This is a genomic window from Myxococcus dinghuensis (genome assembly GCF_024198235.1).
In the GTDB taxonomy this organism is placed as follows: domain Bacteria; phylum Myxococcota; class Myxococcia; order Myxococcales; family Myxococcaceae; genus Myxococcus; species Myxococcus dinghuensis.
Genome location: NZ_JAKCFB010000027.1, coordinates 57173 through 114843 on the forward strand (window position 1 = coordinate 57173; position 57671 = coordinate 114843).

At 71.3% G+C, this 57671-nt stretch carries 45 protein-coding genes (2 of these 45 running past the window's edge); 31 read left to right on the plus strand and 14 right to left on the minus strand.

Features of this window, described 5'->3' with window-relative positions; translation table 11 throughout:
* A protein-coding gene (locus tag LZ198_RS28985; protein ID WP_253975332.1) for an OsmC family protein crosses the window boundary here: on the minus strand, positions 1–92 show its start. It extends 355 nt beyond the left edge of the window; only the first 92 of its 447 coding nucleotides appear in the window; the start codon lies at positions 90–92; the stop codon falls past the left edge of the window.
* A 96-nt stretch (positions 93–188) separates the two neighbouring features.
* Positions 189–1052, minus strand: a complete 864-nt coding sequence (locus LZ198_RS28990; RefSeq protein ID WP_253975333.1) for an ABC transporter substrate-binding protein — start codon at positions 1050–1052, stop codon at positions 189–191.
* 317 nt (positions 1053–1369) lie between these two features.
* On the opposite strand from LZ198_RS28990, the gene LZ198_RS28995 reads away from it, so the two are divergent.
* The 4 genes from LZ198_RS28995 (at position 1370) to LZ198_RS29010 (ending at position 7345) form a co-directional block, all read left to right on the plus strand.
* The gene (locus tag LZ198_RS28995) at positions 1370–2962 is read left to right on the plus strand and encodes a serine/threonine protein kinase (RefSeq protein ID WP_253975334.1); all 1593 of its coding nucleotides are present in this window, start codon (positions 1370–1372) and stop codon (positions 2960–2962) included.
* Positions 2962–5475 carry a TonB-dependent receptor plug domain-containing protein gene (locus LZ198_RS29000; protein ID WP_253975335.1) on the plus strand — a complete coding sequence of 838 codons (2514 nt, stop codon included), beginning with the start codon at positions 2962–2964 and terminating at the stop codon, positions 5473–5475. The genes LZ198_RS28995 and LZ198_RS29000 overlap by 1 nt, the downstream gene beginning before the upstream one ends.
* On the plus strand, positions 5472–6722 hold the full coding sequence (locus LZ198_RS29005) for a hypothetical protein (protein ID WP_253975336.1): 1251 nt from the start codon (positions 5472–5474) through the stop codon (positions 6720–6722). Before LZ198_RS29000 ends, LZ198_RS29005 begins: the two co-directional genes overlap by 4 nt.
* 140 nt (positions 6723–6862) lie before the next feature.
* Positions 6863–7345, plus strand: a complete 483-nt coding sequence (locus tag LZ198_RS29010; protein WP_253975337.1) for a response regulator — start codon at positions 6863–6865, stop codon at positions 7343–7345.
* A 12-nt stretch (positions 7346–7357) separates the two neighbouring features.
* On the opposite strand, the gene LZ198_RS29015 is transcribed toward LZ198_RS29010, so the two are convergent.
* The 4 genes from LZ198_RS29015 to LZ198_RS29030 form a co-directional block, all read right to left on the minus strand.
* Positions 7358–7984, minus strand: a complete 627-nt coding sequence (locus LZ198_RS29015) for a protein-methionine-sulfoxide reductase heme-binding subunit MsrQ (RefSeq protein WP_253975338.1) — start codon at positions 7982–7984, stop codon at positions 7358–7360.
* A gap of 3 nt (positions 7985–7987) precedes the next feature.
* Positions 7988–8977, minus strand: a complete 990-nt coding sequence (msrP, locus tag LZ198_RS29020) for a protein-methionine-sulfoxide reductase catalytic subunit MsrP (RefSeq protein WP_253975339.1) — start codon at positions 8975–8977, stop codon at positions 7988–7990.
* 6 nt (positions 8978–8983) lie between these two features.
* Complete coding sequence (locus LZ198_RS29025) at positions 8984–9763, minus strand: fatty acid desaturase (RefSeq protein ID WP_253975340.1); 780 nt, start codon at positions 9761–9763, stop codon at positions 8984–8986.
* Between the two features lie 78 nt (positions 9764–9841).
* A complete protein-coding gene (locus LZ198_RS29030) occupies positions 9842–11560 on the minus strand; it encodes a dipeptidyl-peptidase 3 family protein (protein ID WP_253975341.1) in 1719 nt (572 codons plus the stop codon).
* A gap of 167 nt (positions 11561–11727) precedes the next feature.
* Between LZ198_RS29030 and LZ198_RS29035 the strand changes: the two genes are divergently transcribed.
* The 3 genes from LZ198_RS29035 (at position 11728) to LZ198_RS29045 (ending at position 15730) form a co-directional block, all read left to right on the plus strand.
* Complete coding sequence (locus LZ198_RS29035; RefSeq protein WP_253975342.1) at positions 11728–12528, plus strand: CBM21 domain-containing protein; 801 nt, start codon at positions 11728–11730, stop codon at positions 12526–12528.
* A gap of 148 nt (positions 12529–12676) precedes the next feature.
* Positions 12677–14641: a molecular chaperone HtpG gene (gene htpG, locus LZ198_RS29040; protein WP_253975343.1), complete on the plus strand. Its 1965-nt coding sequence runs from the start codon at positions 12677–12679 to the stop codon at positions 14639–14641.
* A gap of 96 nt (positions 14642–14737) precedes the next feature.
* Entirely contained in the window at positions 14738–15730 is a 993-nt protein-coding gene (locus LZ198_RS29045) for a hypothetical protein (protein ID WP_253975344.1), read from the plus strand.
* Positions 15731–15819: 89 nt separating this feature from the next.
* Here LZ198_RS29045 and LZ198_RS29050 read toward each other — a convergent pair whose 3' ends face one another.
* A complete protein-coding gene (locus tag LZ198_RS29050; protein WP_253975345.1) occupies positions 15820–17067 on the minus strand; it encodes an NAD(P)/FAD-dependent oxidoreductase in 1248 nt (415 codons plus the stop codon).
* 222 nt (positions 17068–17289) lie between these two features.
* Between LZ198_RS29050 and aroF the strand changes: the two genes are divergently transcribed.
* From aroF to trpA, 6 genes are read left to right on the plus strand one after another with little or no spacing between them, the layout of a single operon-like run.
* Positions 17290–18315 carry a 3-deoxy-7-phosphoheptulonate synthase gene (aroF, locus tag LZ198_RS29055; protein WP_253975346.1) on the plus strand — a complete coding sequence of 342 codons (1026 nt, stop codon included), beginning with the start codon at positions 17290–17292 and terminating at the stop codon, positions 18313–18315.
* Positions 18316–18318: 3 nt separating this feature from the next.
* Entirely contained in the window at positions 18319–19335 is a 1017-nt protein-coding gene (gene trpD / locus LZ198_RS29060) for an anthranilate phosphoribosyltransferase (RefSeq protein WP_253975347.1), read from the plus strand.
* A 59-nt stretch (positions 19336–19394) separates the two neighbouring features.
* A complete protein-coding gene (locus LZ198_RS29065; protein ID WP_253975386.1) occupies positions 19395–20153 on the plus strand; it encodes an indole-3-glycerol phosphate synthase TrpC in 759 nt (252 codons plus the stop codon).
* Positions 20150–20797, plus strand: coding sequence for a phosphoribosylanthranilate isomerase (locus LZ198_RS29070; RefSeq protein ID WP_253975348.1), 648 nt, complete (start codon positions 20150–20152; stop codon positions 20795–20797). The genes LZ198_RS29065 and LZ198_RS29070 overlap by 4 nt, the downstream gene beginning before the upstream one ends.
* Positions 20794–21999 (plus strand): tryptophan synthase subunit beta, encoded by a 1206-nt coding sequence (trpB, locus tag LZ198_RS29075; protein ID WP_253975349.1) that lies wholly within the window; start codon positions 20794–20796, stop codon positions 21997–21999. The genes LZ198_RS29070 and trpB overlap by 4 nt, the downstream gene beginning before the upstream one ends.
* A complete protein-coding gene (gene trpA, locus LZ198_RS29080) occupies positions 21996–22787 on the plus strand; it encodes a tryptophan synthase subunit alpha (RefSeq protein WP_253975350.1) in 792 nt (263 codons plus the stop codon). The genes trpB and trpA overlap by 4 nt, the downstream gene beginning before the upstream one ends.
* Positions 22788–23321: 534 nt before the next feature.
* On the opposite strand, the gene LZ198_RS29085 is transcribed toward trpA, so the two are convergent.
* Together LZ198_RS29085 and LZ198_RS29090 are read right to left on the minus strand one after the other, a co-directional pair.
* Positions 23322–25772 (minus strand): YfhO family protein, encoded by a 2451-nt coding sequence (locus LZ198_RS29085; RefSeq protein ID WP_253975351.1) that lies wholly within the window; start codon positions 25770–25772, stop codon positions 23322–23324.
* 109 nt (positions 25773–25881) lie between these two features.
* Positions 25882–26304 carry a hypothetical protein gene (locus LZ198_RS29090; RefSeq protein ID WP_253975352.1) on the minus strand — a complete coding sequence of 141 codons (423 nt, stop codon included), beginning with the start codon at positions 26302–26304 and terminating at the stop codon, positions 25882–25884.
* 183 nt (positions 26305–26487) lie between these two features.
* Between LZ198_RS29090 and LZ198_RS29095 the strand changes: the two genes are divergently transcribed.
* From LZ198_RS29095 to LZ198_RS29125, 7 genes are all read left to right on the plus strand, one after another.
* Positions 26488–27108: a histidine phosphatase family protein gene (locus LZ198_RS29095; protein WP_253975353.1), complete on the plus strand. Its 621-nt coding sequence runs from the start codon at positions 26488–26490 to the stop codon at positions 27106–27108.
* 137 nt (positions 27109–27245) lie between these two features.
* Positions 27246–28940, plus strand: coding sequence for an MBL fold metallo-hydrolase (locus tag LZ198_RS29100; protein WP_253975354.1), 1695 nt, complete (start codon positions 27246–27248; stop codon positions 28938–28940).
* The gene (locus tag LZ198_RS29105) at positions 28937–30355 is read left to right on the plus strand and encodes an aKG-HExxH-type peptide beta-hydroxylase (protein ID WP_253975355.1); all 1419 of its coding nucleotides are present in this window, start codon (positions 28937–28939) and stop codon (positions 30353–30355) included. Before LZ198_RS29100 ends, LZ198_RS29105 begins: the two co-directional genes overlap by 4 nt.
* Positions 30352–31821 (plus strand): radical SAM protein, encoded by a 1470-nt coding sequence (locus tag LZ198_RS29110; RefSeq protein ID WP_253975356.1) that lies wholly within the window; start codon positions 30352–30354, stop codon positions 31819–31821. The genes LZ198_RS29105 and LZ198_RS29110 overlap by 4 nt, the downstream gene beginning before the upstream one ends.
* A 17-nt stretch (positions 31822–31838) precedes the next feature.
* Positions 31839–33116 carry a radical SAM/SPASM domain-containing protein gene (locus LZ198_RS29115; RefSeq protein WP_253975357.1) on the plus strand — a complete coding sequence of 426 codons (1278 nt, stop codon included), beginning with the start codon at positions 31839–31841 and terminating at the stop codon, positions 33114–33116.
* Positions 33117–33147: 31 nt separating this feature from the next.
* Positions 33148–34062 carry a hypothetical protein gene (locus LZ198_RS29120; RefSeq protein WP_253975358.1) on the plus strand — a complete coding sequence of 305 codons (915 nt, stop codon included), beginning with the start codon at positions 33148–33150 and terminating at the stop codon, positions 34060–34062.
* 8 nt (positions 34063–34070) lie between these two features.
* On the plus strand, positions 34071–36146 hold the full coding sequence (locus LZ198_RS29125) for a hypothetical protein (RefSeq protein ID WP_253975359.1): 2076 nt from the start codon (positions 34071–34073) through the stop codon (positions 36144–36146).
* 56 nt (positions 36147–36202) lie between these two features.
* On the opposite strand, the gene LZ198_RS29130 is transcribed toward LZ198_RS29125, so the two are convergent.
* On the minus strand, positions 36203–36394 hold the full coding sequence (locus LZ198_RS29130; protein ID WP_253975360.1) for a hypothetical protein: 192 nt from the start codon (positions 36392–36394) through the stop codon (positions 36203–36205).
* Positions 36395–36689: 295 nt separating this feature from the next.
* On the opposite strand from LZ198_RS29130, the gene LZ198_RS29135 reads away from it, so the two are divergent.
* Complete coding sequence (locus LZ198_RS29135; protein ID WP_253975361.1) at positions 36690–39104, plus strand: ABC transporter permease; 2415 nt, start codon at positions 36690–36692, stop codon at positions 39102–39104.
* A gap of 28 nt (positions 39105–39132) precedes the next feature.
* On the opposite strand, the gene LZ198_RS29140 is transcribed toward LZ198_RS29135, so the two are convergent.
* Positions 39133–40893: an ABC transporter ATP-binding protein gene (locus tag LZ198_RS29140; protein ID WP_253975362.1), complete on the minus strand. Its 1761-nt coding sequence runs from the start codon at positions 40891–40893 to the stop codon at positions 39133–39135.
* A 157-nt stretch (positions 40894–41050) separates the two neighbouring features.
* On the opposite strand from LZ198_RS29140, the gene LZ198_RS29145 reads away from it, so the two are divergent.
* Together LZ198_RS29145 and LZ198_RS29150 are read left to right on the plus strand one after the other, a co-directional pair.
* On the plus strand, positions 41051–42043 hold the full coding sequence (locus LZ198_RS29145) for a glycosyltransferase family 9 protein (protein WP_253975363.1): 993 nt from the start codon (positions 41051–41053) through the stop codon (positions 42041–42043).
* 52 nt (positions 42044–42095) lie between these two features.
* Entirely contained in the window at positions 42096–43565 is a 1470-nt protein-coding gene (locus LZ198_RS29150) for an MBL fold metallo-hydrolase (protein WP_253975364.1), read from the plus strand.
* A gap of 46 nt (positions 43566–43611) precedes the next feature.
* Here the strand turns inward: LZ198_RS29150 and LZ198_RS29155 are convergent, their stop codons facing one another.
* From LZ198_RS29155 to LZ198_RS29165, 3 genes are read right to left on the minus strand one after another with little or no spacing between them, the layout of a single operon-like run.
* Positions 43612–44175, minus strand: a complete 564-nt coding sequence (locus LZ198_RS29155) for an anthranilate synthase component II (RefSeq protein WP_253975365.1) — start codon at positions 44173–44175, stop codon at positions 43612–43614.
* Complete coding sequence (locus LZ198_RS29160; RefSeq protein ID WP_253975387.1) at positions 44172–45665, minus strand: anthranilate synthase component I family protein; 1494 nt, start codon at positions 45663–45665, stop codon at positions 44172–44174. The genes LZ198_RS29155 and LZ198_RS29160 overlap by 4 nt, the downstream gene beginning before the upstream one ends.
* Before the next feature lie 19 nt (positions 45666–45684).
* Positions 45685–46620 (minus strand): SH3 domain-containing protein, encoded by a 936-nt coding sequence (locus tag LZ198_RS29165; RefSeq protein WP_253975366.1) that lies wholly within the window; start codon positions 46618–46620, stop codon positions 45685–45687.
* Between the two features lie 164 nt (positions 46621–46784).
* On the opposite strand from LZ198_RS29165, the gene LZ198_RS29170 reads away from it, so the two are divergent.
* The 8 genes from LZ198_RS29170 to nrfD form a co-directional block, all read left to right on the plus strand.
* The gene (locus LZ198_RS29170; RefSeq protein WP_256559987.1) at positions 46785–47849 is read left to right on the plus strand and encodes a ligase-associated DNA damage response exonuclease; all 1065 of its coding nucleotides are present in this window, start codon (positions 46785–46787) and stop codon (positions 47847–47849) included.
* A gap of 3 nt (positions 47850–47852) precedes the next feature.
* Positions 47853–49448 carry an ATP-dependent DNA ligase gene (locus LZ198_RS29175; protein WP_253975368.1) on the plus strand — a complete coding sequence of 532 codons (1596 nt, stop codon included), beginning with the start codon at positions 47853–47855 and terminating at the stop codon, positions 49446–49448.
* Positions 49435–51936 carry a ligase-associated DNA damage response DEXH box helicase gene (locus tag LZ198_RS29180; RefSeq protein ID WP_253975369.1) on the plus strand — a complete coding sequence of 834 codons (2502 nt, stop codon included), beginning with the start codon at positions 49435–49437 and terminating at the stop codon, positions 51934–51936. Before LZ198_RS29175 ends, LZ198_RS29180 begins: the two co-directional genes overlap by 14 nt.
* Positions 51906–52559: a ligase-associated DNA damage response endonuclease PdeM gene (gene pdeM / locus LZ198_RS29185; RefSeq protein WP_253975370.1), complete on the plus strand. Its 654-nt coding sequence runs from the start codon at positions 51906–51908 to the stop codon at positions 52557–52559. The genes LZ198_RS29180 and pdeM overlap by 31 nt, the downstream gene beginning before the upstream one ends.
* Position 52560: 1 nt before the next feature.
* Positions 52561–52926 (plus strand): HNH endonuclease, encoded by a 366-nt coding sequence (locus LZ198_RS29190; RefSeq protein ID WP_253975371.1) that lies wholly within the window; start codon positions 52561–52563, stop codon positions 52924–52926.
* 491 nt (positions 52927–53417) lie between these two features.
* Complete coding sequence (locus LZ198_RS29195; RefSeq protein ID WP_253975372.1) at positions 53418–54080, plus strand: cytochrome c3 family protein; 663 nt, start codon at positions 53418–53420, stop codon at positions 54078–54080.
* Positions 54077–57244 carry a TAT-variant-translocated molybdopterin oxidoreductase gene (locus LZ198_RS29200; protein WP_253975388.1) on the plus strand — a complete coding sequence of 1056 codons (3168 nt, stop codon included), beginning with the start codon at positions 54077–54079 and terminating at the stop codon, positions 57242–57244. The genes LZ198_RS29195 and LZ198_RS29200 overlap by 4 nt, the downstream gene beginning before the upstream one ends.
* 2 nt (positions 57245–57246) lie before the next feature.
* Positions 57247–57671 carry the beginning of an NrfD/PsrC family molybdoenzyme membrane anchor subunit gene (gene nrfD, locus LZ198_RS29205; RefSeq protein ID WP_253975373.1) on the plus strand. 979 nt of this gene lie beyond the right edge of the window, so 425 of the gene's 1404 nt are visible here — the first part of the coding sequence; it begins with the start codon at positions 57247–57249; the stop codon falls past the right edge of the window.

Sequence of the window (57671 nt, forward strand, 5' to 3'; positions counted from 1 at the left end):
TCCGGCTTGTTCCCCGTACTGGCCACGGCGTTCCGGTCGTACTCGCTCGCCGTCGAACCCTCCCAGCGCAGCCGCAGCGGAAACCCTTCCACGTCACACCTCCCTGGATGCGCACTCCTGTAGCGCGCCGGGGCGACCGCCGCCACTCCTCCTCCGGGGGAGGTCCCCTGTCGCTCCGCGTGCGGCCCTCACGCCCCGCGCAGGTCCGCGCCCCGGGGCACCGGCAGCTTCTCGCCCCGCGCGATGGCGCCCACGATGCGCGCCAGCCGGTCCACCCCGTCCGACAGCGCCGCCGGGCCCGGCTGGAGGATGTAGCTGCTCTTCACCTCGTAGAGCTGGTCGTCCACCACCGCGCGCACCGTCTCCCAACCCGGCCGCGCGGCGATCTTGTCCCGCTTCGCCTTGCGCCCGCACCAGCTCGCGATGACGCCGTCCGGATTCCTACGCGCCACCTCCTCCGGCGTGAAGATGCGGCCCTGCGCCCCGTGCGACGCGCGCGACTCGCGGCAGACGTCCTCGCCGCCCACCAGCTCCACCAGCTCCGAACACCAGCGGATGCCGGAGATGAGCGGCTCGTGCCACTCCTCGAAGAAGATGCGCGGCCTGCGCGGCAGCGCCTCCGCCGCCTCCGCGTGGCGCTCCAGGTTCGCCGTCAGCTCCGCCGCCAGCGCGTCCGCCGCCTCCGCGCGCCCCACCAGCGCGCCCGTCAGCCGCACCGCCTGCAATATCTCCGCGACCGAGCGCTGGTTGAACAGGTACACGGGCACCCCGCGCTTGCACAGCTCGCGGCCCAGGTCCGCCTGCAGGTCGGAGAAGCCCAGGACCAGATCCGGCTTCAGCTCCAGGATGCGCTCGAAGTTGGCGTCCAGGAACGACGACACCCGCGGCTTCTTGCGCGCCTCCGGCGGCCGCACCGTGAAGCCCGACACCCCCACCACCAGCTCCCCCGCCCCGATGCGGTAGAGCACCTCGGTCGTCTCCTCCGTCATGCACACCACCCGCCGCGGATACGGCGGCGCGGACGACAGGAGCTCGCTCAAACGGCCATTCATGTCCGCCACCCTAACCCGGGCTCCACGCCCCCGGACCGCGCTCCCGCCCCACCCGCGCGACGCCGCCCACCAGACCCGTCACGCCGCCCCTCGCACTCGCAGTCACTGCCGGCTCATGCTGTCCATCCCATTCGACCGGCGCTCCTCCTCGCGCGGATGTCCGTTGCTCGACTTTGCGCCGCGCGAGCCGGTTTCTCGGCCGTTGATGCACTGCGCCAACCTGGCAGGTTGCTTGGGGAGTGGACGATTGCGGTGTTAGCATTCCGTCTCATGTTCGACCGGAGCGTCGCGTGCCTTCCCGGTCGGTGGGGGCAGTCATGATCGAAAGCAACGCCCCGACGAATGGCGCCCCACCACCCGACATGGTGGACCCGCTGCTGGGCCGGGTCCTCAACGAGCGCTTCCGCATCCTGGAGACCCTGGGCGCCGGAGGCATGGGCCGCGTGTACAAGGCCGTCCAGGCGCCGCTGGACCGCCTGGTCGCCCTGAAGGTCCTCAATCCGCATTACAACGACGAGGGCAAGGACCCGGGCTTCCAGAAGCGCTTCTTCCTGGAGGCGAGCGTCACCGCGAAGCTGCGCCACCCCAACACCGTCACCGTCATCGACTACGGCAAGACGGAGGATGGCATCTACTACATCGCGATGGAGTACCTGGACGGGCTGACGCTCAGCCAGTTGCTCACGCAGGTGGGCCCGCTGCCGTGGGCGCGCGCGCTCAACATCACGCAGCAGGTGGCGCGCTCGCTGCGCGAGGCGCACAAGGTCGGCCTCATCCACCGCGACCTGAAGCCCGCCAACGTCATGGTCCTCAACCAGGAGACGGACCACGACATCGTCAAGGTGCTCGACTTCGGCCTGGTGAAGTCGTTCATCGGCGACGCGGACGTCCCGCAGGACACGTCGCTCACGCAGGCGGGCATCATCCTCGGCTCGCCGCAGTACATGGCGCCGGAGCAGGCGCGCAACGTCGCCGACCCGCGCAGCGACGTGTACAGCATGGGCGTGGTGCTCTATCAGATGCTGATGGGCCGGCCGCCCTTCCTGGCGCAGCAGAGCATCGACGTCATCGTCAAGCACATCAACGAGCCGCCCCCCGCCTTCGGCGCCATCTGGCCCGGCCACGGCGTCCCCGCGGAGGTCGAGGCGCTGGTGATGAAGTGCCTCGCCAAGGTCCCCGTGGACCGCTACCAGTCCATGGACGAGGTGCTGGACGCCATGCGCCGCGTGGCCCACGCGGTGGGCGTCAGCGGCGTCTTCAGCGGCGCGCGCCTGACCGGCGCCGGCAGCGGCCCGCGCAGCGGCCCCATCAGCACGAGCGCGGTCGGCTCCGGCCCCAGCACCATGGCGCTGGACATCTCCGTGGAGGAGGCGCCGCCCAAGTCGAAGCGCACCCTGATGCTCGGCCTGTTCGGCGGCGCGCTGCTGCTGGGCGGCGTCGCGGCGGCGGTGCTCGCCACGCGCCCGTCCTCGCCCCGTCCCCTGCCCGCGTCGGCCGTGGCGCCGGGCACGCCCGCGCCCCAGGCCCCCACGCCTCCGGCGGTGGCGACGAAGACCGCGCCCGCCCCGACCTCCAGCGCGGAGGACGACGAGCTGGCGCTGGCGCCGCTGGTGCGGCCCACGGGCCCCTCCGTGCGCTTCACCATCGAGAGCGAGCCGGCCGGCGCCCGCGTGAAGTACCGGGGGCGGGACGTGGGCGCCACGCCCGTCGACCTCGACGTGGCCACCGAAGAGGATGGCCGCGCGCGCGCCGAGCTGACCCTCAGCCTGGACGGCTACGTCACGCAGACCACCACCGCCGTGGGGACGGGCTCCTCGAAGAACGTCCTCCTCCGGCTCAAGAAGAAGCCGAGCCCGCGACCGACCAAGGCGCCCGACTCGAGCGATAAATTCAAGGACAACCCCTACTAGTGAAAGCCTTCAAGACCCTCGAACGAGCGGGCGTGCTCGCGCTGTGCCTTTGCGCGTCGCAGGCCCTCGCGGATGCGCGCCTGGAAGCGCGGCGCCACTTCCGCTCCGGCATGAGCCTCATCGCCCAGAAGCAGTACGACGAGGGCATCGCGGAGCTGGAACAGGCCTACGCCATCAAGCCGCACCCCAACGTCCTCTTCAACATCGCGCGCGCCTACCAGGACGCGGGCCGGGTGCCGGAGGCGCTGGACACCTACCGCCGCTACGTGGCCTCGAGCCCCGCGGACGCCCCCACGGTGGAGGCGACCATCGCCGCCCTCGAGGAGAAGGTGAAGGCGGCGGAGGCCGTGGCGGAGACGGACAAGTCCGCGCTGCCCATGCCGCCGCCCCCCGCCAGCGTCCAGTCCCAGCAGCAGCTCGGCGCGCTGCTGGAGCGGCTGGAGAAGGCCATCGAGCGGGCGGAGTCCATGCCCACCGGCGGCGCGAGCGCGGCCACGTCCTCCACGTACATCCCCTCCGTGCTGCCGGGCGTCTCCGAGACGGCGGGCGCGGACGACGGCGCGGTGCCCTACGAGGAGCGCGTGGTGACGGCCAGCCGCCGCGCCCAGTCCTCGCTGGAGGCGCCCAACGCCACCACGGTCATCACCGCCGAGGACATCCGCCTGTCGGGCGCCACCAGCCTGCCGGAGCTGCTGCGGCGCGTGCCCGGCGCGGACGTCATGTCGCTGGGCGTGGGCAGCGCCAACGTGTCGCTGCGCGGCTTCAACCAGCGCATCGCCAACAAGGTGCTGGTGCTGGTGGACGGCCGCACGGAGTACCAGGACTTCCTCGGCCTGACGCTGTGGTCGTCCATCCCCATCGGGCTGGATGAAATCGAGCGCATCGAGGTCATCCGTGGCCCGGGCAGCGCGCTGTACGGCGCCAACGCCATGCTCGGCGTCATCAACATCATCACCCAGGCCCCGGGCAGCGGCCCGCGCGCGCGCTTCAACGTCAGCGGCGGCACCGGCAACAGCGTGGCGGGCTCCTTCCAGAGCCACGGCAACTCCGGCGCCCTGCGCTACCGCGCGGCGGTGGCCTACACGCAGGCGGACAAGTGGAGCCGCGACTACGCCAGCGGCCGTCCGGACATCGTCCTGCGCGACCCGGACCCGGACATCGGCATGCGCGGCGCGCGCGGCACCCTCGCGACGACGTACACCTTCGCCGAGGGCCGCACGGTGGGCCTGTCCGGCGGCGTGCACCGGTACGCGACGGAAATCTATCCGCTGGGCCTCTTGCGCAACTACTTCATGGACGGCCTCAACGCGTACGTGAAGGGCGACGTGGAGCTGGGCCCGCTCAAGCTCAAGACGTTCTGGAACCACATCTCCGGCCACGCCGGGCCGCAGTACGAGGCCATCGGCCAGCGCTCGCTGGGCACGGACATCAGCTCCAACCTGTTCAACGCCGAGCTGCTCTTCGCCCGCGCCTTCCAACTGGCGGGCGAGCACCAGCTCAACGTGGGCGTGGAGGGCCGCCTCAAGCGCGTGGCCTGGGACTACCTGGGACCGCTGCGCGAGGAGCTGCACGCCGCGGCCTTCGTGCAGGACGAGTGGCGGCTGGCGGAGCCGCTGCGCCTGGTCGCCAGCTACCGCGTGGACCGGCACCCGCTGCTCGACAACGGCACGCCGGGCCTGGCGCACTCGCCGCGCATCTCCGCGCTCTACATCCCCATCGAGGGCCACGCCTTCCGCATCAGCGCGGCGTCCGCCTTCCGCGAGCCCACGTTCCTGGAGAGCTACACCCGGCTGCTGGTCCCCGTGCAGGGCGTCAACGGCGCCAGCGCGATGACCACCGGCAACACGTCCCTGCGCCCCGAGCGCCTCACCGCCTTCGAGCTGGGCTACCGCGGCGAGTTCGCGGAGCTGGGCATGGACTGGGACGTGGCGCTGTACCAGAACCGCGTCAAGGACCTCATCGTCCTGTCCGCCTTCGAGCGGCTGCCGGCGAACGAGTCCTACGACCCGGCCACCGGCAACTACCTGGTGGGCCGCTCGCGCTTCCAGAACGAGGACTCCATCTACACCGCGCGCGGCGTGGAGGCCGGCATCACCCTGGCGCCGGTGGATGGCCTGGGCCTGAAGGCCAGCGCGGCCGTCCAGAACGTGTCCTCCGACCTGGAGGACAAGGAGGACTGCGGCCCGTGCAGCCAGGCGCCGCAGCTCAAGCTCTACGGCGGCATCACCTACCGCACCAAGGTGGACCTGGAGTTCGGCGTGGACGCGGCCTTCACCTCGTCCACGACGTGGATCGAACGCGAACCGAACGCGACGGACCCCACCATCCTGGAGCCCCACGCCAACGCGCTGGGCGCCTACACCATCGTCAACGCGCGCGTCGGCTACACCGCCGTGAAGAACACGGTGGACGTCGCGCTCATCGGCAGCCAGCTCGGCGCCGCGCACTCCCAACACCCCTTCGGCAACCGCATCGAGCGGCGCGTCTATGCCACGCTGACGGTGACTCCATGAGCCGCCCCACGACACCTTCCTGGAAGCGGACGCTGGGAGGCGTCCTGCTCGCAGCCCTGCTGACCACCGGCTGCGAGTCCCCCTCCGTGGTCCCCACCGCGGACGGACGGCAGAACCTCCACACCGCGCGCATCGAGGGCACCCTCGTCGTCCAGTCGAAGGCGCGCGGCAACGCGGTGGTCTTCCTCTACGACGTGGCCCGGCCGCCGCCCCCCGCGGGCACCGGCCGGCCCATCGCCTTCACCGTCATCCCCGCCGAGCAGCTGTTCGGCCCGGCGCTCACCACGGACACGCTGGGACCCTTCACCGCGCCCTTCACGCTCAGCCTGGTGCCGGCGGGCACGTACCTCCTGCGCGGCTTCATCGACGCGGACACCTGCCGCTCCGGCGCGCAGCCCTGCCGCCCGTCCGACTTCAACCCCTGGTACGGCGTCACCAGCGAGCCCAACGCGGGCGACGTGGGCGGCGGCGCGGTGGACCCCACCACGGGCGCCACGCTGGCGCTGACCGTCACCGAGGACGCGGACGGCAACCCGCTGCCGCTCACCAACGTCAGCGTGAGCTTCTCCGACACCGCGCGCGTCCCCCTGGACCGGCCCGCCTTCCAGGTGAGCGTGCTCGTCGGCGGTGACCATGTCGTGACGACGGGCGGCGGCACCAAGGTGCTGCGCCTGACGCCCCAGACGATTCGTGGCGGCGCGGTCGACCAGGCCCCACCGGGCTTCCTCGTCAGCTACGTGGACGCCAACAAGGACGGCGTGCCGGACGACGCCAACAAGGACGGCATCCCCGACGTCTGGCCGCGGGTCGTCGTGCGCAAGCTGGCGAACGTGCCGGGTCTGCTCGAGGACAACGACCTGGACCGCAACGGCATCCTGGACCCGGACGGCATCGACTATCCGCGCGCGGGGAGCGGGCGCGACGGCCAGCCGGACCTGGTGGTGCTGGCCGCGGGGCTGGTGATGGACCCCATCCTCTCCGCGCTCACCGACGAGAGCGGCAACCCGAGGATGACCCCGGTGGTCATGCCGGAGCTCCAGGTCGCCGTCCGGCCGCTGGCGCTCGACGCGCGCGACGCCGCGGCGCCGGCCCCGCTGGAGGGCCTGCCGCAGGGCCGTTACACGGTCGTGCTGATCCAATCCACCGGCCAGACCTGGCGGGTGCCGAACGAGCTGGCACCCGCCTTCGCGCCCGCCGCCGGACTCACCCCCGTGGAGAGTCAGGCGTTCACCCTCGAGGTGCCCTGAGGACGGGTGCCGCGCGCCACGGGTGTGCGGCGCCCCACATTGGAAAAAGAAGAGGAAGGACGGTGCTTTGACTTCGCCATGTCCTTCCGTCAACATGCTCAGGTCAGCAGGGGACAGTCCCACCCGAGGTCGAGATTCCGATGAAGGCCGGTACGCTTCCCTCCCCCGAGCCCGTTCCCAATCGCTCCACGACTGAGACGGCTCGTCCCCTCGGCCCCAAGCCCGCCACCGGCACCGCGACTCAGCGCGTGCTGCTGGTGGACGACAGCCGCTCCATCCGGACGCTGCTGAAGATCTACCTGATGGCCCGCAACTTCGAGTTCCTCGAGGCCGAGTCCGCCGAGGAAGGCCTGAAGGTCGCGGAGGCCGAGAGCATCGACCTCATCCTCACCGACTTCCACATGGACGGGATGAACGGCGCGGACTTCGCGGCGCAGATTCGCGCCAACCCCAGCACGAAGCTGGCCAAGGTCCCCATCCTGATGATGACGGGGGACCCGAACGTGGCGGAGGTCCGCGCCCTGGGTCAGAAGGCCGGCATCAGCGCCTTCGTCCGCAAGCCGGTGAGCTGCGCCCAGCTCATGACGCTGGTGGACACCATCCTCCCCGCGCCGCGCAAGTAACCGCGCCGCCCCTCACGCCGGGTTCCGGGCCGCCGAAGCGGCGCGGGCCCGGCGTTTTCGCGTCGCCTCGCCCACGCGCACCGCGAAAAGCAGGCCCAGCACCGCGCCGAACACGAGCGGCTCGGTCAGGTCCTTCTTCACCCGCCACGTGAAGTGCGCCACGCCCAGCACCGCGGCCACGTACGCCAGCCGGTGCAGGCGCTGCCAGCGCGGGAAGCCCAGCCTGCGCACCCACCGGTTCGTGGACGTGACGGCCAGCGGCACCAACAGCACCAGCGCGGTGAAGCCCACGGTGATGAAGGGGCGCTTCACCACGTCCTCGAGCACGGCGCCCAGCGCGAGCCCCTGGTCCAACACCGCGTACACGAGGAAGTGCGCGAGCGCGTAGGTGAAGGCCAGCAACCCCAGCGTCCGTCGCACGCGCACAGGCCACGTCCAGCCGGTGACGAGCCGCAGGGGCGTGCACCCGAGCGACGCCACCAGCAGCACCAGCGCGAGGAAGCCCGTCTGGTTCAGCGCCGCCTCGATGGCGTTGGCCCCGAGCCCGCCCCGCGGCCCCTGCACCGCGAGCAGCGCCAGCGGGAAGAGCCCGCCCGTGACGAGGGCCGGGTTGAGCCAGGGGTGCGGAGGCGAGGCCATGGCTCAGTAGTTCCCGCGCAGGTCGAGGCCCGCGTAGAGGTGGGCCACCTGCTCCGCGTAGCCGTTGAAGGGCAGCGTGGGCCGCCGCTCGAGGTCGCCGATGCGCCGCTCCGTGGCCTGGCTCCAGCGCGGGTGCGCCACCGCCGGGTTCACGTTGGCGTAGAAGCCATACTCCTCCGGCGCGGCCAGGTTCCACGTCGTGGGCGGCTGCTCGCGCGTGAGGGTGATGCGGACGATGGACTTGATGCCCTTGAAGCCGTACTTCCAAGGAACGACCAGCCGCAGCGGCGCGCCGTTCTGCGCGGGCAGTTGTCGGCCGTAGAGCCCCATCGCCAGGAAGGTCAGCGGGTGGAGGGCCTCGTCCAGCCGCAGCCCCTCCGTGTACGGCCAGTCCAGCACGCGGCGCTCCTGCCCGGGCAGCCGCTCCGGGTCCATCAGCGTGGTGAAGGCCACGTAGCGCGCCTGGCGGGTGGGCTCCACGCGCGACAGGAGCGCGGCCAACGGGAAGCCCAGCCACGGAATCACCATGGACCAGGCCTCCACGCAGCGCATGCGATAGACGCGCTCCTCCGGCGGGAACCAGGACAGGAGCTGGTCGATGTCCACCGTCGCCGGCTTGTGCACCTCGCCGTCGAGCGTCACCGTCCACGGGCGCGTCACCAGCCGGTCCGCCAGCCGCGCCGGGTCGCCCTTGTCCAGCCCCAGCTCGTAGAAGTTGTTGTACGTGGTGACGTCCTCGTACGACGTGCGCGGCTCGTCCGTGTCGAACGGCCCCGGCGCCTTCGCCACCGGCCCCGCCACGGGGGGCGCGTCCGCCACGGGGGCGTCCCCTCCGCGTCGCCGGCCGCCGCTCAGGAGGTACAGCGCGCCGCCCACCCCGGTCGCCGTGGCCGCGAACAGGCCCGCGTTCTGGAGGAACTCCCGGCGGCGCAGGTAGAGCCGCTCGGGGGTGATGTCGGAGCTGGGAGGCTCGGGAGGCGGCGCGTCGCGCATGCCCTCTTATAACGGGCCAGCCCGTCCTGCCGTTACATCGCCCCGGCCCGCCAGCTCCGCGCGGACGCGGGCGTCCTTCAGCCGCCACAGCCGCCACCAGGGCGTGCCGGGGGACTCGTGGTGCTCCCAGTGGTAGCCGAAGAAGAAGCACGACAGCATCGCCCACGCGTGGTTGCGCGGCAGGGTGCGCGCGTGGTGCGGCGCCATGTCCGGCGTGTCCGGCCGGCGGTGCGGCAGCCAGGTGCCGAAGTAGAAGAGCTGGAGCGTGCCCAGCACGGCCGGCACCACCCAGACGGCGAGGATGCGCGGCTGCGACACCCCCAGGAACACGAGGATGTTGAACTTGGCCGCCATGACGCCCAGCTGCGGCAGCGTGGTGTAGCGGACCATGAACGTTCCCAGCCAGGGCCAGAAGGCCTGGGTGCGCAGGGAGAAGTCCGGGTCGCCCTCGCCCGTCGGGTCGGCGTGGTGGGCGCGGTGGTTGACGACCAGCCGGCGGTACGACAGCCCCGCGAACAGGAAGCAGGCGAGGGTCCCCACCACCTCGTTCACCCAGGGCGTCCGGGACACCGTGCCGTGCATGGCGTCATGGCCGGTGATGAAGAGGCCCGTGCACAGCCAGGCCTGGAGGGCCACGTTCGACCAGGTGAGCGGCGAGTCCCAGGCCCACCCGGGCGTGGTCAGCATCCAGGCCAGATGGGCCCCCCACGCGCCCATGATGACGAGCGCGATGAGGACACCCCAGGGTCCGGGCGGAGCCGGACGGTGACGGGCCGGATTCTCCATCGCTCCGGAGTGTAGTGGGGATGACGCCGCTCCCGCGCACGGGAAACGCCTGGCGCGCGGGAGGGCGTCCTGCCGTGGTTACTTCCGCACGCCGGGCTCGGTCGCGGGTGCGGGGGACTCGCGCACCAGCTCCTCCGCCGTGACGTAGTGGGGGGCGATGTCCACCGGCACGTCCTTGAGGCGCTCGAGCACCTTGGCGACCGGGGGCCGCACCACGCCCATCTTCGCCAGCAGCGCCTCGGCGGCCTTGCGGTCACCCTTGCCCTGGATCTCCATGAGCTGCTTCGTCAGCGACGCGACGGACTGCTTCATCTTCGCCGGCACCACGGAGAAGGTGCCGTCCGCGTTGACCCTCACCGCGCCCGTGTCCAGGAAGTGGTTGAGCTGCAACGCCACGCCCTTGCCGTGCGCCTCGTCCGTGCCGAAGCGGATGGAGCGGAACGCGGACGCCAGGAACGTGGTGTACATGGTGCGGCCCATCGCCTTGTCGATGACGCCCGTGTCCATCAGCCGCTGCAGCGCCCACAGGCCGGAGATGTCCGCCTTGGCCTCCTCCAGCGCGCTGGACGCCACCTGGAGCGCCTGACGCACCGTCGTCGCCTTGCCGCCCACGGTGATGTTGTGGGGCCCCAGGCCGTGCATCAGCTCGTGCATGAGGATGTGCGTGAAGAAGGCATCGAAGGCCACGTCCTTCTGGTCCTGCGCGGACAGGGCCACCTTGGCGATGGGCAGCAGCACGCGCTCGAACTTGGCCTCCTGCACGTTCTTCAGCATGACGCGCTTGGAGCCCATGGCCTCCGTGACGCGCTCGTCGTTGGGCAGGTTGTACGCGGCCGTCTGCACGCCCCGGTTCGCGTCGCCGGAGGAGAACAGGCTGTTGACGACGCGGATGGGGGCCAGCGCGCCCAGCTTGGGGTTGCGCAGCTTGGCGTCGATGGGGAGGTGGTTCTCCAGGTCCTGGAGGTGGTCGCTGAACTTCGCCAGCTTCGTCGTCTCCGCGTCGTCGCGCAGGCCGACGAAGGCCTCGAAGGCGGCCTTGTAGTTGAACCAGCCGTCCTCGTAGACCTCGTAGGGGCCCACGGTGGGCTCGATGCTCGCGTCCAGCTTCATCCACGCCACCTCGCTGGCGTAGTAGTCGTTGGACAGGAACGCGTCCGCGCGCGCGGTGAGGAACGCCTTGAGCGTGGGCTGCGCCGTCAGCGCGGCGGCCTCGCGGAACAGCGCGGCGGCCTCGGCCAGCTCGCCCTGGTACTCCACGCTGTACGGCACGGCGATGAACTTGCCGTCCGTGCCCCGGCGGATGGTGGTGTAGAAGCCCGTGGCCTCCTTCTGCTGCGCCTCCGGCAGCGACTTCACCCACGCCTCCACCTGCTCCTTGGTCGCGCCGGCCGGGTAGAAGTTGCCCGCCTCCGGGTGCTCCGGCACGCCGGGCATGAACGGGCGGCCCTCGTCGAGGCTCAGCCACGGCCCCTTGTCCGTGACGAACGCGTGCAGGCGCGCGCGCCCCAGCGGCGTCTCGTCCTGGACCAGCTCCAACAGCAGCGAGGGGCTGCCCGCCCAGCGCTGGCGCAGGAACAGCGCGTCCATGATTTGCGACGCCTCGACGATGCGCGCCAGCGCCTGACGCTCGTTGGCGGGCAGCGCCTTCACGTCCACGCGCAGCTCCACCGGCGCGAAGCGGGCGGTGAGCTTCTGCAGTTCGGCGGCGTCGGGGAACGAGGCGGGGGCCTTCTCCGCGGCGACCGCGGAGCCGGACAGCAGGGCCGCCCCGAACAAGGACAGGAGGGTTCGGTTCATGACCCCTCCCTACTCCAACCCCGCGCGCCCTCCCAGCACCACGTCACGCGCGTACACGTCAGAACATTTCAACGCGGACGGTCGCCGTGCGCCGGCCGCGACGCGCGTCGGTGCGGCCTGACAACATGCGCCAACCTGGATTCCCCAGGATTCATGGAGCGCAGAGAATGATGAATCCAATCCCCCTCCTGTCCCGTTGGCGCGCGGTGGTGTCCTTCCTGGCGGGGTTCGCCGTCTGCCTTTCCTCCGCCTCCGCGCTCGCGGCGGACGAGGTCCGGCTGCTCAAGGCGGTGAGCATGCAGAGCAGCTACCATGGCCAGACGTGGCAGGACGTCACGTACCTGGTGGTGGTGAAGAACCTCGCCTACGACAAGCAGGTCGCCATCCATCACAAGCAGCCGGACGGCACCTGGGCGGACCTGGCGCTGAGCTACTCCGGACCGGCGGGCGCGGGCGAGGAGCTGTGGAAGGTGACGCGGCAATACCAGAGCTGGGGCACGGACCCGCAGCCCACGCGCGACCTGGAGTTCGTGGCGAAGTACACGGTGAATGGGCAGACGTACTGGGACAACAACCAGGGGGCCAACTACACCCTGGGCCGGTTCGACGGGCCGCTCCTGACGCGGGAGAACGTGCTGGTGGCGAACAGCTACTGGCAGGCCAACGGCGACGTGGACATCAACATCGACGTGAAGAACCTCGCCTACTCGAAGGCCGTCAAGGTGGTGTACAGCACGGACGGGTGGGTCACGACGAACGAGGTCGCCGCGTCCTTCGTCCCCGGCTACACGGTGGGCTACGGCTACATCTCCAGCCCCAATGTCCAGGGCGTGGAGCGCTGGTTCGCCCGGATTCCGGCCGTCACCAACGGCGCGCTGCTCTACTACGTCCGTTATGAGGTGAACGGACAGACGTACTGGGACAGCAACTTCGGGTACAACTACCCGCCCATCTACCCTCCCCTCTGACCTCCCCGAAGAGGTTGCCCGGGGGCCCGGCCGTCGCGGGTCCGCCCTTCCGGCATGCTCCCGGGCACCAAATCCCTCGACAAGTCCCGGGGCATGGTTATGGGAGACGACGCTCGGCGCCCACGGTGCGCCCGGAGGCCATTGCCACATGTCGGTCGACAACGTCCCCCAGCGGGAAACCCATGCCTTCCAGGCGGAGATCAACCAGCTCCTGAGCCTGGTCATCAACTCCCTCTACAGCCACAAGGAGATCTTCCTGCGTGAGCTGGTGTCGAACGCGTCCGACGCGCTCGACAAGCTGCGCTTCCGGGCCATCACGGAGCCGGAGCTGCTCTCCGACGCGCCGGAGCTGGAGCTGCGCATCGTCCCGGACGAACAGCAGGGGACGCTGACCATCGAGGACACCGGCATCGGCATGAGCCATGACGAGCTGGTGAAGAACCTGGGCACCATCGCCCACTCCGGCTCGCGGGAGTTCCTGCAGCTTGCCGCCCAGCGGGGACAGAAGGACGTGCAGCTCATCGGCCAGTTCGGCGTGGGCTTCTACAGCGCCTACCTCGTCGCGGACCAGGTGGAGGTGGTGAGCCGTCCCGCCGGCAAGGACACCCAGGCGTTCCGCTGGTCGTCGGAGGCGCACGGGACCTTCACCGTGGAGCCCGCCGAGCGCGCCGCCCGCGGCACCTCCGTCATCCTCCACCTGAAGGAGGACCAGAAGGAGTTCCTGGAGGAGTACCGGCTGCGCTCGCTCATCACCCAGTACTCCGACTACGTCGGCCACCCCATCAAGCTCCAGGTGACGAAGCACACGGGCTCGGGCGCCGACGAGAAGACGGAGACGGCGCTGGAGGTGGTGAACAAGGCCAGCGCGCTGTGGCAGCGCGCGAAGTCCGACATCACCGACGAGCAGTACCAGGAGTTCTACAAGCACCTGACGCACGACTGGGAGCCGCCCCTGGCGTGGACGCACTTCAAGGCGGACGGCAACCAGCAGTTCACCGGGCTGCTGTTCGTCCCCAAGCACCCGCCGTTCGACCTGGACTCGCAGCAGCAGCGCGGGGTGCGGCTGTTCGTCAAGCGCGTGTTCATCATGGACCGCTGCGAGGAGCTGGTGCCGCTGTGGCTGCGCTTCGTGCGCGGCGTCATCGACTCGGATGACCTGCCGCTCAACGTGTCGCGCGAGCTGTTGCAGGACTCGCAGGTGGTGCGCGCCATCCGCAAGCACGTGGTGAAGAAGTCGCTCGACCTGCTGGAGAAGCTGTCCAAGGACAAGCCGGAGGACTACACGGTCTTCTGGAAGGCCTTCGGCACGGTGCTGAAGGAGGGCCTGGCCAGCGAGGCGGAGCAGAAGGACAAGCTGGGTGGGCTCCTGCGCTACGAGAGCACGCACGGCGAGGGGCTCACGTCGCTGGCGGACTACGTGTCGCGCATGAAGGAGGGCCAGGAGGCGCTCTATTACGTGTACGGCGAGTCCCGGAAGGCGGTGGAGGACGGCCCGCATCTGGAGGCGCTGAAGCAGCGCGGCTACGAGGTCCTCTTCATGACGGACCCGGTGGACGAGTGGGCGGCGCAGGGGCTGCGGGAGTTCCAGGGCAAGCCGCTGGTCTCCGCGCTCCAGGCGGACCTGAAGCTGCAGGCCACGGACGAGCAGAAGAAGGAGCAGGAGCAGCGCGCCGAGGGGCTCAAGGGGCTGACGTCGAAGATGAAGGACGTGCTCCAGGAGTCGGTGCGCGAGGTGCGCGTGTCGGACCGGCTCACGGACTCGCCGGTGTGCCTGGTGGTGCCCGAGGGCGGCTCGCCCGCGTACCTGGAGCGGCTGCTCCAGCAGCGCGGCAAGGCGATGCCTCGCATGAAGCGCATCCTGGAGGTCAATCCCAAGCATCCGGTCATCGAGCACCTCAAGGCGGTGTACGAGGCGAACCCCGCCGAGGCCCAGGTGTCCGAGTGGATCGAGCTGCTGCACGACCAGGCGCTGCTCACCGAGGGCAGCACCATCTCCGACCCGAACCGCTTCGCGCGGCGGCTGACGTCGCTGCTGACGCAGGTGGCGGGGCAGGCGGTGAAGGTGTCCGCCCCCGAGGCGAAAGACACCCAGCCGGTCTCCGCGGCGAGCTGACATGAAGTGAGGGGCCCGGGAGTCCCGGGCCCCTCCGGGTCATGCTGCCCGGTGGCCCCATCGACATCTTTGTGAGTGATAGGGAATGATGGCCGGATGGGCCATCAGACCTCCTTCGCGGCATTCACTTGCGACATCCTCCCGACGGCGACTCCCTCCGAGCGCGCCGCCATCCAGGGCGCGCTCCGAGCCGAGCTGGGCAAGCCCTATCGCCGGGCGCGGCAGTCGCTCGGAAACCAGTGGTTGGTGCGGTTCGATGACGGGGGCTTCAACTCCTTCGTCCTCGTGGTGAGCGCGATGCGCGCGAAGTACCCGGACGCGTTCCGCTACCTGCTGGTGGGTTGGCACGACATGGGGTCCGTGGCGCTCTATCCGTTGGGTGGCGCGGCGCCGACGACGCTGAGCCTGGTGACGGCGATGGCGGCGGTGGCCTCCGGCGCCGACGAGCTGGCCGCGCCGCTGCTGCTGGCCGCCGGTCCGCTGACGAGCGACGACTTCCCGCTCCAGTGGGAGGACGTGGGCGCGGAGGACGACCTGGGCCTCGCGCGCGCGCCTCGGGGTCGTCCTCGCGGGGCGGGCACTGCGACCCGCGCGCCCCGGCCCCGTGCGAGGACGGCGCCCGTCGTGGCGAGCCCACCCGTGAAGGAGGAGACGGCCAGCGAGACGCCGGCCCCGGCCCCGGCCGACGCCAGCGTGGCGGCGCCCGAGGCCGTCGTCGCCGAGCCCGTGAGCGAGGGGTCGACCACGGAGGCAGCGGAGACCGCTTCGACGACGAGCAACCGGCGCAAGCGTGGAGGCGCGCGTGGGAAGCGGGCCCAGGCCCGTGGGGCGCGCCAGCGGGGTCCGGCGCGCAAGCAGTCTCGCGCCAAGAAGGCGGGTGCGAAGCGTGACGAGGAGGCCACGCAGCGCCGCAAGCCCACCGCGAGCCGCAAGCGCGCAGGGGGCGCCCTCAGCCGCAAGCGCGTGAGCGCCGCGGCCAGCCAGAAGCGCTCGAGCGCCGCGCGCGGGAAAGCACGGACCGCCGCGAAGGCCGCGAAGAAGAAGACGGGCCGCGCGGCCACGAAGAAGAAGACGGGCCGCGCTCGCTGAGACTCCTCGGAAGAGATTTCATACGAGCGACGAGGCTCCTCGGAGACAGTCACCGCGACATGCGGCCGCAATGAAGCCGCATGTATCGCTCACATCTCGAAGTCCCGCAGCACGGCCTCCGCCGCGCGCCGGCCCGATACCAACGCCCCCTGGATGGAAGCGCTGTCCCGGTGGTCTCCACAGACGAACAGCCCGGGCGACAAGCGCACGGGCCGGTGCGGAGGCTCCAGCGCGTCCACCGTCTGCGCCGGCAACGCGAAGGGCAGCGAATACGTGCGCAGGTGCCGCCACCCCGCCACCTGCGAACCGAACCACTCCGTCAGCTCCGCGACCACCCGCGCCCGCAACGCCGGCTCATCCGACGACACCCCCAGCACCGACACGGAGACCAGCGCCTGCCCCTTCGGCGCGTACGCGGGTGACACCTCGCTCATCACCGCGAGCTGGTTCACCACGCCCCTCCCCTCCCCGTTGAGCACGAGCCACGGCCCCGTCACGGGCGGCTCCGGCGCCGCGAAATACAGACACGTCACCGCGTTCATCGTCGGCACCGGCATGCCGGGCAACAGCGCCGCCGCGCGCGTCGGCTCCGTGGCGACCACCACCGCCTTCGCCGTCACCTGCTCCCCATCCTCCAGCCGCACCCGGTGCCCCCACACGTCCGAGACCGGCACCTGCATCCGCAACACCCCCGTGGGCAGCTTCGCCGCGAGCTGCGCGGGAATCGCCCCCATCCCCTCCTCCGGCACCCCCACCGCCCCCGAGGCGAACATCCGGAAGACGAACTCCAGGAAGCGGCTGGACGTGGTCAACGCCCGGTCCAGGAACACGCCCCCGAAGAACGGCCGGAGGAACCCCTCCACCATCTCCCCCGTGAAGCCCACCTCCTCCAGGTAGCGCCGAGAAGGACGTTGGGGCCGCAACCAGACGTCCTCGTCCTCCCCCGAGCGCGAGAGCTGCCGCATCTCCAGGACACGCAGCTTGTCCCCGAACGTGCCCACCGGCCCGAACACCTGCCCCAGCCCCGCCAGCGGCCGGCGGAGGGGGTCGACCACCGTGTGCAGCCGCCCACCCCGGCGGACCTTGGCCCCCGGGACGAAGGGCCGCAGCCGCAGCGCCTCCAGGTCCAGCACCTGCCGCCCCTCCGGATAGGCGGAGAGGTACACCTGGAATCCCCGGTCCAGGAGGAAGCCCTCCAGGACGTCCGTGCGGACCCGGCCGCCCGGCGCATCCGAGGCCTCCAGCAGCATCACCTTCACCCGGGACTGGACGAGCGCCCGCGCGCACGCCAGCCCCGACAACCCTGCCCCCACCACGATGACGTCCGGGTTCGACACGCGACCTCTCCCACATCCACGCTGGCGTGCCTCCATGCTGTGCGGCCCCCCGCCCCACGGCAAGACGGGGCTTCGGCCGCGGGGCTGGTTGCTCGCGAGCGGACAGTTGATGCAGAACGGAGTCAGCAGTCCCGGTTAGCCTCGGGACTTCCTCGCCGGATTCCCCGGCGAGCCTCGACAACCCAACAGAAGAACCGACGGACAGAGAGAGCGGGTATCCCCATGTTGATCGTGATGCGACCAGACGCGACGGCCCAGGACATCGAGCGTGTGAACGACGAGATCCGCCGTCGTGGCTGGCAACCGCACGCGATTCCAGGGGGCACTCGCACGGCCATCGGCATCACCGGCAACCCGGGCGCCGTCGAACCGGAGCCCTTCCGGGTCCTCCCTGGCGTCGCGGACGCCGTCGCCGTGTCCCAGCCGTTCAAGCTCGTCAGCCGCGAGGTGAAGCCGGACGACACCCAGCTGCGCGTGGGTGACCTGACCCTCGGCGGCGCCGCGTTCCACGTCATCGCCGGGCCGTGCTCGGTGGAGTCGCGCGAGCAGATCCTCTCCACCGCGCACGCGGTGAAGAAGGCCGGCGCCACCATGCTGCGTGGCGGCGCGTTCAAGCCCCGCACCAGCCCCTACGAGTTCCAGGGCCTCAAGGGCGACGGGCTGGCGCTGCTGGCGGAGGCGCGCGCGGAGACGGGCCTGCTCGTCACCACGGAGGTGAAGGACACCGCCACGCTGGACGCGGTGGCCGACGCCACGGACATCCTCCAGATTGGCGCGCGCAACATGCAGAACTTCAGCCTGCTGGAGGCCGTGGGCGAGCGCCGCAAGCCCGTGCTCCTCAAGCGCGGCATGAGCGCCACCATCAAGGAGCTGCTGATGGCGGCCGAGTACATCGTCGCCCGCGGCAACACCCAGGTCATCCTCTGCGAGCGCGGCATCCGCACCTTCGAGACGATGACGCGCAACACCCTGGACCTGAACGCGGTGCCCATGCTCAAGGCGCTGTCGCACCTGCCCGTGTTCGTGGACCCGTCGCACGGCATCGGCGTGCGCAAGGCCGTCCCGGCGATGATGCGCGCCGCGGTGGCCGTGGGCGCGGACGGAATCATCGTCGAGGTGCATCCGGATCCGCCGCGCGCCAAGTCGGACGGCGCGCAGTCCTTGGACTTCCCGGAGTTCGACAAGGCCATGAACGAGGTGCGTGCGATTGCGCAGGCCATGGGCCGCGAAGTCGTGCGACTGGGATAGGCCATGACGCTCAAGGAAGCGCTCGGCAAGGTGGTGGGCCGGCGCGACCTCACCCGCGAGGAGATGGCCCGGGTCATGGGCCTGATGCTCGCGGGAGAGGCGTCGCCTGCCCAGGTGGGCGCGCTCGCGACCGCGCTCAAGATGAAGGGTGAGACGGAGGACGAGATCCTCGGGGCGGCGGAGGCCATGCGGGCCTGCGCCACGAAGCTGACGCCCCGGGCCCAGGTGGTGCTCGACACGTGCGGCACGGGCGGTGACGGCGCGCACACCTTCAACATCTCCACCGCGGTGGCCTTCGTGGCCGCCGGGGCCGGAGTCACGGTGGCCAAGCACGGCAACCGCGCCGTCTCCAGCCGGTGTGGCAGCGCGGACGTGCTGGCCGCGCTGGGTGTGTCCATGGAGCGTCCGCACGAGCGCGTCGCGCAGGACATCGACGAGCACGGCGTGGGCTTCCTCTTCGCACCCTCGCACCACGGGGCCCTGCGCCACGTGGCGCAGGCGCGGCGGGACATGGGCTTCCACAGCGTGTTCAACCTGCTGGGGCCGCTGACCAACCCCGCGGGCGCCCGCTTCCAGTTGCTGGGCACCTTCGACGGCAAGCGCGTGGAGCAGACCGCGCGCGTGCTGGGGCGGCTGGGCAGCCGGCGCGCCTGGGTGGTGCACGGCCACGACGGGCTGGATGAAATCTCGCCCTGCGCGCCCACGGAGGTGGCGGAGCTGAGAGAGGACGGCACGGTGCGCACGTTCACCGTGCGGCCCGAGGACGCCGGCCTGGAGGTCGTCGCGCGCGAGTCCATCGCCGGTGGTGACGCGGACGAGAACGCGAAGCGGCTGCGCTCGCTGCTCGAGGGCGAGCGCTCGGGCCTGCGCACGGCGGTGCTGCTCAACGCGGCGGCGGCGCTCGTCGTCGTGGGCCAGGTGGACGACCTGCGCGCGGGCGTGCGCCTGGCGGAGACCGCCATCGATACGGGGGCGGCGTCGCGCAAGCTCGCCGCGCTCATCCACGGGGCCGTGTCGTGAGCGGCCCCCAGGATGGAAGCACCGGGTCCTCGGCCACGCCGGGGACGCTGGACCTCATCATGGCGCGCAAGCGCCGGGAACTGGCGGAGCGGCCGCCCATGGCGCCCCGCCCGCGTCCGGCCGCGCGCGACTTCGCGGGCGCCTTGCGGAGCCGTCCGCGGGGACGGCCGGTGAGCGTCATCGCGGAGGTGAAGCGCAAGAGTCCGTCGGGTGGCGCGTTCCCGCATCCGGACGTGGTGGCGGTGGCCCGGGCCTACGAGGCCGCCGGCGCCAGCGCCATCAGCGTGCTGACGGACGGGCCTGACTTCGGGGGCCACCTGGAGGACCTCGTGGCGGTGCGCGCGGCGGTGTCGCTGCCGGTGCTGCGCAAGGACTTCCTCGTCGCCGCGTGCGAGGTGGAGGAGAGCGCGCTGTGGGGCGCGGACGCGGTGCTGCTCATCGCGGACGCGCTGGAGGACGGCGAGCTGCGGGAGATGCTCGCCACGGCGCGCGCGGTGGGTGTCGCCGCGCTGGTGGAGGCCCATACGGAGGCGCACGCCGAGCGGGCCCTGGCGGCGGGCGCGGAGCTGGTGGGCATCAACAACCGCGACCTCGCCACGTTGAAGACGGACGTGGGCACGGCGCTGCGGGTGATGCCGCGGCTGCGCAGCCGGGCCCGGGCGCTCGTCGCGGAGAGCGGGCTCAAGACGGTGACGGAGCTGGTGGCGGCACGGGACGCGGGCGCGGACGCGGTGCTCGTGGGCGAGTCGCTCCTGCGCGCCGTGGAGCCCGGGCGCGCGCTGCGACGGCTGCTCGGCGAGGAGGACGGTTCGCCGTGAGCCTCAAGGTGAAGGTGTGTGGTGTCACGCGGCTGGAGGACGCTCGGGCCGCGTGGGAGGCCGGGGTGGATGCGCTCGGGCTCAACTTCTATCCGCGCTCCCCCCGCTGCGTGGACGTGGCCACGGCGGCGGCGCTCGCGCGCACGCGGCCTCCGCTGGGCGCGGTGGTGGGCGTGTTCGTGAACGCCGCGCCGGACGACATCCGCGCGAAGGTGCGGGAGTGCGGCCTCACCGTGGTGCAGTTGCATGGGGACGAGCCGCCGGAGGCCTGCTCGGGCTACGGCGTGCCCGTCATCAAGGCGCTGCGCATCCAGGGGCCGGAGGACGTGGAGCGGGCTCGCGCCTACGTGGGCGTGGGTGACGTCTCGGGGTTGCTCCTGGATGGGGCGGCGCCGGGGTATGGCGGGGGCGGCGTGGGCTTCGACTGGTCGCTGGTGGCGCGCCTGTCGGGCAGCGGCGTGCCCGTGCTGGTGGCCGGCGGGCTGAAGCCCGCAAACGTCGCGGAGGCGGTGCGCGCGACGCGGCCCTACGGTGTGGACGTGGCCAGCGGGGTGGAGTCCGCCCCCGGCATCAAGGACCTGGACGCGGTGCGCGCCTTCGTGCGGGCCGCGAGGTCCCTCGACTTCAGGGAGCAACAGTCATGAGTACGCAGACCGCCACCGGCCGCTTCGGGCGCTTCGGTGGTCGCTATGTGCCGGAGACGCTCGTGCCGGCCCTGTTGGAGCTGGAAGAGGCCTACGCGGCCGCGCGGGCGGACCCGACCTTCGACGCGGAGGTGGCGCGGGTGCTGCGCGAGTTCGTGGGGCGGCCCACGACGCTGACGCCCGCGCGACGGCTCACCGAGGCCTGGGGCGGCGCGGAGGTGTGGCTCAAGCGCGAGGACCTGGCCCACACCGGCGCCCACAAGATCAACAACACCGTGGGGCAGGTGCTGCTCGCGCGGCGCATGGGCAAGAAGCGCATCATCGCGGAGACGGGCGCGGGGCAGCACGGCGTGGCCACGGCCACCGCGTGCGCGCTGTTCGGCCTGCCCTGCGAGGTGTTCATGGGCGCGCTGGACGTGGAGCGGCAGGCGCTCAACGTCTTCCGCATGCGCGCGCTGGGCGCGGTGGTGCGGCCGGTGGAGTCGGGCTCGCGGACGCTGAAGGACGCGATGAACGAGGCCATGCGCACCTGGGTGTCGCAGGTGTCGGACACGCACTACGTCATCGGCAGCGCGGCGGGGCCGCATCCGTATCCCACCGTGGTCCGCGACTTCCAATCCATCATCGGCACGGAGCTGCGCACCCAGGCCCAGGCGGCCTTCGGCAAGCTGCCGGATGCGATCGTCGCGTGCGTGGGGGGCGGCTCCAACGCGATGGGCGTGCTGCATCCGTTCATCGCGGACGCGGGCGTGCGGCTCATCGGCGTGGAGGCCGGGGGCCATGGCCTGGACTCCGGCCAGCACGGCGCGTCGTTGACGCTGGGGACGGAGGGCGTGTTGCACGGCTCGCGCTCGCTGGTGCTCCAGGACGCGGACGGACAGATCCAAGAGGCGCACAGCATCTCCGCCGGCCTCGATTATCCCGGGGTGGGACCGGAGCTGGCGCACCTGGCGAAGACGGGACGGATGGAGGTGCGCACGGCGACGGACGACGAGGCGCTCGCGGCCTTCTACGAGGTAGCGCGCATGGAGGGCATCCTCCCGGCGCTGGAGACGTCCCACGCCTTCGCGCGCGGACGGGAGCTGGCGCGCGAGCTGGGCAAGGGCAAGTACCTGGTCATCAACTGCTCGGGCCGTGGGGACAAGGACGTGGCCACGATTTCGGCGCGAGGCGTTCCGCCGGCGGTGGGGGTGAAGGCGTGAGCGGTGAAATCGCGAAGGCGTTCGCGCGGGCGGAGGCGCGTGGCGAGGGCGCGCTGGTGGCGTACGCCATGGCCGGAGACCCGGACCTGCCGCGCTCGGTGGACGTGTTCACCGCGTTGGTCGAAGGTGGCGCGGACATCGTCGAGGTGGGCGTGGCGTTCAGCGACCCCATCGCCGACGGGCCCGTCATCCAGGGCGCGGCGGAGCGGGCGCTCAAGGCGGGCTCCACGCTGAGGCGCGTGCTGGACGAGGTGGTGCCCGAGGTCCGTCGCCGGTGCCCAGAGACGCCGCTCGTCATCATGACGTACGTCAACGTCATCATGGCGTTCGGCGAGGAGCGCTTCGCGAAGCTGGCGAAGGAGCGCGGCGTGGCGGGGGCCATCCTCCCGGACCTGCCTCCCGAGGAGAGCGCCAGCTTGAGGGCCACATTCGACGCGGCCGGCGTGGACCTCGTTCCGCTCTGCGCGCCGACGACGCCGCCCGCGCGAGCCGAGGCCATCGCGAAGGACGCGCGGGGCTTCGTCTACTGCGTGTCGGTGGCGGGCGTGACGGGCATGCGCGCGCAGCTCCCGCCGGACCTGTCCCAGCGACTGGACCTGGTGCGGCGCGCGGCGTCCGTCCCCATCGTCGCGGGCTTCGGCATCTCCACCGAGGAGCAGGCACGCACGTTGTCGGCACACGCGGACGGCGTGGTGGTGGGCAGCGCGCTCGTTCGCGCCGCCCATGCCGAGGGGCCCGACGCGGCCCGAGCCCTCTGCGCGAACATCAAGCGCGGCCTGAAGCGCTGAGGCCCGACGCGTCACCGAGGCAGAACGTTTCGACCTGACGCACCGGGAGCCGCCGCCAACGACGGCACCGAGCGTCGGGTCCGAAGGTCGCCCGCGGCGGCGCCTCGCGAGTTCACGCCCCACCCGAGGCACCGCGTGGCGAGTCCAAAGGCCCGCCCGGGTGCCCTCGTGGCGAGTCCCAAGGCCCACCTCGGCACCCTCCCGCATGCGCACTCCTGCCCTGTGGCACCGGGCTTCAACGCCGCCGACCACAGGGGGATGACATGCATCGGCGCCCTCCCGCGTGCTCACTCCTGCCCTGTGGCACCGGGCTTCAACGCCGCCGACCACAGGGGGATGACATGCATCGGCACCCTCCCGTGTGCTCACTCCTGACCTGAGGCACCAGGCTTCGTCGGCTCCGAGCACAGGGCGACGGCATGCATCGGTGTCCTCTCGCGAACCCGCTCTCGACCCGAGGCACCGGACTCCACCGACGCGAGCTTCGCGCGTCGGCTGAGAGGGCCTGCCTCGCCGTCCTCCCGCGTGCTCGCGTCAGGCGGTCGATTCGAGCCCCGGCCCACGACGGCGGCGAGCCATCACCGACGCCGTGAGGAGCGTCAAGAGCGTCGCCCCCGCCACCGCCATGCCCGCGCGGGCCGCCGCGTCCCGGTAGGTCAACACGACACGGTGCCGCCCCGCCTGCACCGGGACCGCACGGACCGCGACGTTGGCGGGCAGGATGGGCGCCGGCTCGCCATCCACCGTGGCGGACCACCCAGGGAACCACGCGTCGTTGACGACGAGGACCGCGTCGCGCTCGGTCTCCACGTCGAACGACAGGTCCTCCGCCGCGTACCGCTCGATTCGCACCTGCCCTGGGACACGAGCGGTGTCCTGCGTGGCCAGGGAGGACGCCAGCGCGCCGCACTCGACCAGCGCGACCTGCCCGCTGCGGACGGTGGGCTCCGCGAGCATGGGCCGCGAATCCGCGGCCGGGTCGACGCAGCGGGGCCGGGCCAGGAAGACGCGCGGGAGCGCTTCGGGATGCGAGACCAGCACCGCCCCCATGGAGCGGTCCGCTCCCACCAACTTCTTGCCCGCGGCCTCCAGCGGCGCCCACTCGATGTTCGGGTGTGAGGAATACGCCAGCGAGAAGATGGGGGCGCGGACGACGTACCACTCGGTCAGCTCGGTGGTGAGGGAGCGGACCCGCTTGCTCGCCGCGGGCAGCAACGTCTCGATGCTCTCCATCCCCCAGAGAGCGGGCGTGTCCGGCATGAAGGTCTGCACCGCCCCGAGCGACTTGCGCTGCCGCAGGTCGAGCCCCGGGATGTCCGCCTGGAGCAGCGCGATGTTGAAGTGGGAGGACACGCGCACCGGCACCTTCGCATCGGGAGGTGTCCGGGCCAGGACCTGCTCGACGAACGGTGGCGGCGTCGTGAGGACCTCCGGCGTCATCAGCTCGTAGAGTCCCTCGCTGGCGAAGAGGCTCACGAGGAACTGGCTCGTCAACAGGAGCGCGCCGCCCCACTTCGCCGAGGACATCCCCCACGTCGCCGCTAGACACAGCGCGCTGGCGACCGCGGCCATCAGACTCGCGGTGACGAACCGCGACGAGAGCAGCGCGACGACCTCCGGGGGCATGTCCGGCCAACGTGGCACCAGCAGGCCCTGGGTGAACACCTGGCCCGTCCCCTCCGCCACGGCCAGCAACAGGCACCCCACCGTCAAGGCACCCGCCGCGCGACGCAGCCTCGGGCGCGCCACGTCGCCGTCCTGGACCAGGGCCCGCCACCCCAGCGCCGCTACGAACACCACCCCCAGCGCGAGGAACGGGACGAGCTTCGAGGGATACCGGAACACACGCCACGGCGGGAGCAGCGCATACGCCGCGCCGTAGAGCGGCGTCGACGCGCCGAGCGACAACCCCAGGACCAGGAGCCACGCGCCCACCCACACCCAGGCCTGCTTCACGCTGCGGTAGGTCCACAGCCCCACGAACGCCAGCAGGAGCACCGGAGGCCCCAGGTGGATGGAGTCCACCCAGAGCCCCGCGAAGCCGGAGGGGATGAGCCGGCCCACCAACGCGACGGACAGGTCGCCCGGCTGCTCGGGGAAGACGAGATAGGCGCCCAGCAACGGCTCCAGCAGGCGCAACGGATGGAGGGCGTATTCCTGCGCGGCCTCGAGGGACTCGGCGCCAGCGGCGGAGACCCCGAGCAGGGACGCCGAGGCCAGCAACTGCGGCGCGGCCAGCAACACGCCCACGGAGAGCGCCACCGCCGCGCCCCCCAACCGCCGCCTCCACGTCGCCCCGCCGCCCGTCAGCGAAAGCAACAGGACCAGGCCATAGGTCATCGCGAAGGCCTGGACGTCTCCCGCGTACAGGACGAGCGCGAGCAGGGCCCCCGCGACCAGCAACCGCCCCACCCGCCTGTCGCGCAGCCACCGCTCCGTGGCCCACAACGCCCAGGGCACGGTCGCGGCGGCCATCAGGTAGCAGAGGTTGTTCGTGATGCAGACGAGGTAGCCACTGAAGGCATACGCCAGCCCCGCGAGGAACGCGCCCTGCCTCGGCACGTCCCATCGCCGCGCGAGCACGTAGCCCCCCAACAACGCGACGGGGAAGCACACCAGGATGTTGAGCGAGAACGCCACCTCGAGCGGGAACAGGAGATAGAGCAGCTTGCTCGGGTGGAATGGCGCGACCACCAGCATCCCCGCGAGCGGCTGCCCCATGCCGTCCAACGTCAGCCACTCCGGGAGCTGCCCGGCGAGTACGCGCTCGCTCCAGGCGCGGAAGACGGGCAGGTAGACGAACAGCGAGTCCCGCGCGCTGAACATCTCTCCCGTCAGCCACACCCGGTGGAAGAACAGGGCCGTCAGTCCCAGCGCCGCCACCACGAGGAGCCCCGCGCGACGCGCCGGGGAGAGGGTGACGGGCTCCCGGTCGCTGGAGGATGAGACGGCTTCCGATGAGGGCGGAGACGAGGGCGCGGTCATGAAGGTCGGGGCCACCGCCACGCCCGTGGGGCGGCGCGGAGCGGCGACTGGCGAGCATAGGCGAGGAACCCCGTACGTCGGAGACTCAACCCCGAGCGCGCCCCCCGTGTCACGGCGTCCCGGCGCGCGTCTTCTCCCAGACGGGGCGGTAGTCATACGTCGGGTAGAACTCCGTGCGGAACGCGCCCCACGCGCCCTTCTCGAACGCGAGGTTCACGTCGCGCAGCTTCTCGGGGGGCAGCCGCACGGTGACCACCTGCCCCACCCCCATCATCACGTACCAGGACACCACCTCCACGCCGGGCGGCGGGAAGTTCTTCCGGAAGCCCGTGCGGTCCAGGTGGGCATTGATTTCGTCCAGCGTCTTGCCCTGGTCGTGCTTCATGAAGATGGTCAGCAGCAGCGTGCCCTCGGTGCTCGCGGGCTTCTCCGCCGCCGCTGGCGGTCGCGCGTCGCCGGGCACCGTGAGGGTGAGCGCGAACAACACCGCGAGCGCGATGGACACAGGGAACGACGAGCGGACCTGACGCATGGGGAGGCTCCTGGGAGACACGAGGCGGCCCTACGGTGCGGCCCTCGCCGCACGCGTTCAAGTGTCGCGCATCGGTGAGCCCGGCCATCGCCTGTCACGCAGGCGGAATCCAGACTGTCCACTCGGCTGCGGGAGCCCCCGTGCCCGAGCATCGCTCGCCAGCGGGTGGCACACTCCCGGGCGATGAAGACGCGTGGACCTCGGGTAGTGCTCGTCCGGCATGGTGAGACAGCGTGGAGCCGCAGCGGCCAGCACACCGGCCGCACGGACGTGCCGTTGCTGGAGGAGGGACGGAAGATGGCGACCCTCCTCGGAGACCCTCTCCATGCCTGGAACTTCGCCCAGGTGTGGACGAGCCCGCTCAGCCGCGCCGCGGAGACGTGCGCGCTTGCCGGCTACGGGGACGTCGCCGTCCGGCGCGACGACCTGATGGAGTGGGACTACGGGGACCACGAGGGCCGCACCAGCGCGGAGATACGCACCGAGCAGCCAGGCTGGACCCTCTGGAAGTACGGCGCCCCCCACGGAGAGACGCTGGAGCAAATCGGCGAGCGGGCCGACCGCGTCGTCACCGACGCGCGCGCCGTGGCGGGGGATGTCCTCATCTTCTCGCACGGCCACTTCCTGCGTGTGCTCGCGGCCCGGTGGGTGGACCTCGCGCCCGACGCGGGCCGGCTGTTCCTGCTCGACACCGGCTCCATCAGCTCGCTCGGCTTCGAGGGGGCCGCGGCCCAGCCCGTCCTCTCCTGCTGGAACGACACCACCCACCTGCGAGGTCGGCCCACCCCAGGGGGCCCTCCATGACGCACGCGCCCTGATACCAAAAACTCCATGAATTCAAGCCTTCCGTAACCAACTGCCTATTCCTGTGCCCCCCGTTGACTGTGTCCAAGCCTGAACGACTAGGATGACACGTAATGCGGTGGAGCCAGGATTAGTCAGTGAGCACTTGGATTGAGCACCTCGGCCATACGAGCTTCGCCGTCTCCCGGGGGAACCAGCGAGTGTTGCTGGACCCGGTGCTCGTCCGCGAGGACCTGAGTTTCCGCGACGCGACGTGTCCGCGCTGGCTGCGCGAGGACCTGGCCGCGGTGACCGCGGTGTTCCTCTCCCACGGCCACGACGACCACCTGCACCCGCCCAGCCTGCTCGGACTGCCGCCGAGCACGCCCATCTACTTCCTCGACGAGGACCCTCGCACCTGCTCGTGCGACGTGAGCCCGCGTCAGCTGCTGCTGTCCCTGGGGTTCCGGGAGCTGCACGCGTTCGTGCCGGGGGACGTCGTCACGCTGGAGGACGGGCTCCGGGTCCACATCCTCCCCGCCAGGGGCTCCGCCGAGGGCGAGGAGCAGTGCGCGTTCCTCGTCGAGAGTCCCGACGTGCTCATGCTGGACGCCGTCGACATCGCCGACGACGCGCTCACCCGCGAGGCGCTCGCCGAGTACGTGGGCCGCGTGGACGTGGCCTTCGTCCCCACCGGAGCCTCGCTCCAGTGGCAGGGCTTCTGGAACCAGATGGACCAGGTGGAGGCGCTGGACTTCCTCCGGTGGCTCCAGCCCGCGCTCGCCGCGTCGTGTGGCGGCACCGCCTCCATGGCCGCGCGTCCCCAGGCGCACACCCTGGAGCGCTACCCCCAGGACTGGGCGGACTGGACCGCCGCGTCAGCGCGCCTGGAGCCCGGCCGGGCGCTCACCACCCGTCCGCCCTTCCGGCTCCACTACGAGGCCCACCGGCTCCTGGTCCACCAGCCCTGGGTCCCCGGCGCGCGCTTCCAGTCCGGCCCGGTCGCCTTCCGCCCCCACGCGCTCATCGCCACGTACTTCGGCGGCTACCATCCCCGCGCGCCCACCCGGAAGTCGTGCTGGCCTCGCACCCCGCTCGCGGACTGGCTGTCGGCACTCGCGCCCCTGCGCGACGCGGTCCAGGCGGGGCAGGCGGACCTGGCGGCGCTGCTCGCGCGGTGCCGCCCCCAGGCCAACAAGACGCCCGCGGGGGTGCTCGCGCCCTGCACCGTCCGCAGGCTCGTCCAGGGCCGCGCGTTCGACCTCGCCGCCCGCCTGTGCGCCCTCATCCCTCCCGCTACGGAGCCGGAGAGCCTGGAGACGGCGTTCTTCGCCGTCGCCGAGTGCCTCCTGGAGAACGCCACCGGGGCCGCCGAGCCCTTCGTCGGGGAGCTGCGCGCCTGCCTGTGGCTGGACCGGAAGCTGTTCCGCCTGGGCCTGCTCGCGCAGCAGCTCCGCGCGCTCGCCACCTATCCGCCCCAGGAGGCCGAGCAGCTGCGCGCCGCGCACCAGGAGCGGCTGCGCGAGACGGCGGGCCAGCGTCGCGTCGTGCTCGGCCCCCATCACCTCTGGCTCACGACGGAGCAGGTGCCGCTGCTCACCGGCGCGCCCACGCCCGAGGGCGTCTTCGCGCTGCTGTGCTTCCCGGGACATGACGGCCTGCGGCAGGAACCGCTCACCGAGCTCGAGGCCCTGATGCTGGAGCGCTGCGACGGCAGGCGCTTCGCCGACCTCGTCTCCGAGCTGAGCCAGGCCCTGGAGGCCCCCGCGGCGGAGGTGGACGCCGCGCTGTTCGGACTGCTGTCGCGCCTGACCCGCCTTTCCATTGTCCTGTTCGACTGGAGCCAAGCATGAACGACATCGACGCCTACCTCTACCCCGTCGCGCTCGACGCGAGCATGCAGTCACAGGTCGGCGAGCGCATCCGGACGTTCCGCGCGACCACCATGGACTCGCTGCTGGGCCAGCTCCAGACCCCGGAGACCAGCGCGCGGCTGGGCGCGGAGCGCGCCTCCTGCGTGCAGGGCTTCATCAACGAGCTGCTCGAGCTGGCGCAGCACGCCCCCGAGCAGCTCACGGAGCTGATGTCCCACTGGGGTTCGTTCGCGCTGCTCAACGCCATCTCCGCCCCCGCCACGCGGGTCGAGACGCAGCTCGACAACCTGCTGGGCAACCTCCAGGCGCTGCTCATCGGCCGCTACCTGCGGGGCCAGGGCATCTCCCCCCAGGTCCGCTTCACCACGCCGCCCCGCGCGTACGACCTGCGGCGCAACGTGCTGCTGGAGGTGCCGGGCGCCGCCGCGGGCCAGAAGGTGGAGTGGAGCTTCTCCCAGGGCTCGCTCGCCCTGCGCCACGGCGACACGACGCTGCCGGCCACGGCGCTGCCGCTCGGCGCGGGGGGCCCCGTGTCCGAGCGCCCCCTGACCTGGTCGAAGTCGTGGAACATCCCGCTCATCGACGAGAACGCGCTGCTCGGCATCACCGGCACCACGCCCCAGGAGCTGCAGAAGGAGGTGGCCGACCCGGACTTCCGGCCGCTGTCGCTGCATGACAGCGCGGAGGCCGCGTACACCATCGTCCGCGACCTGTGGCCGGAGATGCTCGACTGGAGCCCGCAGCTGTTCACCGCCCTGGTGGACATGAACGGCCCTCCCACGCGCCACGTGCACCGCTCGGCGTCGTACGGCCCCGGCAGCCCCATCTTCGTCACGCGCGTGGACGACGCCTTCAAGCACGCGGAGGACATCGTCCACGAGCTGCAGCACCAGCGCATGAGCCTCATCATGGACACCAGCGCCTTCGGCACCTGGGACGACCCGAGGCAGATCGCCGCCTCGCCCTACCGCAGCGACCCGCGGCCCCTGCGCGGCCTGCACCTGGGCATCCACGCCTTCCTCGCCGTCAACCGGCTGCGCCTGCGTCAGCACGCCCGCGCGGGGTTCCCCGCGGACCGCTTCCGCTACATGCTCAACGCGCACCGCACCAACCTCTTCTCCTTCCGCACGCTGCTGCACCACGAGGACATCCGGGAGCACGGCCGCCCCATGTTCGCGGAGTACGCCCGCGAGCTGGTGGCCCAGCACGAGCTCATCGAGCCCATGGTCACCCGGGAGCAGAACGAGTCCTTCGACCACCACATGCGCGAGCACATCGCCGCCGTCGCCGGCCGCGCCTCCGAGAAGCTCATCAACATGAGCCCCGAATACATGGACTGGAACGAGACGGCGCGGCTCGCCGCCCGCTACGCGGAGAAGGAGGGCGTCTCATGAGGACCGAGGGACGACGCTACAAGGACGAGTGGCTGCCCAACTTCTACCCGTCCCGCAAGGTGGGGCCGGACCACCACGTCCGCCTGTCGCGCACGGGCTCGCTGCAGATCCTCTCCTCGAGCGAGGACGCGCAGCTGAGCGAGATCTTCATGGACGCGCCGCTCTTCGAGCGGCTGGAGTCCAGCGGCCACATCGTCACGGAGGCCAACGCCTCGCAGGTGATGAAGGACCTGAAGACCTGGCACCTGAAGACCTTCCTGGGCGCGGGCCTGCACCTGGTGGTGCTCACCAAGCGGTGCAACCTCAACTGCACCTACTGCCACATGAACCCGGAGCCGATGGACGCACGGCAGCTGGACATGAGCAAGGAGACCATCGACGAGGTCATCCGCTTCGCGATGTCCACGCCCAGCCCCCGCATCACCTTCGAGTTCCAGGGCGGCGAGCCGTTCCTCAACTTCGACGGCATGGTCCACTTCGTCGAGGAGGCGAAGCGGCAGAACGCCACCGTGGGCAAGCTCATCGACTTCTCCGTGACGACCAACCTCATGGTCGTCACCGAGCAGCACATGGAGTTCTGCCGCCAGAACAACATCAACGTCTCGTACTCGCTCAACGGGCCGCCGGACATCCACGACGGCTTCCGCGTCACGCGCAGCGGGGCGGGCTCGTTCCGCACCGTGATGCAGAAGCTGCAGGAGTTCCAGCAGAAGTACCCGGACATCCTCAGCACGTCGCCGCTGTGCGTGGTGGGCGACGCCAACGCCCAGGACTTCCGGCGCACCATCGACTTCTACCATGACATGGGCTTCAAGGGCGTGGGCGTCATCAAGCTCAAGCACCTGGGCAACACGGTGAAGAACGGGCTGCGCTTCGACGTGAAGCACTTCCTCAAGCACTACCTGGCCGCGCTCGACTACATCTACGAGAAGAACCAGCGGCTCGGCGAGAACTACTCCGAGCGGACGCTGCGCGTGCTGATGGCGAAGATCATCAGCAAGACGGACGTGGGCTACGTCGACTGGTCCAACCCCTGCGGCGACTTCAGCGGCTCCATCGTCTACGACTACGACGGGGAGATCGTCCCCTCGGACGAGGCGCGGTCGCTGCGGCACGTCTTCGGGCTGGGCAACGTGCGCAACGTCACCTACGCGGGGCTCGTCGAGGACCGGAACACCTTCCGGACCATGAACCTGTCGCTGCGCGACCGCGACGCGGCGTGCCGCGAGTGCGCCTACAACCCCTACTGCGGCGTGGTGCCCGTGCTCGACTACGCGCGCACCGGCGACGCCACCCCGCGCCCCCACGAGTCCGACGAGTGCCTCCAGGTGCTCGGCATCCTCGACTGGGTCTTCCAGAAGCTCGTGGAGGACCCGCTGCCCCTCATCCGCATGCTGCCGGGCATGGAGCAGGCGCTGATGACGCTCGCCGCCCCACCCGCCGAGTCCACGGACGCCGCCGCGTGACGAGGAGCCCCGCCGCCATGCTCGACACTCCGGGAGTCACCGCGCCGACAGGGCTGCTGGGCTTCCCCAGCAAGCTGCAGATCCAGACCATCAACCGCTGCAACTACACCTGCCCCATGTGCCCCTACCCCGACGTGGCCGGCGGCCGGGAGGGCATCAGCCTGGACACCGCGCTGTTCCGCCGCCTCATCGACGAGGTGCGCGCGGCGGGGCGCAAGGTGAAGCTGTGCATCATGCTCCAGAACGAGCCGCTGCTCGACAAGCGGTTCCTGGAGCTGGTCGACTACGCGCACGCGGCCGAGGACGCCATCAGCTCCATCTCCACCGTCAGCAACGGCAGCGTGCTGACGCCGGAGGTGCTCGACCGGCTGATGACGTACGAGCGCTTCTTCCTCACCCTGTCCGTCAACGCGACGGACGCGCGGCGCTACCAGGAGATCCACGGCCGCGACTTCTGGAAGCGCGTCCACGGCCTGCTCACCGGCTGGCAGGGACAGCGCCAGCGGGTGCGCCTGTCGTTCGTGCTGGACTCCGCCTCCATCGACGCGGCCCGGACGTTCCAGGACTACTGGGGGGCCATGGGATATTCGGTCCGCTTCGTCCCCATCAACACGCGGGTGGACAGCGTGACGGAGAACGCCCGCGTCCACGAGCTGGACACCAGCTACGGGCACTGCCACTACCCGGTGGACACGCTCAACATGCTCGCGGACGGCAGCGTCATCCTCTGCTGCAACGACTGGAAGCACCTGGACCGCTACGGCAACCTGCGCGAGCACAGCATCTCCGAGGTGTGGAACGGGCCGCGCATGACGCGCCTGCGCCGCGCCGCCATCGACGGGACGCTGCGCGACCACCCCATGTGCAAGGAGTGCGACTACCCCATCCGCTCCTCGCAGCGGCTGCACCTCGAGGCGCTGGTGGCGGACGTCGCCGTCCCCACGGCCGCCGGCAAGGGCGAGGTCGTCTTCCACGAGGCCACCGTCCGCTGCGCGCCGGACGAGCCCCCCATGTCCGTGCTGGTGTGGGGCGCGGCCCCGGAGCAGGGCAGCGTCTCCGCGCTGTTCCCACGGACGCGCGAGGTCCCGTCCTCGCTGTCGTTCCAGTTCCAGATCGGCCACTCGGGCGCCTTCAACTTCGGCGCGCTGGAGCCCGTCTGGTGCCGCGCGCGGGTGGTCCCGCTCAACGCGGACGTGGACGTGGGCGACGCGGTGCCCGTGCGCCTCGAGTTCGACCCGTCCGACGAGGCCTTCCAGTTCTTCCGCTGGTACTGCGCGGACTGGAGCGCCACCTGAAGTCCCACGCCCGCCTGGCCCGCCCCACTCCATGACGCTCCCACTCTCGTCGCCGCCGGACCCCACGCTCCCGCGCGCCATCCGCGAGGAGCTCCGCGCCAACCTGCCCCCGCCCCAGGGCGAGCTCGTGCAGTTGCTGGGCGTGTCGGACTTCCTGACCTGCATCACCGTGGCCCTGGGCGAGCGCGCCGTGGGCCGCTCCATCCTCCCCCTGGAGAAGCTGGAGCCCACCACGGCCGCGCTCGAGGCGCTGGGCCTGCACGTGCGGCGCGGCTGGCTCGACTTCATGCCGCGCGTGACGGGCGTGGAGGGCACGGACCACGACCGCGCCGCGGGCCCCCGGGGCATGCCCGGCGCCACGCACGGTATGCTGTACTACGCGCGGAGCGACGACCTCACCGAGGGCGCGGAGTTCGTCGAGCAGCAGGGACAGCACGGCCTCATCGCGGAGCTGTTCGGCTACCCCACCTGCTGCTCGAGCGTCTTCACCGCCCCCTCCGCCGAGCACCACGACAAGACGCCGGACACCTATCCGGACACCGGCCCCTACCCCCGGGAGATGAACCCGAGCCTGCCGTACCTCTTCGGGTTGCACCTGCTCTTCCACTTCCCCTGCTCGCCGCGCTGCGAGGCGTCCCTGGAGCTGCTGCGAGGACGCCTGAACTTCCTGCACAGGTACGCCCCCTCCTGCGACGAGTACGCCCGGCTGGGCGCCGGCATCGCCTTCTACGGCACCGCGGTGGGCATCGGCCTGGCGACGCGCTACCGCGACCTCGGGGGCGACACCTTCGAGCTGGCGCACGTCATCACCCGCAGCGACGCGCTCCACCGCCTGGTGGAGGCCGCGGCGCCCACGCCCGTGCTGCGCCTCCACTCGGTCCACGACTTCGAACTCGGGGGCTCGCGCGTCGTCGACGCCCGCGGCCTCGTCGCCCGCTTCGAGTGAGCGCCACCATGCAGACGCCCCTGCTCGCCTCCGTGCGGACCGCCCTGGACCGGGCCATCACCGCGCTGGAGCAGGCCGGGACGCCGGAGCTCGTGCTCGCCACCCCGGACGAGCTGCGGCAGGTGGACTCCCCGTTCACCGCGGCCTTCGTGCTCTGCGCCCTCGCCTGCGAGCCGGCGCGGCTGGAGCCCGCCGCGCGCCCCTTCCTGCGCTACCTCCAGGACACGCGCGACGCCGCGGGCCGGTGGCCCCTGTGGGAGTCCCCGTCCGATGACGCCCCCGCGAGCGTGAGCACCTGCGCGCGCGCCCATCTCGCGCTCGGACGGTGGGGCGTCGCGCCCGCGCCACCGCCGGAGGCCCTGGCGCGGCTCCTGGAGGCCGTGCGTCCCACGCGCAGTGGTGACGCGCTCGAGACGCTCGCCCGCGTCGACGTGCTCGCCCTCGCCACGCGCCACGGCGAGCGCCCCGGGGACCTCGCCGCCCTCGTGGGGCAGGGGCTGGAGACCGGAGGACTGGAGGCCCTCCCCGACGGCGCCTGGCGCGTGTCCCCCTTCGCCCACGCCCACGCCCTGAGCCTGTGGCTGGACGCCGACGAGGACCTGCTGGGGCTGCGGCGCATCGTGTGGCGGGACGGCCACCGGCTGCGACTGGACGCGCTCGAGAACGCCCTCGACTGCGCGCTCCTGCTCACCACCCTGCTCACGCTGGGCCCCGCGCGCGGCGAGCCCACCTGGGAGGAGCGCGTGGACGAGCTCGCGCAGTACCTGCTGGAGCAGCAGAGCGAGCTGGGGCTGTGGCCCGCGCTGCCCCTGTTCACCGACGCGAGCGGGCGCGTCCATGGCTCGCTCCAGGTGAGCACCGCGGCCTGCATCGAGGCGCTCACCCGCTTCTCCCGGTGGAAGACAGCCGCCCTGTCCCCAGAGGCCACGCGGGAGGCGCCACCTCCGCCCCCGCGCGGCTGGCGCGCCGCCGCGGGCCGCAAGCCCCGCTCCGCCGACATCCCGCCGCGCCCCGGCACCTGGGGCACCACGCTCGACGCGCTGCGAGGCCTGGTGCCCGCCCCCCTCACCGCGCCGGAGGCCCTGGCGGACGTGCGCGCCATTGCGGCCTGGCTGCCCTCGGAGCTCACCAACGGCTTCGGCCTGGAGACGCGACTGACGGACCCGGCCGCGCGCGCCGACGTCTTCTTCTGGCTCAACGCCGACAGCCTCGGCCCGGACATCGTCGCGGGCAGGGACCCGCACATCGCCCTGCCGGAGCGGCTGTCGCGCGAGCCCCTGTGGCGGAGCATCACCACGTTCGCGCGCCAGTGGGTGGACCCCGGCTCGCTGCTCCACCAGGGCGTGGACAGCTTCTGGCTGGAGTTCGACGTGGCCGGCCCACCACCCGAGCCGCCCGCCCCCGTCGTCTTCTTCTGCCCGGAGGAGATGCCCCTCCCCCACGACACGGCGACGGGCCACCAGGCGCGGCGCAGGCACCAGGACATCGCCACGGCCGCGCTGTCGACGCTGAGCGACGGCGCGCTGGCGGACGAGACGCTGCGCAACGTGCGCGCCTGCATCGACGCCCTGCCCGCCGGCTCCCAGCCCTTCGCGCTCGGCATCCTCCGCTCGCGCCAGCTCGACACCGTGCGCTTCTGCGCCAAGGACATCCCCGTCCACGGCATGCGCGACTACCTCGCCGCCGTGGGCTGGGAGGGCCCGCGGGAGGACTTCGACGCCCTGCTCGACTGGCTCGGCCCGCTCGCGGACCGCTTCGTGCTCGACTTCGACGTGGGGAGCCGCGTGCTCCCCACCGTGGGGCTGGAGGTGTCGTTCCACCACCGCCGCCAGCCGCCCACGGAGCCCCGCTGGAGCCCCCTGCTCGACGCGCTCGTCGCGCGGGGACTGTGTCGGCCCGACAAGCGCGAGGCCCTGCTCGCCTGGCCCGGTCAGGTCCCCTGCACGGAGGACTTCGGGCACGAAGTGCGCGAGGGCCGCTTCGACAAGCGCCTGAGCCACCTCAAGCTGAGCTTGAAACCACAGCTCGAGGCCAAGGCCTACTTCGGCGCCTGGAGATACACCGAAGCGAGGCGGACGACATGAGTCGCCCACCCCGCTTCGATGACGCGAACCCTGCTTCAGTCCGCGCCACGAACTGCTCAGATCCAGCCGTCGCTGTCGCCGTGGCTGCTGTGCGGGACCTGCTCGACGGGGTTCTTCACGGCCGCGCGCAGGGTGTGCGCCTGGCCGTTGCTCAGCAGCGTGCGGAGCTGGCCGCGAAGCGCATCGACCTTCGCCGCGTCGAGCTTCTTCAGATCCGCATCCGCCTGCTTCACCTGGGTCTCAGTCATGGTGTTTCTCCAGAACGACGATGGGATTCGAATCGAGACCTTGTCGCGTTTCGCGCTAGATCATGACTCTCAGAGATTCAGAGGAAACCAACTCCGAAGCCCACACAGATTGTCACTGCGGCTCACCGAATGAGTCAAGCCGTCAGCCCTGGATGAAAGGAAATCCTCGCGGACCCACCATTCACACCAGGCTCGACGTGCTCCGTCGGCGCGGGCGCCAACCCCATTGGCGCGGATCCAGTCGTAGCGTACGGTCCGTGAACGAACGGGCCCCTATTCGCGCGGGAAGACTTCCATGGACAACTTCCTGAATGACATCAAATACGGGTTGAGGCTCATCGCCTCGAATCCCGCCTTTACCCTGATAGTCATCTTGACCCTGGGTCTGGGGATTGGCGCGGGTACGGCCATCTTCAGCATCATCAACTCCCTCTGGGTCCAGCCGCTGCGCTTCCCCGGGGAGGAGCGGCTGCGGATGGTATGGGAGACCCAGCCGAAGCAGGGGCAGGAGCGCATCGAGACCTCGCTGGCGACCCTGGAGGACTGGAAGACCCAGGGGCAGCAGGTCTTCGAGCGGGTCGCGGGGATGGTGCCGGAGAGCTACAACCTGGCGGGTACGGACCGGTCCGAGCGGCTCCAGGGCACGCGCGTGGGCGCGCCCCTGTTCGACATGCTGGGCGTCGGCGCGCTCGTGGGGCGGACCTTCGGCGCGGAGCAGGAGCACCCCGCGGGCCAGGACGTCGTGGTCCTGAGCCACCAGCTCTGGCAGCAGCGCTTCGGCGGCTCTCCGCAGGCGCTGGGCGGGACGGTGACGCTCGACGGGAAACCGTACACGGTGCTCGGCGTCATGCCCCCGCGCTTCGACTTCCCGCCGGGCACGGACGTGTGGCTCCCCCTGGTGCCGACGCAGGACGAGCTGCGCGAGCGCGGCAACCGTCACGTGCGCGTGGTGGGCCAGCTCAAGGCGGGCGTCTCGCCGGACGAGGCCGCGTCGGCGATGAAGGTGGTGGCCCAGCAGCTCGCCGAACAGCACCCCGCGGTGATGGAGGGGCGCTCGGCGCACCTGACGACGGTGCGCGAGGCCTACCTCGGGTCGGCGCGACCGGTGCTGGTCATCCTCGCGGGCGCCGTGGGCTTCGTGCTGCTCATCGTCTGCGCCAACATCGCCAACCTCCTGCTGGCGCGGGCGGCGGTGCGCAGGCGGGAGATGTCCGTGCGCGCGGCGCTCGGCGCGGGACGGGGACGGCTGGTGACGCAGCTGCTCACCGAGAGCGTCCTGCTGGCGCTGCTGGGCGGGACGCTGGGCATCATCGTCGCGCTGTGGGGGACGCGGCTCATCGCGGACGCGGTGCCGCCGGACATCTCCGAGTCCGTGCCCGGCTGGACCGACATCCAGGTGGACGGGAACGTGCTCGCCTTCAGCCTGGGCCTCTCCGTGCTGACGGGCCTGCTGTTCGGCCTGGTGCCCGCGCTGCACGGCTCCCGGCAGGACCTGACGCTCGCCCTGAAGGACGGGGGGCACGCGACGACGACGAAGAGCCGCCTGCGCTCGGCGCTGGTCGTGGCGGAGGTGTCGCTCGCGCTGCTCCTGGCGGTGGGGGCCGGGTTGATGGTCCAGAGCCTCCAGCGCATGCAGGGCACCTCGCCCGGCTTCCGCTCCGAAGACGTGCTGACCTTCGAGGTCGCGCTGCCGGACCAGGCCTACGCGGAGCCGGCCAGCCGCGCGCGCTTCTACCACCAGCTCGTGGAGCAGCTGTCCTCGAGTCCCGACGTGGCCTCGGCCGCCGCCATCAGCCTGCTGCCCATGAGCCGCGCCAACACGAGCAGCGGCATCACCATCGTCGGGCAGCCCGTGCCCTCCGCCTCCGAGGCGCCCACCGCCAACCGGCGCATCATCACCCCCGGCTACTTCAAGGCCCTGGACATCCCGCTGCGCCAGGGTCGGGACTTCTCGTCGGAGGACACCGCCGCGACGCGCCCGGTGGCCATCGTCAACGAGGAGCTGGCCCGCCGCCACTGGCCCGGAGAGGACGCCCTGGGCAAGCGCTTCGCCATGGGCGGCACGGAGTGGGAGATCATCGGCGTCAGCGCCAACGTCCGCACCCTCCACAAGGGGCAGGTGCGCAACGCCATGCCGGAGTTCTACCTGCCCGTGGAGCAGTCGCCCCAGCTCGTCATGGGGGTGCTCGTGCGCACGCGCGGCGCGCCCTTCGCCGTGAGCGCCACGGTGCGCGACACGCTGAGGCAACTGGACGGGAGCCTGCCCCCGCCGGCGCCGCGCACGCTGGAGCAGCGCATCACCGAGACGCTGGGCTCGCGGCGGCTGCTCACCCTGCTCCTGGGGATGTTCGCGGGGCTGGCGCTCGCGCTCGCCGCCGGCGGCGTCTACGGGGTGATGTCCTACTCCGTCACGCAGCGCACGCACGAGCTGGGCGTGCGGCTGGCGCTGGGCGCGAGGGAGCGGGACATCTTCCGGCTGGTGCTGTCGCAGACGCTGCGGCTGGCCGCGCTGGGCGTGGGCATCGGCGGGACGCTGGCGCTGCTCCTGATGCGCCTGATGAAGTCGCTCTTCTTCGAGGTGAACCCCTCGGACCCGCTCACCTTCGTGGGCACCGCGCTGCTCCTGCTGCTCATCGCGCTGCTCGCGGGCTTCCTGCCGGCGCTGCGCGCCACGCGCATCGCCCCCAGCCGGGCGCTCCAGGTGGGATGAAAGCGCCCGCGTCACCGCCGCGAGTCGTTCACGCGGCGGCGACGACCTGCTTCTCCACCAGCCGGCGATACAGGCCTTCCTCGGCGACGAGGGAGGCGTGGGTGCCGCTCTGGATGATGCGGCCCCCGTCCATCACCAGCACGCGGTCCGCGTCCACCACGGTGGACAGGCGGTGGGCGATGATGAGCGTGGTGCGGCCCCTCATGAGGCGGTCCAGCGCCTCCTTCACCAGGTGCTCGCTCTCCGCGTCGAGCGCGCTCGTCGCCTCGTCCAGGATGAGCAGGCGGGGGTCCTTCAGCACGGCGCGGGCGATGGCCACCCGCTGCTTCTGGCCGCCGGAGATCTTGATGCCGCGCTCCCCCACGAGCGTGCCGTACCGGTCCGGGAAGCGCGCGATGAACTCGTGCGCGTTCGCCGCGCGCGCGGCGGCCTCCACCTCCGCGTCCGTCGCGCCCTCGCGCCCGTAGCGGATGTTGTCGGAGATGGGGCCGGAGAACAGCACCGGCTCCTGGGAGACGATGCCCACCTGGCGCCGCAGCCACTGCGGGTCCAGCGACTCCAGCGGCCGTCCGTCCAGCAGGATGCGGCCCGAGTCCGGCGTGTACAGCCGGAGCAGCAGCGACGTCAGGGTGGACTTGCCCGCGCCCGAGTGCCCCACGATGGCCACGCGCTCGCCCGGCGCGATGGACAGCGACAGGTCCCCGAGCACCTGCACGTCCTTGCGCGTGGGGTAGCGGAAGTCGACGTGCTGGAACTCCACCCGGCCCTCGGTGTGCGCGGGCTGCTCGCCGCCCTGGGGCGCGATGGTGGGCACCCGGTCGATGAGCTCGAACACCCGCTCCGCGGCGCCCATGGCGCGCATGAAGTCCGCCCACAGGTCGCTCAGCGCGCCCAGCGCCATGGCCACCAGCAGCGTGTACACGAGGAACGACGTCAGCGCGCCCACCGTCAGCTCGCCGGACATCACCAGCCGCCCGCCGTACCAGAAGACGAGGATGGCCGCCGCGTAGCTGGCGAAGCCCGCCACGCCCATGAAGACGCCGGACAGGTGGATGCGCTTGCGCGCCAGTTGGAAGGCCTGCTCCATCGCCGTCGCGTAGCGCTTGCGCTCGTGCGCCTCCGCGGTGAACGCCCGCACCGTGCGGATGCCGGCCAGGCTCTCCACCGCCACGTGGTTCGACTCGCCCACCGCGTCCTGCGCCTGCCGCGCCAGCCCGCGCACCCGCCGGCCATACCCCACCGCGCCCAACGCCACGGGCGGCACCACCACCAGCATCAACAGCGTCAACGAGGGCGAGGTATAGGTGAGGAACGCCAGCCCTCCGATGATGGTGATGGCGTTGCGCAGCGCGATGGAGATGTTGGAGCTGACCGCGCTCTGCAGCACCGCCGTGTCGGACGCCAGCCGGCTGGTGAGCTCACCGGTGTGCCGCTCGTCGAACAGCGCGATGTCCTGGTCCAACAGCTTCCGGTAGAGCTCCTCCCGCAAGCGGTTGACCACGCGCTCCCCGGCCACGTGGATGAGGATGTAGCGCAGCGCCGTCGCCACGCCCTGCACCAGGAAGACGACGGCCATGATGGCCGCGACGCGGTCCGCCCGCGCCACGTCTCCGGACACCAGCGCGTCGTCGATGATGAGCCGGATGGCCTGGGGGAACAGCAACCCGGCGGAGCTGGCCACGAGGATGAAGAACGTCCCGAGCAAGAGCGGGGTCAACTCCGGACGCGCCAGACCGAACAGGCGCCGCAGCGAGACCCGCCCCCCGGGTGGAGATGAAGGGGCCGACATGTGTCACAGCCTATTCCGAGGACGCGCAAACATGGAAACAGCGGTCAGCCATGCGAACGTTGGAGCCTTCGTGATACCTTCGAGACACGATTGACGGGCGGCCCGCCCTTTCGCGGAAGGCCCCCGTTCGCCCCGGGTCCGCCGCCAGGGACGCTCCATGACGACCTCTCCCCTCCCAGCCCCGCCGTCCGACGAGGCGCTGCGTCAACGCGCGCTCGCGGCGGAGGCCCCCGTGGTCTTCCACGTGAACGCCATTGGAGACCGCCTGCTCGCGCTCCCCGCGGTGAGGGCCCTGGCCTCGCTCTTCCCCCAACGGCTCACGGTGGTGGGCGCCACCGGGGACGAGCGCCTCTTCTACGCGGACCTCCCGCTGCGCGCGTTCCACGTGCTCCCGTTCCGGTGGGTGGGCCACCGCCAGTTCGACGCGCGCGACCTGGCGCGGCGGCTCCCGGACTGCGACGCGCTGTTCTGCTTCAACAGCTGGCACTCGGAGGACGTCGACGCGCTGCTGGACTCGCTCGGGGGCGCGGTCAGCGCCGGCTTCTTCCGCCCCTTCGCGCGGCGCTTCGGACGACCGCCGGACCGCAACGTCTGCGACTCCCACTTCCAGGCGCCGCGGTGGCTCCAGCCCTCGCTGCGGCTGGAGGACTTCGCCGGGCCGCCGCCCCTCCCCGAGGACGCCCTCGCCGTGGCCCGGCAGCTCCGGGCCAGCCTGCCTCCGGGCACCCGGCTGCTGGCCGTCCACACGGAGCCCTCCGAGGACTTCAAGCGCTGGCCCGCCGAGCGATTCGCGCACGTGCTGGAGTCCTTCCTCGAGCGGCACCCCGACTTCCTCGCCCTGGTGGTGGACTGGAAGGAGTCGGGACTGGAGTCCATCCGCCATGGCTCGCGTGTCCTCTCGTGCGCCGGCACGGAGCTGGCCGCGGCGATGGCGCTGGTGGGCGGCGCGGACCTCTTCCTCGGCATCGACTCCTGCATGCTCCACGTCGCGGACTTCTTCCGCGTCCCCAGCGTGGGCCTCTTCGGCCCCACGTCCCTGGACTACTGGGGGCCGCGCTTCACCCACCACCGGAGCCTGCTCGCCAAGGGCGCCATGGAAAACCTGGACGGTTCCGAAGTCCTGTCCGCCATGGATTCTCTCGTTCCATGACTGTTCCAGGATTCACGATTCTGGTTTGCTCGGGGGACCAGGAGCGTACGTCATGTTCAGCGCGACATTCATCGGGCACCAAGGCTGGATGCTGGAGGCGGGAGAGACGCGAATCCTCGTGGACCCGCTGCTGGCGGAGACGTTCGGGAACACGCCTGGACACGAGGCGGTCCTCTTCCCGCCGCGCGAAATCCAGTTCGACCGGTTCCCGGCCATCACCGCGGTGGTGCTCACGCACGAGCACGAGGACCACCTGTGTCCGGCGGCGCTGGACAAGCTGAGCCGGGACATCCCCATCTTCATCTCGGGGAACTCGTCCGCGGCGGCGGTGACCATCCTCCAGGAGATGGGCTTCGAGGCGCAGCGGCTCCACCCGGGGCAGGTGCTGGGCATCGGCCGGATGAACCTGCTGGCCATGGGCCCCGCCCACGAGCGCAACGAGTCCAACGACGAGTGGGACGTGATTCCCTTCCTCGCCTGGGACGAGCAGGGCGACGGCAGCTTCTTCACCTCCGTGGACGTGGCCACGACGGAGGAGATGTATCAGCGCGCGCGCACCTACGTGCCCGTGCCGGGGGTCGTCGCGCTGGGGTGGAACAGCGTGCACATGGGCTGGCGGATGCTGGAGCCGAAGGAGCCCGACGCCTTCGGCCTGGCCCAGTCGCTCGCGAACAACATCCTCGAGGCCCAGCGCAGGTTGACGCGGAGCTGGGGCGCGCCCGCCGCCCTCGCCATCACGGGCAGTGGCTTCTCCCTCCAGGGTGACCTGGAGTGGATCAACCGCAACGCCTTCGTGGTGGACGCCCAGCAGGTCATCGACGGAGTGCAGCAGCTGGGCATCCCTTCCGTCGTGGTCGCGCCCCGCCCTGGCCAGGCGCTCACCCTGGGCAAGGACCGGCCGTGCCGGGTCGTCTCGCGCGACTACCTGCGCACGCTGCCCCGGCAGCGTTGGCCGGAGCGGAGCTACACGGGTGACCAGCCCGTGTTGCCGCCGGGCTATGCGCCAGCCTGCGGACGACGCGAGGCGGGGCCCGAGCAGAAGGCGAAGCTGGAGGAGCACCTGCCGGACCTGGCGCGCTTCCTCTACGGCACGCGGGTGTTCCAGGAGCTGCTGTCGCTGCACACGGACGAGCTGCGCGAGCGCCGCCGCAGCATCGCCCTGGTGCTCAAGCGCGACGGCGACCCGTGGGTCTTCGAGTATCACCCGCACCAGTGCCGCTTCGTGGAGCGGGAGACGCTCAACCCCTACTCCGCCTATCCCGCCGGCATCGAGTGCTGGGCCACGGACCTGCTCGCCCTCTTCGAGGGCCACGTGGTGGCGAGCAGCGGCGTGGGCCTGGGGCGCGCGCGGCTGTGGAGCCACGTCCCGGGGAAGCTCCAGGGGCTGTTCACGCAGGTGTTCACCCGCTTCTTCCACCCGCTGCGGCGACCGGAGGCCGCGCTGACGATGTACCGGCGCGTCTGGGCGAACGCGCAGGAGCGGCGCACGGACTCGCGCCGCATCCCGCGCCAGGGCGCGTAGCAACGCGCCCCGGCGGCCTCCCCAGAGGACGGAGGGCGACCTCGCGCTACAGGCGCCCCTCCAGGAAGTTGCGCACCAGCGTGGGGCCCTCCGGCGTCAGCACGCTCTCCGGATGGAACTGGAACCCCACCACGGGGCGCGTGCGGTGACGCAAGCCCATGATGAGCCCGTCCTGGCTCCACGCGGTGGCCTCCAGCTCGGACGGCAGCGAGGACGTCTCCACGATGAGCGAGTGGTAGCGCGCGGCCTGGAAGCCCGGGCTCGCGCCCGTGAAGACCCCGGTGCCACCGTGCTGGATGCGGGCGGCCTTGCCGTGCACCGGCTCGGGGGCGCGAATCACCTTCCCGCCGAAGGCCGCGCCAATGGCCTGGTGCCCCAGGCACACGCCCAGCACCGGCACGCGGGACTGGGCGATGGCCGCGACGCTGACGCCGGCCTCGTGCGGCGTGCACGGGCCCGGCGAAATCACCAGGTGCGACGCGCCCTGCGCGGCGACGCCCGCCGCGTCCAGCGCGTCGTTGCGCACGACCTTCACCTCGGCGCCCAGCGTGTAGAGGAGCTGGACCAGGTTGAAGGTGAACGAGTCGTAGTTGTCGATGACGAGAATCACCGGCCACCTCCCTCGCGGGCCAGCCGGAGCGCGGCGGCCATGGCGCCCGCCTTCGCCTCCGTCTCGTCCGCCTCCTTCGTCGGGACGGAGTCCGCGACGAGCCCCGCGCCCGCGGTCCACATCGTCCGGTCCCCGTCGACGAAGAAGGTGCGCAGGGCGATGGCGACGTCCAGCGTGCCGCAGAACGACAGGTAGCCCACCGCGCCCGAGTAGGGGCCGCGCCGCTGCACCTCCAGCTCGTCGATGATCTGCATCGCGCGAATCTTCGGTGCGCCGGAGACGGTGCCCGCGGGGAAGGTGCTCGCCAGGGCGTCCAGCGCGTCGAAGCGGGTGTCCAGCTTGCCGCGCACCTGGGAGACCAGGTGCATCACGTGGCTGTAGCGCTCGATGACCATCAGGTCCTCGACGCGCACGGTGCCCGGCGCGGCCACCCGGCCCACGTCGTTGCGCCCCAGGTCCACCAGCATGATGTGCTCGGCGCGCTCCTTCTCGTCCGCGAGCAGCTCCTTCTCCAGCGCCAGGTCCTGCGCCTCGGACGCGCCGCGCCGCCGTGTCCCGGCGATGGGCCGCACCACCACGTCGCCGTCGCGCACCTGCACCAGCAGCTCCGGCGAGGCGCCCACCAGCGCGCGCGCCTCCCCCAGCTCCACCAGGAACAGGTAGGGCGAGGGATTCACCCGCCGCAGCGCGCGGTAGAGCGACAGCGGCGGCGGCGCGCCCCTCGACTCGAAGCGCCGCGCGAGCACCACCTGGAAGATGTCCCCGGCGCGGATGTACTCCTGCGCGCGCGCCACGGCGGCCTCGTAGCCGGCGCGGTCCCAGCAGGCCACCGGCGCCCCATCGCCCTTCATGCGCGGCGCCGGGGCGTACGCCTCCGGAGGCAACGGCCGCTGGAGCTTGTCGGCCATCGCCTGGGCACGCTCCTCCGCGTCCTGCAGCGCCGCCGCCACGCTGGCGTGGAGGGACGGCCGGGCGATGGCGGTGACCTTCAGCGTCCCCGTGCGCGAGTCGTGGGTGACGAAGTCCTCGCACACCAGCCATTCGGAGTCCGGGAAGGACAGGTCGCGCGGGTGGCGGTCCGGGACGGTGGGCTCCATCCACGAGATGCAGTTGTAGCCCATGTACCCCACGAGCCCGCCCAGGAAGGGCGCCTCGCCGGGGAGCCGGGCCACGGCCAGCTCGCGCCACAGCGCACGGAGCACGTCCAGCGGCTTGCCCTCGCGTCGCTCCTCGCGCGAACCACGCCACAACGTGGCGCCGTTCGCGTCCAGCCGCACGCGACCCGCCGCGTGCGCGCCCACGTGGCTGTAGCGCCCGAAGCGCTCGCCGCCGTAGCACGACTCGAGGATGAAGCCGCGCGAGCCTCCGCCCAGCTTCAGGTACGCCGACAACGGGGTATCGAGGTCCGCCGGCAACTCCACCGACACCGGCACCGACTCGCCCTGCTCCGCCCGCTGGCGGTACGCCGCCTTCCGCTCCTGTGCATCCATCGTCATCACCGCTCTCCCACTACCGCATCGACTCCGTCCCCGCGACGCCCGAGGGGATCTGCTCCTGGTACACACCGTCCGAAAGTCGGAACGGCGTGCGCGTCGTCACTTCGTCCTTCTTGCCGCCCTTCTCGTCATCCTCGTAGGTCGTCTGCGCCACCGTGAGGCCCTTCGACTTCGGCTGGAAGGAGATCTTGAAATCCGAGTGGCTCGGCGGGTCCGACATGCCCGCCAGCTCCAGCGCCAGCTTCGCCTTGCCGAGCACGCCCTTCTTCTTGCCCGGCACCGTGTAGCTCACGAGCGACGTGCGGTAGTCCCCGCAGGCCTCGGGCAGTGAATCCACCTGCACCAGCGGGATGCCCGCCGTCTTCGAGGAGACGAGCTTCCCCGTCGCGGGTCCGCCATCCACGGAGAGGAAGCCACCGCCCGCGGGCGTGATGTCCACGCTGGAGACGCGGCGCGGAGGCTTGACCTGGGGCTCCATCACGCGGACGCGAATCTTGAAGTCGCCGCTCATCACCACCGTGGCGACCTCCAGCTCACCGTCGCCGTCGAAGTCGCTCTCGAAGCGGAAGGGCGTCAGCGTGTTGCCGAAGAGCCAGCCCGTGTGGCGCTGGTCGTCCTCCGTCGCGGGCGTGCCCTTCGTGTCCACGTACTCCACCGAGTACCAGTGGTTGACGTACTCCCCCACCTTCACGCGCTCCGCGCGGCGCTCGAGCACCCGCACGGCCGCGCCCAGGGGCAGCGTGCTGACGACGGCCGCGTCCGCCGCGGGGGACTGGCGCAGGTTCGCCTCGTCCACGCCGACGTAGAGGTCCGCCTTCGCCGAAGGCTCCCACTCGGTGAACTCGTACGACTCCAACGTCCGCCGGGCCGCGTCGTCGGGGGCGGAGTACTGGAGCGAGACGGGGGGAGTCTGGGCGAGCGCGAGCGACATCAGCAGCACGGGCGTCATGGAAGCCATCCGGGCAGGAGGTCCCAGAGACTTAACCCCGCTCCCTCCTCAGCGTCCAAGGGGGCGCGATATTCCCCGCGGACACGTTGCATGGCGGCGGTCATGTTCGCGTGGCCATGGACCAGGCCGGGGGGCTCGTGCCACGGGACGACGAGGGACCCCCGATGGTCCCGCCTGGAACCCCTCGTTATCTCAAGAGGACCGTGGATGCTCCCACCCCCTCCCAGGTCCGCCGGCCCCTCGTCACGGTGACACCCCAGGGCCTCTTCTGCGAACCCGGGGGCTTCCACATCGACCCCTGGCGCCCCGTCGAGCGCGCCGTCATCACCCACGCCCACGCGGACCACGCGCGCCCCGGCAGCCAGCGCTACCTGGGCACCCGGACGGGCGAGGCCCTGCTGCGCCGTCGTCTGGGCGCGGACGCCGTCATCGACTCGCTGGAGCAGGGCGAACGACGCACGCTGGGGGACGTCACCGTCAGCCTCCACCCGGCGGGCCATGTGCTGGGGAGCGCGCAGGTGCGCATCGAGCACCGGGGCGAGGTCTGGGTCGTCTCCGGCGACTACAAGCGCGCGCCGGACCCGACCTGCGCGCCCTTCGAGCCGGTGCGTTGCCACACCTTCATCACCGAGGCCACGTTCGGTCTGCCCATCTACCGTTGGGAGGCGCCGCGCGCGGTGGCCGAGGACCTGGTGCGGTGGTGGGACGCGAACCGCGCCCGGGGCCGCTCGGCGGTGCTGTTCTGCTATGCCCTGGGCAAGGCCCAGCGCGTCCTCGCGGAGCTGGCGCGGCTGACGGACCGGACGGTCTTCGTCCACGGCGCGGTGCACGCGCTGGTGGAGGTCTACCGAGACGCGGGCGTGGCGATGCTGCCCACGCGGTTGGTGTCGGACGTGGAGAAGGGGACGTCCTTCGCGGGCGCGCTGGTGCTGGCGCCGCCGAGCGCCGGAGGCTCCACCTGGATGCGGCGCTTCGGCGAGGCGGAGACGGGCTTCGCCTCCGGGTGGATGCGCGTGCGTGGCAACCGGCGCCGGCGTGGCTTCGACCGGGGGTTCGTGCTGTCGGACCACGCGGACTGGGCGGACCTCTTGCGCACGGTGGAGGAGACGGGCGCCGAGCAGGTCCTGACGACCCACGGACACGCGGAGCCCCTGGCGCGCTACCTGCGCGAGCGGGGCCTGGACGCGGCCCCACTGGCGACCCCCTTCGAGGGCGAGGCGGAGGACTGACGCGTGCGCCGGCTGGCGGACCTCTACGACGCGCTGGACCAGACCACCTCCACCAACGCGAAGGTGGAGGCGCTGACGCGCTACTTCCAGCAAGCCCCTCCGGAGGACGCGGCCTGGGCGCTGTACTTCCTCACGGGGCAGAAGCTGAAGCGGCTGCTCACCACGAAGCTGCTCGTGGGGTGGACGCAGGAGCTGACCGGCATCCCCGACTGGCTCTTCGCGGAGGTGTACGCGTCCGTCGGGGACCTCGCGGAGGTGATCGCGCTCCTCCTCGACACCCTGGAGCGCCCCTCCGAACCGGAGGAGCTCCCGCTGTCCGTCTGGCTGGAGCAGCGCCTCCTGCCCCTGCGCACGAAGCCTCCCACCGAGCAGCGCGAGCAGGTCGTGTCCTGGTGGCGCGCCATGCCCCGGCGCGAGGTGTTCCTCCTCGACAAGATGCTCACCGGCGAGCTGCGCGTGGGCGTCTCCTCCACGCTGGTGGTGCGCGCGCTCGCGAAGGTGCTGGAGCTGCCCGCGTCGGACGTGGCGCACCGGCTGATGGGGACGTGGACGCCGTCGCGAGCGTTCTTCGAGCGACTCGTCTCGAAGGATGGCGCGGACGTGGACCGCTCCCGTCCCTATCCGTTCTACCTTGCCTCACCGCTGGAGCAGCCCCCCGCGTCCCTGGGAGCCCCGCGCGACTGGCTGGTGGAGTGGAAATGGGACGGCATCCGGGGGCAGCTCATCCACAGACAGGGTGACACCTTCCTGTGGAGCCGGGGCGAGGAGCTCATCACCGACCGGTTCCCCGAAATCACCGCCGCCGCGTCCACCCTCCCCGAGGGCACGGTGCTCGACGGCGAGGTCCTCGCCTACGAGGACGGCAAGCCCCTGCCCTTCGCGCGACTCCAGCGCCGCATCGGCCGGCAGAAGCTGACGCCCAAGGTGCTGGCGGAGGCCCCCGCCGCGTTCATCGTCTACGACCTGCTCGAGCTGGGGGGCGTGGATCAACGCGCGCTGCCCCTGCGCGAGCGGCGCGCGAAGCTGGAGGCCCTGCTCGAGGACCATCCCCGCTTCCCCATCTCCCCCGCCGTGGAGGCGGCGGGCTGGGAGGCGCTGGCGAGCACGCGCGACGAGTCCCGCGAGCGGAACGTCGAGGGCTTCATGCTCAAGCGTTGGGACTCGACGTACCAGACCGGGCGCAAGCGGGGCGACTGGTGGAAGTGGAAGGTCGACCCGTTCACCGTGGACGCGGTGCTGCTCTACGCGCAGCCCGGACATGGGCGCCGCTCCTCGCTCTACACGGACTACACGTTCGCGGTGTGGAGGGGGGATGACCTGCTGCCGGTGACGAAGGCCTACTCGGGTCTCACCGACGAGGAGATTGGACGGTTGGACCGGTGGATTCGCGCGCACACGCGCGAGAAGTTCGGTCCGGTGCGCTCGGTGGAGCCCGAGCAGGTCTTCGAGCTGCACTTCGAGGCCATCCAACCTTCGCCCCGCCACAAGTCGGGCCTCGCGCTGCGCTTCCCGCGCATCGCCCGCTGGCGCACGGACAAGCAGCCCCGGGACGCGGACACGCTCGACTCACTCGAGGAGCTGCTCCATGACAGCGCCTAGGTCGCGCTCGCCCCGCGCCCGACTCCAACCGGCCCAGACGAAAGGCTTCACGGGCGCGCCCCTGGAGCGGCTCCGGGGATGGTTCACCACGAAGGGTTGGACGCCATTCCCCTTCCAGGAGGAGGCCTGGGCCGCATACGCGCGGGGCGAGAGCGGCCTGCTCCACGTGCCCACGGGCGCTGGGAAGACCTACGCCGCGTACATCGCGCCGCTGGCGGAGCTCGTCGAGCGCGACAAGCGAGGGCTCCAGTTGCTGTACGTGACACCCCTGCGCGCGGTGTCGCGCGACGTGGAGCAGGCGCTCCGCGAGCCCCTGGCGGCGCTGGACACGGACCTCCGCATCGAGAGCCGGACCGGAGACACCTCCGCGTCCATGCGGCAGCGGCAGCGGGAGAAGCTGCCGGAGGTCCTCATCACCACGCCCGAGTCCCTCTCGGTGATGCTCTCCAACGAGCGCGCCCCGGAGCTGTTCGCCGCCCTGCGGGCCGTCATCGTCGACGAGTGGCACGAGTTGCTCGGCTCCAAGCGGGGAACCCAGACGGAGCTGGCGCTCGCGAGGCTGCGCCGCCTGTCCCCCGGACTGCGCACGTGGGCGCTGTCCGCGACGCTGGCGAACCTGGACGAGGCGGCCCGACACGCGGTGGGGACGGACACGACGCCCACGCTCGTCAGCGCGGCCCTCGAGCGCCCCGTGGAGGTGGAGACGCTGCTCCCCGAGCAGGTGGACACCTTCCCCTGGGCCGGACACCTGGGCTTCTCCATGCTGTCGCGGGTGGCCACGCGGCTGGACCCGCGCCAGCCCACGCTCGTCTTCACCAACACACGCGCCCAGGCCGAGCGCTGGTTCGCGGGCCTGCGCTTCGCCCGCCCGGAGTGGGAGCCCCTCCTCGCGCTGCACCACGGCTCGCTCGACCGGGAGGAGCGCGAGCGCGTCGAGCGGGGCCTCAAGGACGGCACGGTGCGCATCGTCGTGTGCACGTCCTCGCTGGACCTGGGCGTGGACTTCGGGCCCGTGGAGCGGGTGGTGCAGGTGGGCAGCCCCAAGGGCATCGGTCGCACGCTCCAGCGCGCGGGCCGGAGCGCGCACCGCCCGGGGGCCACCAGCCAGTTGCTCTTCGTCCCCACGCACGCGCTGGAGCTGGTGGAGATGGCCGCCGCCCGGGAGGCGCTCGCACGGCGGGAGGTGGAGTCCCGCGAGCCGCCCTCGCGCCCGCTCGACGTGCTCGCCCAGCACCTGGTGACGTGCGCGCTCGGAGGAGGCTTCACCCGGGACGCGCTCCTCGCCGAGGTGCGCACCGCCGCGGCCTATGCGCACCTCTCCGACGCGGAGTTCGACCAGGCGCTCACGCTCGTCACGGAGGGAGGACCCACGCTGCACGCCTATCCGGAGTTCCACCGCGTGGTGGAGCGCGAAGGGCGCTTCGTCGTCACCGACCCGCGCATCACGCGCCTGCACCGGCTCAACATCGGCACCATCACCTCCGACGCGGTGGTGGAGCTGCGCTCCTGGAGTGGCGGAGGACGGCTCGGCAGCGTCGAGGAGTCGTATGTCAGCCGGCTGCGGCCCGGGGACACCTTCCTCTTCGGGGGCAGGCCGCTGGAGCTGGCGCGACTCCAGGGGATGACGGCCTACGTGCGCCCCGCGAGGAAGAAGGCCACCCGCGCGCCTCGCTGGGGCGGCGGTCGCCTCCCCATGTCCCCCTCCCTCTCCACCGCCATGCGCCGCACGCTGGAGCAGGCGCGCCAGGGAGACGTCACCTCGGACGAACTCGCCGCCGCGTGGCCGGTGCTGGAGGCCCAGGAGCACCTGTCCCGCATCCCCGCGGCGGACCGCGTGCTCGTGGAGACGTGCCAGACCCGCGACGGTCACCACCTCTTCCTCTTCCCCTTCGAGGGACGCGGCGTGCACGAGGGCCTCGCCGCGCTGTTCGCCCTGCGCCTGACGCGCCTCCAGAAGGCGACCTTCAGTGTGTCGGTGAACGATTACGGGCTGGAGCTGCTCACCCCCACGCCCTTCCCCTTCCACGAGGCGCTGCGCCCGGCGCTCTTCACGCGCGAGCGGTTGTCGGAGGACGTGGAGGAGAGCATCAACGTGGGCGAGCTGACACGGCGTCGGTTCCGCGACATCGCCCGGGTCGCGGGGCTGGTGCTCCCCGCCCTGCCCGGAGCCCGCAAGTCCACGCGCCAGGTGCAGGCCAGCACCTCGCTCCTGCATGACGTCTTCCAGCGCTACGAGCCCGACCACCCGCTGCTCGCCCAGGCCCGGAGGGAGGTGCTGACCCGGGACTTCGAGGAGGCACGCCTGACGCGGACGCTGGAGCGCCTGGAGCGAACACCGCTGGAGTTCGTCCACGTGCGAAGGCCCACGCCGCTGGGCTTCCCGCTCGTCGTCGAGCGCATCAGCGCCACCCTCACCAACGAGTCCCTCCAGGAGCGCGTGGAGCGACTGAAGGCCCGATGGACCCGGGACGACGCCAGGTCCGCGTAGGCGGCGCCACCCTGGAGCTCCTCGCGGAGCGCGCCCTGCACTGGCCCGACGCCGGCCTCGTCGCGGTGGCCGACCTGCACTGGGGCAAGACGGAGACCTTCCAACGCCATGGCATCCCCCTGCCCATGGGCGTGCTGGAGGACGACCTCGCCCGGCTCTCCTCCCTCCTCACCTCCACCCGGGCCTGCCGCCTGCTCCTCCTGGGGGACCTCGTCCACACCCGCGAGGGCCTGACGCCCACCCTCGTCCAGCGGCTCGCGGCTTGGAGGAGGACCCACGCGGACGTGGAGCTGGTGCTGCTCCGGGGCAATCATGACCGCAAGGCCGGCCCCCTCCCCTCCCGTTGGAACCTGGTGGAACACGAGGACCACCTGGAGGAGGGCCCCTTCCGGTTCACCCACCACCCCGCGCCAGTCCCCGGGCGCTACGTGTGGGCGGGGCACCTTCATCCCATGGCGAGGCTGTCCAGCGGGGGCGAGCGGCTGCGTCTGCCGTGCTTCCATGTCGGCCCCGAGGTCGGGGTCCTCCCGGCCTTCAGCGCCTTCACCGGTGGACTCGACGTGGTCCGCCGCCCCGGCGAGCGGGTCTTCGCCCTCGCCGGCCCTTCCATCATCGAGGTGTAGGATGAGCGACTCCAAGCGGCGCAAGGTCCTGGCCATCATCGCCACCGACACCACCTTCGAGCGCACGGAGCACCGGGGCCGCGAGGCCTGGCTGGGCAAGTGCCTGCACTGCAACGCGCACCTGCTGGTGGGCCTGGACGGAGACCCCATCAGCCGCGCCACGGTCGAACACATCCTGCCGCGGACCGCGGGCGGCTCCGACACCTTGGAGAACCTCGCCCTGGCCTGCGCCCGCTGCAACCAGGGCAAGGGCACCCGCCACGACCCCTACTACCCCCGCGACGACCGCGCGCGGGAGCTGGTGGAGAAGCTGCTCCGCCGCCGCCGCGAGCGCTGGCGTTCGCCGGATGACGACGACTCCGAGTGAGACCGCGCCCTCACCCCGGGCTCGCCTCGCCGCGTCTGTCCAGGACCCGACCCGCGCCATCCCGCACGTCCGGTGCGTGCGACATCTCGAGCGCCGAGCCACGCGCGGGCTGATCCACGGTGACTCCAGGGTCAACGTCACTTCCGCCCGCCAGAAGAGAGATTCATCCGCGCCCACCCGCGATTTCCCGCCTCCGGGCGAGGAAGTGGTATCCGAGTGCGACAACATCAGAATGGTTGACACTGCGGTGTCGATGGTCGATGGTCCCGCGCCGCGTTGGGTTGGGACAGGAGGAGGGACCCGCCCGCGGCAACATCCATAGAGGTTTCGTTGGACGTGACTGCTTCGCCTTCCGCGCGCATGGAGCCGCCGCCCCCCCGCCCCGCCGGGGCCGGGATTGCTTCGCCGCTCCCCGCGTCCAGCCACGCACCCGCCTCTCCCTCCTCTCCTGTCACCGCAGTCGTTGAAGCCCCCTTGCCCATGGTCCTGGTATGAGCGGCCCTCTGTTTCCACGCTGGACGAACACGGTGTCGCGGCTGTCCGCCGCGGCGCTTCTTGCCGTGCCCGCCATCGGCATCGGCGGCCTCATGGCGTACGTGCGTTCGCCGTACGTCACGAACCAGCAGATGCCCATCGAGCAGCCGATTGAATTCGACCACCGCCACCACGCGGGTGACGAGAAGATCGACTGCCAGTACTGCCACTTCACGGTGGACAAGTCGCCCTCGGCGGGCATCCCCTCCACCACGGTGTGCATGTCCTGCCACGCCCAGGTGTGGAACAAGAGCCCGTACCTCACCGAGGTCCGCAAGGCGTTCTTCGCCGACGAGCCCATCCGGTGGGTGCGTGTCCACAACCTGCCGGACTTCGTCTACTTCAACCACGCCATCCACGTGAACAAGGGCGTGGGCTGCGCCACCTGCCACGGCCGCATCGACCAGATGGCCGCCGTCGAGCAGGCCGCGCCGCTGACCATGGCGTGGTGCCTGGAGTGTCACCGCAATCCAGAGCCCAACCTGCGGCCGCCGGAGTTCATCACGTCCATGACGTGGACCCCGCCGAAGGACAAGGCCGAGGCCGCCGCGCTCGGCAAGAAGCTGAAGGATGAGTACGACGTCCACTCGCGCACGAGCTGCTCCACATGCCACCGATGAACACGAAGCGCGACAATCCCCCGTCGCAGGAATCCTCCTCCTTCGCGCTCCCGGTCGTGTCGGACCGGCCCGCCGCGGCGCCTGACGCCGTCGGCGAGGCGCTGGAGCACGCCGCCGCGAACGCGAACTCCTCCGAGCACGGCTACGGCCAGAGCTACTGGCGCAGCCTCGAGGAGAAGCTGGGGACCTCCGAGTACATGGAGGAGACCCGCCCCGAGTTCCCCGTGGGCGCGGACCTGCCCCCCTCCGGCTTCGTCCGCCGCGAGTTCATGCAGCTGCTCGGCGCGTCGCTGGCCCTGGCCGGCGCCACCGCGTGCAGCACCCGCCCGGAGAGCGAGAAGCTCCTGGCGTACACCAAGACGCCGCCGGAGGTCGCCCCGGGCAACCCCCTGCACTACGCGTCCGCGATGACGCTGTCGGGCCACACCTCCGGCCTGCTCATCACCGCCCGCGAGGGTCGCCCCGTGAAGATCGAGGGCAACCCCGAGCACCCCATCAACCAGGGCGCCGCCTGCACCTTCGAGCAGGCGTGGCTGCTGTCCCTGTACGACCCGAACCGCGCGCGCGTGCTGCGCCAGGGCAAGACGCCCCGCGCCCTGCGCGTGCTGAACGAGTCGCTGACGTCGCTGTCCACCAAGGCGGCCACGGACAACGGCGGCTCGCGCGTGCGCTTCCTCACGGACCCGGTCGGCTCGCCCTTCACCGGTGAGCTGCGCGCCCGCATCCAGAAGAAGCTGCCCAACGCGCGCTTCTTCAGCACGTCCTCCAACCTGGACACCCAGTCGGACACGCTGCGCGCGCTGTTCGGCGGCCAGGCCGTGTCGGCGCTGTACGACTTCGCCAACGCGGACATCGTCCTGTCGCTGGACGCGGACTTCCTGGAGAGCTGCCCCGGCAACCTCCTGCACATCCGCCAGTTCGCGGACCGCCGCGACCCGCGCAAGGGCAAGCTCAACCGCCTGTACATGGCGGAGGCGCGCTTCTCCGTCACGGGCGGCATGGCGGACCACCGCCTGCGCATGAAGTCGGCGGAGGTGCTGGGCCTCGCCACCGCGGTGGCCCAGGCCATCGGCGGTCCCGCCGCGTCGCTGGCGTCCGCCGCGGCCGGCAAGTCCAAGCTCGACGCGAAGCACGCCAACTGGGTGCAGGCCGTCGTCGCCGACCTGCGCTCCGCGGGCGCCGGCCGCTCGGTCGTCATCGCCGGCGAGCGTCAGCCCGCCGCGGTGCACGCGCTGGCCCACGCCATCAACGCGGAGCTGGGCAACACCGGCAAGACGGTGCGCTACGTCCAGTCCCCCATCGCGGAGGCCACCGGCCTGTCGCAGGTGCGCGCGCTGGTGGAGGACGTGGAGGCGGGTCGCGTCGACACGCTGGTCATCACCGCCTACAACCCGGTCTACACCCTGCCGGACGACGTGGGCCTCGCCAAGGTGCTGAGCAAGGACCACCCCAACCGCGCCAAGCTCAACGTCATCTACACGGGCCTCTACGAGGACGAGACCAGCGCGCACGCCGATTGGTTCGTCCCCGCGGCGCACCCGCTGGAGACGTGGGGCGACGGCCGCTCCGTGGACGGCACGGTCTCCATCGCCCAGCCGCTCATCCAGCCGCTGTTCAACGGCGTGCCGGAGTCGGAGCTGCTGGCGCTGTTCCTGGACGAGCCGCTCAAGCCCGCCTACCAGTTGCTGCGCGACTACTGGCGTGGCCAGTCCGCCGACGCGGCGGACTTCGAGGCGCGCTGGGACTCCTGGGTCTCCCAGGGCTTCATCGAGAACACGGCCTCCCCGGCCATCACCGCCGCCCCGGACTTCGGCGCCGCCACCTCCCTGGTGTCCGGCTACGCGCCCCCGGCGGAGGGTGAGCTCGAGCTGAACTTCGTCCTGGACTACAAGGTCTACGACGGCCGCTTCGCCAACAACTCCTGGCTGCAGGAGCTGCCCGAGCCCATCACCAAGATGGTCTGGGACAACGCCGCGCTGCTGGGTCCGGACACCGCGAAGGAGCTGGGCCTGTCGCCCGGTGACATGGCGGACCTGACCTACGGTGGCCAGAAGCTCACCGTCCCGGTGTGGATCGTCCCCGGCCACGCGGACAAGACCGTCACCCTGGCGCTGGGCTACGGCCGCACCGGCCTGCACGAGAGTGTCGCCAAGGGCGTGGGCTTCGACGTCAAGCCGCTGCGCAGCATGAAGGCGCCCTGGTTCGACGGCGGCGCCACGCTCACCAAGGTGCGCGGCAGCTACAAGTTCAGCCTGACCCAGACGCACTGGCGCATGGAGAACCGCCCCATCGCGCTGGACATGCCCCTCTCCGAGCTGGAGCACCCCTCCGAGCACACGGAGTTCGTGCTCCACCGCGTCAAGGGCGAGCTCAAGCAGCACGTCCAGGACAACCTGCCGGACTACGACTACGGCAGCGGCTACAAGTGGGGCATGGCCATCGACCTGTCCCGCTGCACGGGCTGCAGCGCGTGCGTGGTGGCCTGCCAGGCGGAGAACAACATCCCCGTCGTGGGCAAGGAGCAGGTGGCCCGCAGCCGCGAGATGAACTGGCTGCGCATCGACCGGTACTTCGAGGGTCCGGAGAACGACCCGAAGATGGTCATGCAGCCGGTCATGTGCGTGCACTGCGAGAAGGCCCCCTGCGAGTACGTGTGCCCGGTGAACGCCACCGTGCACTCGGACGAGGGCCTGAACGACATGGTGTACAACCGCTGCGTCGGCACGCGGTACTGCTCCAACAACTGCCCCTACAAGGTCCGCCGCTTCAACTACCTGCACTACACCGCGGGCAAGACGGCCACCGAGAAGATGCTGATGAACCCGGACGTCACGGTGCGCAACCGCGGCGTCATGGAGAAGTGCACGTACTGCGTGCAGCGCATCGAGCGCGCCCGCATCGACGCGCGCGTCAACCGGCACCTCATCAAGGAAGCGGACCTCAAGACGGCCTGCCAGCAGACGTGCGCCGCGCAGGCCATCGTCTTCGGGTCGCTCAACGACAAGCAGCAGCTCGTCACACAGCTCCATGAGGACGTCCGCGCCTACAAGCTGCTCCACGAGCTGGGCACCCGTCCGCGCACTTCGCACCTCATCCGCGTGCGCAACCCCAATACCGCCCTCGAGCCGGCGAAGCACGCCGAGCCGAAGGAAGGGAGCCACTAGTCATGGCCGAGACCGCAGCCACCGCCCCGCTCGACCCGCTCGAGCCGCGGCACCTCGTCGCGCCGCACCACGACGACAAGTCCCTCAACGAGACGCTGCTGGACCATGTCTGGCGCAAGCCGGGCAAGGGCTGGTTCATGCTCTTCGGCATCACGCTCAGCGCGCTGGGCCTGCTCGTCGTCGGCGTCACCTACACGCTCGCCCGCGGCATCGGCGTGTGGGGCAACAACCAGCCGGTGGGCTGGGCGTTCGACATCATCAACTTCGTCTGGTGGGTGGGTATCGGCCACGCCGGTACGCTCATCTCCGCCATCCTCCTGCTGTTCCAGCAGAAGTGGCGCACGAGCATCAACCGCTTCGCGGAGGCCATGACGCTGTTCGCGGTCATGTGCGCGGGTCTGTTCCCGCTGCTGCACACGGGCCGTCC

Excerpts from the sequence above, each read along its gene's own strand:
- LZ198_RS28990 (WP_253975333.1), bottom strand. The coding sequence starts at position 1,052 with ATGAATGGCCGTTTGAGCGAGCTCCTGTCGTCCGCGCCGCCGTATCCG.
- LZ198_RS28995 (WP_253975334.1), top strand. The coding sequence starts at position 1,370 with ATGATCGAAAGCAACGCCCCGACGAATGGCGCCCCACCACCCGACATG.
- LZ198_RS29005 (WP_253975336.1), top strand. The coding sequence starts at position 5,472 with ATGAGCCGCCCCACGACACCTTCCTGGAAGCGGACGCTGGGAGGCGTC.
- LZ198_RS29010 (WP_253975337.1), top strand. The coding sequence starts at position 6,863 with ATGAAGGCCGGTACGCTTCCCTCCCCCGAGCCCGTTCCCAATCGCTCC.
- LZ198_RS29015 (WP_253975338.1), bottom strand. The coding sequence starts at position 7,984 with ATGGCCTCGCCTCCGCACCCCTGGCTCAACCCGGCCCTCGTCACGGGC.
- msrP (WP_253975339.1), bottom strand. The coding sequence starts at position 8,977 with ATGCGCGACGCGCCGCCTCCCGAGCCTCCCAGCTCCGACATCACCCCC.
- LZ198_RS29025 (WP_253975340.1), bottom strand. The coding sequence starts at position 9,763 with ATGGAGAATCCGGCCCGTCACCGTCCGGCTCCGCCCGGACCCTGGGGT.
- LZ198_RS29030 (WP_253975341.1), bottom strand. The coding sequence starts at position 11,560 with ATGAACCGAACCCTCCTGTCCTTGTTCGGGGCGGCCCTGCTGTCCGGC.
- LZ198_RS29035 (WP_253975342.1), top strand. The coding sequence starts at position 11,728 with ATGATGAATCCAATCCCCCTCCTGTCCCGTTGGCGCGCGGTGGTGTCC.
- htpG (WP_253975343.1), top strand. The coding sequence starts at position 12,677 with ATGTCGGTCGACAACGTCCCCCAGCGGGAAACCCATGCCTTCCAGGCG.
- LZ198_RS29045 (WP_253975344.1), top strand. The coding sequence starts at position 14,738 with ATGGGCCATCAGACCTCCTTCGCGGCATTCACTTGCGACATCCTCCCG.
- aroF (WP_253975346.1), top strand. The coding sequence starts at position 17,290 with ATGTTGATCGTGATGCGACCAGACGCGACGGCCCAGGACATCGAGCGT.
- trpD (WP_253975347.1), top strand. The coding sequence starts at position 18,319 with ATGACGCTCAAGGAAGCGCTCGGCAAGGTGGTGGGCCGGCGCGACCTC.
- LZ198_RS29065 (WP_253975386.1), top strand. The coding sequence starts at position 19,395 with ATGGCGCGCAAGCGCCGGGAACTGGCGGAGCGGCCGCCCATGGCGCCC.
- trpB (WP_253975349.1), top strand. The coding sequence starts at position 20,794 with ATGAGTACGCAGACCGCCACCGGCCGCTTCGGGCGCTTCGGTGGTCGC.
- LZ198_RS29085 (WP_253975351.1), bottom strand. The coding sequence starts at position 25,772 with ATGACCGCGCCCTCGTCTCCGCCCTCATCGGAAGCCGTCTCATCCTCC.
- LZ198_RS29090 (WP_253975352.1), bottom strand. The coding sequence starts at position 26,304 with ATGCGTCAGGTCCGCTCGTCGTTCCCTGTGTCCATCGCGCTCGCGGTG.
- LZ198_RS29095 (WP_253975353.1), top strand. The coding sequence starts at position 26,488 with ATGAAGACGCGTGGACCTCGGGTAGTGCTCGTCCGGCATGGTGAGACA.
- LZ198_RS29105 (WP_253975355.1), top strand. The coding sequence starts at position 28,937 with ATGAACGACATCGACGCCTACCTCTACCCCGTCGCGCTCGACGCGAGC.
- LZ198_RS29110 (WP_253975356.1), top strand. The coding sequence starts at position 30,352 with ATGAGGACCGAGGGACGACGCTACAAGGACGAGTGGCTGCCCAACTTC.
- LZ198_RS29115 (WP_253975357.1), top strand. The coding sequence starts at position 31,839 with ATGCTCGACACTCCGGGAGTCACCGCGCCGACAGGGCTGCTGGGCTTC.
- LZ198_RS29120 (WP_253975358.1), top strand. The coding sequence starts at position 33,148 with ATGACGCTCCCACTCTCGTCGCCGCCGGACCCCACGCTCCCGCGCGCC.
- LZ198_RS29125 (WP_253975359.1), top strand. The coding sequence starts at position 34,071 with ATGCAGACGCCCCTGCTCGCCTCCGTGCGGACCGCCCTGGACCGGGCC.
- LZ198_RS29130 (WP_253975360.1), bottom strand. The coding sequence starts at position 36,394 with ATGACTGAGACCCAGGTGAAGCAGGCGGATGCGGATCTGAAGAAGCTC.
- LZ198_RS29135 (WP_253975361.1), top strand. The coding sequence starts at position 36,690 with ATGGACAACTTCCTGAATGACATCAAATACGGGTTGAGGCTCATCGCC.
- LZ198_RS29140 (WP_253975362.1), bottom strand. The coding sequence starts at position 40,893 with ATGTCGGCCCCTTCATCTCCACCCGGGGGGCGGGTCTCGCTGCGGCGC.
- LZ198_RS29145 (WP_253975363.1), top strand. The coding sequence starts at position 41,051 with ATGACGACCTCTCCCCTCCCAGCCCCGCCGTCCGACGAGGCGCTGCGT.
- LZ198_RS29150 (WP_253975364.1), top strand. The coding sequence starts at position 42,096 with ATGTTCAGCGCGACATTCATCGGGCACCAAGGCTGGATGCTGGAGGCG.
- LZ198_RS29160 (WP_253975387.1), bottom strand. The coding sequence starts at position 45,665 with ATGGATGCACAGGAGCGGAAGGCGGCGTACCGCCAGCGGGCGGAGCAG.
- LZ198_RS29165 (WP_253975366.1), bottom strand. The coding sequence starts at position 46,620 with ATGACGCCCGTGCTGCTGATGTCGCTCGCGCTCGCCCAGACTCCCCCC.
- LZ198_RS29170 (WP_256559987.1), top strand. The coding sequence starts at position 46,785 with ATGGTCCCGCCTGGAACCCCTCGTTATCTCAAGAGGACCGTGGATGCT.
- LZ198_RS29180 (WP_253975369.1), top strand. The coding sequence starts at position 49,435 with ATGACAGCGCCTAGGTCGCGCTCGCCCCGCGCCCGACTCCAACCGGCC.
- pdeM (WP_253975370.1), top strand. The coding sequence starts at position 51,906 with ATGGACCCGGGACGACGCCAGGTCCGCGTAGGCGGCGCCACCCTGGAG.
- LZ198_RS29190 (WP_253975371.1), top strand. The coding sequence starts at position 52,561 with ATGAGCGACTCCAAGCGGCGCAAGGTCCTGGCCATCATCGCCACCGAC.
- LZ198_RS29195 (WP_253975372.1), top strand. The coding sequence starts at position 53,418 with ATGAGCGGCCCTCTGTTTCCACGCTGGACGAACACGGTGTCGCGGCTG.
- LZ198_RS29200 (WP_253975388.1), top strand. The coding sequence starts at position 54,077 with ATGAACACGAAGCGCGACAATCCCCCGTCGCAGGAATCCTCCTCCTTC.